The organism is Paenibacillus aestuarii, from assembly GCF_027789125.1.
Taxonomy (GTDB): domain Bacteria; phylum Bacillota; class Bacilli; order Paenibacillales; family NBRC-103111; genus Paenibacillus_E; species Paenibacillus_E aestuarii.
In genome coordinates this window covers 114,567-171,795 of the sequence record NZ_JAQFVF010000002.1, presented here as the reverse complement: position 1 = coordinate 171,795, position 57,229 = coordinate 114,567, and the positions used below count along the sequence as shown (strand labels likewise).

The window sequence follows — 57,229 nt, the reverse complement described above, 5'->3', positions numbered from 1 at the left end:
ACGTTTTCTGTAATATCTACATCGTTCGCTTTCAACCATTTCAACATGCTTCGGCATGTGCCGCATTTGTCGTAGCAGAATACTTTAACTCCCATGATGTAAGCTCCTTTAAATGTATAAGTATTGTAAGTAAAATTTTGGGCTAATCGAGGCGGAAAGTCAAGTTATGCAAGGTCGGAAGCCCCGTTCATTAGCATCAACAAAAATGATAAAGGTCGATGTTTCTTCAAAGCAGCTTATTCAGCGTGCTCAAGGCAAAATAGGATATTTCTAGCAATTTATATACAAGTGGAGGGTACACGCGGTTTCTGAGAGCAGGAAATGGACAGAAATGCGGGAAATGGAGCAGTTCTTTGGAGAAAAAGGCGCAGGCTAAGCGCCATGATGAAGAAGCTGCAGCCAGAGGGACTGCGCTTCCATATACCAAAGGCCCCGCCTGCAAAGCGGGGCTCAAGGCTGTATTGGCGGCTGCGACGCGCCTTACTTACGATTCGCCTCGCAGCCAGCTCTGTAGATCGCCCAAGTCAGCTGGCAGCGGCGCGTTATACTCAGTCCATTCCCGGGTGCCGGGATGGACGAAGCCAAGCCTCGCCGCATGCAGCGCCTGCCGGCTCAACCGCTCAGCGGCTTCGGCAGCAGCCGGGCCGTCTTCGAACTCGGGCAGCGTATACATTTTGTCGCCGAGCAGCGGATGGCCCAAATGCTTCATATGCACGCGGATTTGATGCGTCCGGCCCGTCTCCAGCCACAATCGGACGAGCGCGGCCTTTCCGTATTGTTCCACAACTTCATAATGAGTAACGGCGGAATACCCGCTAGGCGTCACAATCCTTATGTGCGGCTGCTCAGGATCTCGGTCGATGGGTTCATTCACCGTACCGCTCTGTTCCGTGAAGCGCCCCCAGACGAAGGCGAGGTACTCTTTTTTCACCTCATGGTGGATCATTTGCTCGGAAATTTGCTGGTGAACATAAGGGTTCTTGGCAATCGCCAGCACACCTGAAGTCTCCTGGTCCAAGCGGTGCACAGGGCGGAATCTGCAGGTAATGCCTAGCTGCTGCCAGTGATAGACAACCGCGTTGGCAATCGTATTCACATAATGCCCGTGCGTCGGATGGACGATGATGCCGGCATCTTTGGCGACGATAAGCAGCTGTTCATCTTCATGAATAATGTGCAGGGGCAAATCTTGCGGCAAAATGTCCTCCGACTGCTCCTCCTCCATGCGGACCTCTATGCGGTCACCGGCTTTGACCTTTATGCTGATATATTGACGGGCGCCATTGACCGTAATGCCCTGTTCCGTCAGCTTAAGCCGGGACAGCAGCTTGCGGGACACCATTAATCGTTTTTGTAAAATCGTCTTTAAAATAAATCCATCTTCCTCAGGAGGAACGATGTAAACAAGCGGTTCATAGTAAGTCGTGCTCATGATTTGCGTCTAAACACCTCGGCGCTGCGCACATACTCGACATCAGCAACTTGTTCGCGATGATTGGCAGTACGGGCAATAGTAAAAAACAGATCGGACAGGCGGTTCAAATAGCGCCGCACTTCCGGGTTGATCTCCTGCGTGCGGGCTAACGTCACCACCCGGCGCTCTGCCCGGCGGCATACGGTGCGGCACACATGGAGCGTGGAAGACACGGTGCTGCCGCCCGGTAAAATAAAACGGGTAATGTCAGGCGTCTCCGCATCGTACTTATCGATCCAGCCTTCCAGCGCATCGACCATCTCCGCCGTTACCTTGTAAGGACGCAGCTCCTGCTTCAGCAGCGCCAAGTCCGAGCCGCAATCGAACAGCTCATGCTGCACCTGCAGCATGTCTTCAAGCAGATCAGCGTAAATATCCGGATTCATGAAACTCATCGCCTGACCCAGGAAGCTGCCCAGCTCATCGACAGTGCCATAGGCTTCAACGCGCGCATCATCTTTATCGACTCGTCCGCCGATCACGCCGGTTTGGCCGGCATCACCTGTACGCGTATAAATTTTCATCGGCTCCCACTCTCCTTCATCCCCATCATCTCATAAATACGCGGCATATCCAAATGGCGGCGTACATGCTCAGCGAGCCGTTCAAAAGCCGCCTCTCTCCGCTCTTTATACCGAAGCTCCGCTTCGAGCGGCTGCAGCCCTTTTGCGAGGCGAACCGCATTCAGCCAAGCCCGGCGGAAATCATCGTTGTGCAAAATCCCATGCACATAAGTCCCCCAAATGCGCCCGTCTGCTGCGGCCGCCCCATCTCCATGACCGTCGGCCTCTCCGCCTGCATAACCATCGCCATCGCCATAGATAAGAAACGGAGCATCGACAGCCTCCAAGTAAGTGGTCCGGCCCATATGGATTTCATAGCCTTCTATCGGCATACCCTCACCATCCCGGGCAAAAAGCGAACTGCTTCCCTGCACCTGAACAGTCCGCTTGTGCGGGGTAAACACCGTCTCCGTCGCCAGCAGGCCCAGCCCGTCCAGCTCCGGGTGATCCGCTTCACAACCTAGCGGGTCGAGCAGCCGCTGACCGAGCATCTGGTAGCCTGCACATATGCCGGCGACCCAACCTTGCTCTTCTCTAGCAAAGCGGACGATCCGCGCAGCAAGCCCTGACGCATGGAGATCGTGCAGATCGTCCATCGTGTTTTTGCTGCCGGGCAGCAGCACGACGTCAGGCTGCCCCCATTCGGACAAGTTCGAGATATAGCGAAAATGTACATCTTTTTCCTCTTGCAGCGGATCGAAGTCCGTAAAATTCGATAAGCGTGGCAGACGAATAACCGCAATGTCCAGCTGGCCCTTCGCTTTATGCGGCGATTGCTCACGATAAAGCTGCGCTCTTTTGGCATCGAGTGAAGCGCTGTCTTCATCTTCAATACCCAGCTGCGGCAAATAAGGGATGACGCCAAGCACAGGCTTGCCCGTCCGCTGCTCCAGCCAGTCTAGGCCAGGCTGCAGCAGACTCACATCTCCGCGGAATTTATTAATAATAAATCCCTTCACCCGCTCCCGTTCCTCCGTAGTCAAAATGTCCAACGTGCCGACGATGGAAGCGAACACACCGCCCCGATCGATATCCGCTACGAGCAAGACCGGCGCATTCGCCCACCCCGCCATGCGCATATTTACGATATCGCGATCCTTCAAGTTCACCTCGGCTGGACTTCCAGCCCCCTCCAGCACGACAACGTCGCATCCGCTGCGGAGCCGGGCAAGTGCATCCTTGACAATTTGCTCAGCCAGCGGTAAATACGATTCCCGATAAGCTCTGGCATCGAGATCGGCATACGGCTTCCCATGGACAACCACCTGCGCGACCATGTCCTGTTTAGGCTTCAGCAGAATCGGATTCATATCGGTCGTCGCCAATATTTTGCAGGCATCGGCTTGTACCCCTTGAGCGCGTCCGATTTCTTTGCCGTCAAACGTCACATAGGAGTTAAGTGACATATTTTGTGATTTGAAAGGCGCCGTGCACCAGCCATCCTGCACCAAGATGCGGCACAAAGCGGCGGTGATGATGCTTTTCCCCACATCTGATGCTGTGCCTTGAATCATGATCGTTGCCGCTTTTGAAGTCATAAGCCCCCTCCTGCATGCCCCTCGTCGCTAGCCGAAGCGCCAAGTTGTTGCAGCATGTCAGCCAAGCCCCTAATCAACCGCTCATTATCCTCGCGAAGGCGTACAGCGACCCGGACATATCGCTCATTCAGCCCCGCAAACAAAGAAGCATCCCGGATCAAAATACCTTGCCGCCCCATATACAGCTGCGCTTGCTTCACCGTAATGCCCATGGAGGCAGGGAACGCAAACAGCACAAAATTGACCTCACTCGGCACCACATCCAGCCCCAGCCCAGCCAACTCGCCGATCAGCCAAGACTTCTCCGTCTCCAGCCATCTGCGGCTCTCCTGCTCAAAACCTTCGTCATCCAGCACCCCGCAGCCGATCCGCTGCGCAATATCATTGACGCTCCACTGTACTTGCAGCGCTTTGATGCGCTTGATCCAATCCGGGTGCGCCACCATGAAGCCCAAGCGAATGCCCGGGATGGCATAAAATTTGGTCATCGAGCGAATGACGAACACATTGCGGCTTGAAGCAGCCCGCTGCAGCATCGAGACTTGCTCTTCGTGCGGAACAAAATCCATGAACGCCTCGTCAATGACCAGCTGCCGGCTGCTTTTCGCCAAATGATCGAGCAGCGGCTTCGGAATCAGCCGGCCCGTCGGATTGTTGGGATGCCCCAGGAAGAGCAGATCGCTCGCCTGACAGGCATTCTCCGCATCATCGGCCTGCAGCACATAGCTATGTCGCTCGTGAAGGGGCACCTCATGGATGCGGCCTCCCGTCTTGACGACAGCCTCCTCATATTCGCTAAACGACGGCCGTGCCAAAGCGGTGACGCCAGGCTTAAGCACCCTCACCGTCAAATCGATCAGCTCCGCCGCCCCGTTGCCTACGAGAATACTCTCGACAGGAACCTTATATCGGTGAGCCAGCTTATGACGGAGCTCGCGCACGGCTGGATCGGGATATTTCACAATATCCCGCCAATGCTCCCGAAATATATCCGCCACAATCGCTGGCGGTCCCAGCGGGTTCATATTGGAACTAAAATCCAGAAACTGCTCCTTCGGGCGTCCAAATGTTTCTTCAGCCGTCCACAGATCGCCACCGTGACCATATCGCTCCAGCATGCAGCCTCTCCCCTTTCCACTTCATCGATTCACCATAATGACGACTGCAAGCAGCAGAAGCCCTTCCAACAGTTCATTCAAGGCACCGTACGTGTCTCCCGTCAGCCCGCCTAATTTGCGGCTTATGTACGTAGCGATCAGCCAACCCAGCAGCACGGATGCTCCGGCGATAAGCAAAGCAACCGCCCATACAGGAACCCCAGCCAGCAATCGCTCAGGCCCCAGCCACGCTACAACCAGCACAGATGCTATGGCGATCAGTGCAGACAGCAGCACATCGCTGCGGGTGACTCCGCGAAACAGGCTGCCCAGACCTGACTCCTGCCGGGCGTAAGGCCAGCCATAAATGGCAAAGGCCATGAACCATCGGCTCCAGACGGGAATCATGACCAGGCATATGCTTGCGGTCCGCCAACCGCCTTCCTGTTCACCGGAGATCAGACTGTACAGCAAGGAAACTTTCAACAGCAGATGCAGGACACAGACGATGACCCCCATGGCACCGACCCGGCTGTCCTTCATAATTTCCAGCATTTGCTCTCGCGGCCGGTGACTCAGGATGCCGTCGGCCGTATCCATTAGCCCGTCCAGGTGCAAGCCGCCGGTTAACGCCACCCACACAGCCAGCAGCAGCACCGCTGCTGGCAGCGGAGGAAGCATCCATCGCAGCCCCGTGCCCGTAAGGAGCAGCAGCAGCCCGATCGCGAGCCCCGCCAGCGGATAGAAGACAACGCTCCGGCGAAACACCTGAGCGGTATATTGAATTTGCACGGGAACCGGCAGTCTGGTCAAAAATTGAAATGCCGCCACGGCCCCGTGCAGCCAGCCTACCATAACGCTCCGAGCAGTACGCATAGGAGTCCTCCCATCACGATCAAACTGACGCCGTACAGCATCCGTACGGCGAGGACAATATCCCGCTGCGTCCGCTCCCGCAGCGGCCAGCCCAGCCGGGCGCGCTCGCTCGCCACGCCGCCGTAGACGTTCAGCCCGCCAAGCTCGATCCCGAGCGCTCCGGCTACCGCCGACTCGGGAATGCCGCTGTTCGGGCTAGGGTGCAAGTGCGCGCAGCGGCGTACCGCTTGCGCTGCGCGTACAGGCGACAGCCCCGGCTGCAGCAGGGCTGTGAGGACAAGCAGGATACCCGTCAGTCTGGCCGGTATCCAGTTCAAGACGTCGTCGAAACGCGCCGACGCCCAGCCCATATAGCGGTACCGCTCATTCCGGTACCCGACCATCGAATCGAGCGTATTTGACGCTCGATAGAACATCGCCAGCGGCGCTCCGCCGAGCAGCGCGTAAAACAAGGGCGAAATGACCGCGTCCACGATGTTTTCGGCCACGGTCTCGACCACGGCGCGCGTCAGCTCGTTTTCTTCCAGCTTCTCCGTATCGCGCCCCACGATATAACCGGTATACTTTCGCGCATCCGCCAAGTTCCCTTCGCGCAGCGGTTCGTAGACTTGATATGCGGCGTCCTTTAATCCTTTGATAGCAATCGTCGTGGAAATCAGCCACGTGTTCACTGCATAGCCCAACCATTCATGAATCGAGCGGGCAGCGAGCACCAGCAGAAGGACGACAGTAAAGCTAAGCAGCACCGTAGTGCTGGTTAGAACCACGCCTCTGAACCTTAACTGGGCAGCGCCGATATTCCGGCCTTTGCGCAGCTTGCCTTCCATCCAGCGAATCCAGCGCCCGATCCATATGACCGGATGCGTCGGCCATTTCGGATCGCCGACGAGCCAATCGATGAGAATGGCAGCAGCCGTCATCGCTGCAGTTTCCTGCCATGAATACAACCACATGCTCCATCACCGTTCCATGCTTAAAGGCTGTCTATTCCAACCGGTAAGCTCTGCTTTTTAACTCTATAGGAATGCCTGCCGTCACGAGAAACACCTGCTGACAAATGCCCGCTAACCGTTGATTCATCCGCCCGGCCAAATCGCGATACAACCGTCCCAGCGGATATTCGGGCACAATCCCGCTGCCGACTTCGTTGGTCACCAGCACCAAGTGTCCACTGTATGCGGACACTGCCTCTGCCAGCTCGTCCACACGCTTCATCACCTTAGCTGCGGCATCCGGCTCCTCTTCGTGGCGGAGCAGCCAGTTGGACAGCCAGAGGGTGAGACAGTCGACGAGCACCACCGCTTCCGCGCTGCCTCCCGTGGACTGCAGCTGAAGCAAAAGCTCCTGCAGCGCGTAAGGCTCCTCCCAGGTATCCCACGGATACCCGGTGGCGAGCCGCTGCTGCTGGTGCAGAGCGATTCGCTCCCGCATTTCCTCATCATAGATGTGGGAGGTCGCGATATAGACCCCCCGCTCGCTGCGGCGCATCGCGAACTGCTCGGCAAAAGCGCTCTTGCCGCTGCGCGCGCCGCCCGTTACCAAAACCGCCATCGCTCCGCGCCTCCTTTGCCTGTTAGCTGCGCGACACGCCTGCGCTATCGAATGTCGCCATCTCTCTCATGATCTTGCCTGCAGCATCGATCAGGTTAAAACAGAGCACCGCGCCTGTCCCTTCGCCCAGACGCATATCCATCTGCAGCATCGCTTCCAGGCCCACCGCTTCAAGCAGCTTGCCGTGCCCCTGCTCGTGCGACAAATGCGAGGCAAGCATGTAGGACGCGCTTAGCGGTGCCAGCTTGCTCGCCACAAGCGCTGCCGCCGACGAGATGAAGCCGTCGATCACGACAGGGCAGCGATTCTTGGCTGCGCCGAGAATCACCCCGACGAGTCCGGCGATCTCCAGTCCGCCGACCTTGGCCAGCACGTCCAGAGCGTCTTCCTTGGCAGGCTCGTTGATTTCCAAAGCCTTTTTCACGACGTCGACCTTATGGCGCCATCGCTCATCATCAATTCCCGTCCCCCGGCCTACAGCCAGGCCGGCGTCAACGCCAGTCAGCGCGCACAGAATAGCAGCGCTGGCCGTCGTATTGCCGATGCCCATGTCGCCAGTGGCGAATAAGCTGTAGCCTTGGGCCGCATAGTCATCTACGACTGCTGCGCCTTCCAGGATCGCCTGAACGGCTTCCTCCCTCGTCATTGCCGCTTCGCGCGCCATATTGCGCGTTCCCTTGCGAACCTTACGCGCGACGAGCGCAGGATGTTCCAGGTCCGCGTTCACGCCGATGTCCACGCAGACGACATCCGCACCGGCGTGCCTTGCAAGCACATTCACCGCAGCGCCGCCGTTCAAGAAGTTTAAGACCATCTGCGGCGTCACCTCCGCTGGGAAGGCGCTGACGCCTTCCTCGCAGACGCCGTGATCACCTGCCATCACGATGACCGCTTTCTTGTTGAATAGCGGCATCACTTCGCCTGTAATGCCTGCTACTTGACGAGCGATATCTTCCAGCTTGCCTAAGGAGCCCGGCGGCTTCGTCAACTGGTCCAAATGCTGGCTGGCCAGCTCAAAAAATTCATGCTGAATCGGCTTTATGCTTTCAATCACTTGATTTAATTGTTGTCTCATCCTTGTTCCTCCATAATGTTTGGCCTGGCTGCAATAAAACTTGCGGAGCACGGTTAACCGGATGCTGTAGCACGATCGGCTCTGTCCCGTACACCTGCTCGATGAGCCCGGCCTTAATAATTTCTTCCGGTGTTCCGATTGCGGCCACCTTCCCTTGATGCAAAACCATCAACCGGCTGCAATACTGCGCTGCCAAATTCAAATCGTGCAGCACAGCGACAACGGTTAACGACGATTCGCGCTGCCATTCCCGGATATAATCCATCATTTGGACCTGATATCCGATATCCAAAAATGTCGTCGGTTCGTCCAGCATGAGCAGTTGCGGCTGCTGAGCCATCACCTTGCCGAGCGCGACACGCTGGCGTTCGCCACCGCTGAGCCGTTCAATGGTCCGATGAACGAGTGGAGACAGGTTCAGCTTCTCGATAATGTGCGCGATCTGTTCATCCGTATCCTCGGCGTCCCCGCCAAGCCACGTTTGAAAAGGATATCTTCCCATGCTGATGACCTCTTTGACGGTGAACCCGACCGGAGGCAGCGCGTCCTGCTGCAGGACGGCAAGCCAGCGGGCCAGCTCTTTACGAGTGTAAGCCTTCACCGGCCGCCCCTTTAATTGGATATCGCCTGCATCCGCAGCATCCACGCCTGAAATGAGGCGCAGCAGGGTCGACTTCCCGCTGCCGTTTGGGCCGATAATGCCGAGGCATTCGCCCGGACTCACCGTAAAGCTGACATCTTCCAGCACCTGCTGCCCTCGAAAGCTTTTGGATAGCTGCTCCACTTCAATCATCGCAATCAACCTCTTTGTGTTTTCTTATCCTTATGTAACAAGTAGGCAAAAAATGGCGCTCCCAAAAAAGCAGTAATGACGCCAAGCGGAATTTCCGTCGGGCTGAGCAGGCTTCTCGCCAACGTGTCCGCCCATAACACATATAGCCCTCCGCCAATCGCAGACAGCGGTAAAATCAAGCGGTAATCCGGCCCCACGAGCAGCCGCACCAAATGCGGCACGATCAGCCCGACGAAGCCGATCACCCCCGCAACGGATACGGCAGCAGCTGTAATAAATGTGGCGGTGATCAGCACGACAAGCTTCGTCCGCTCCACGTGAACCCCCAGATGCGAGGCCTGGCGTTCGCCAAGCGCGAGCAAATTAAGCGGCCTCGCGTAGCAGATTAAGACGATGAAGCCCACCAGCAGATAAGGCAGCAGCATCAGCGTATACGACCATCCTCGCATGGCCAGAGAGCCCATCAGCCAAAACATGATTTCATTAATGACTTGCTTCGAGAGGGACACCATGAACGACACCATCGCTCCCAAAAAGGCCTGCATCACAACTCCGGATAAAATAAGAGTCTCCAGCTTCAGCTTCCCGTCGATCTGCGCCAGTTGGAGCACTAATAACAAAGATATAAGTCCGGTAGCAAACGCTACGACAGGAATGGACCATTGCCCGAACCAAGCATATTGCAGCCCAAAATAGATCAAAAAGGCGGCGCCGACCGAAGCTCCGGACGATACCCCCAAGGTATAGGGATCGGCGAGCGAATTGCGCAGCACGCCTTGGAATGCCGTACCGGCTATAGACAGGGCAGCGCCTACAAGCACCCCGAGCAGCACACGGGGCAGCCGTACCTTCATCACAATTTGCTCGGACGATTGCGGCCAGGTGACGTCGATGTGCCCGCCCACATAGGGCAGCTGCTTGATCAGAATAGTGGCGATTTGCGGCACCGGCAGCTTCGCTGTTCCGAGCGATACACTGATCAGAATAGAAAGAAGAAGGAGTATAACACCTACTCCTCCCCACAGCACTAATTTTCTGTTCATTATTTCACCAGCTCGGGGTACATGCCTTTCGCCATTTCAAGCAGCCCGTCGGTTAATCTCGGACCTGGACGGCTTAGCAGGTTTTGATCGACACCGATCACTCGATTGTTTTTCACCGCATCGATTTGATCCCAGCCGCTGCGTGAACGAATGATGTCGTCCAGCGGTTTTTTCGTCTTATCATCAACAAATCCTTGGGCGAACAAAATGACGTTCGGATTTTGCTGAATAATTTTCTCCTCGCTGATTTGGTACCAGCCCGGCTTCTCAGCGGCCACATTGACGCCGCCGGCAATTTTAACCAACTCGTCCATGAACTCGCCGCTGCCAACCGTCCAACCAGGGCTGAATTCGATATACACTTTCTTCTTCTGATCGGCCGGAACATTTTTCACAGCGTCCACCACTTTCTGGCGGTCGTCTTTCATTTTGGATACGACCTTGTCCGCTTGCTCCTGATGATCGGTGATCAGACCAAACGTCTGAATATCGGCCATGGCGTCATCCAATGTTTTCGGCTCGACTTTGAACACGGTAATGTTCATCGCGCGCAGCTTTTCAACCGATTCTTTGCTCATCGAAACGCCGGTGAACACCACACTGGCATTTGCGGCAATAAGCGCTTCCTCGTTCGGCTTGGTGATGCCGCCCATCTTGGGCTTCGCTTTCGCCGCTTCCGGGTAATCGTCAAAGTCGGAAACGCCGACGATTTGATCACCTAAGCCCAGCGCGAACAATCCCTCTGTCTCCGCAGGAGATACAGAAACGATGCGATCCGGCGCCTTGTCAAAAGTAAACTCCTTGCCCGTCGCATCCTTGACTTTCAACGGATACTGCGTCTTCTTCGCAGCAGCCGGAGCCGCACTAGCCGCAGGTGCCGATGCTGCTGGCGCCTTCGGCGGCTTGGCTGTCGAGCCGCCTCCCAGCTTCGCCGGTTCCGTCAGCTCCGGCTCTTTCTTGCCGCAGCCCGTCAAGCTCACGGCTGTAACGAAGGCTGCCGTCAGCAGCATCGTTTGCTTCCATCTTTTTAAGCGCATTCGTATGTACCTCATTTCTTTTTTATGCTTTCGACCGTCATGACCGCAGACATAAAAAAACCTCCGTTCCACAGGAACAGAGGGGACGATAAACTCGGAAAGTATGGCAGACATGGAGCTGCCTCCTGATTTAACGACGCAATCCTTTTCCTCGAAGGATTCGTGAACAGTACCTAGGCAGGTCTCCTGACTTTCGGGTTTCATCTCCCTCACCTTCCCGTTCCTGCATGGAACAGTGGCAAATCGAGGGTATTTCCCGAATTACAGTGGCGGGACCGTGCCGGATTTGCACCGGCTTCCCTTTTAAGCGGCGGCTTCCTCAGAAGGAATTCGCCTGCACCTATGGCTGTATTTGGTATTCGTCTATGGGTCATGCTCTGTGTAGATTATAGACGAGTTTCCACCGTTGTACAAGACAACTTCCCGTTAGCTATTCTATTTTTGAGCAATTAGTTTCAGCACTTGCTTGGCCTCATTGATCTTCTGGGCATTTTGTGGGATGAACGCGATGAGACCTTTACCGTCAATGCCTTGATCCTTCATCCATTTATTCCCATCCAAAGGGATTCCGTATAAATGCCTCTCCGCAGGCTGGCCTTCAGAACCAATTTCCAGAACGCCACTCGGATAATCTTCCGGCTTGATGGTATCGTCCAAAGACACGAATCCGCCCTGTTTACTCAAGGAATCAAATTGCTCTTTCGGTAAAATGAAGATGCCGTTTTCCCCGGCGGCCAGCTCAACTATCATTTTTTCCAAGGAGAAAATGGGCGAGGTCACGAGCTTCACCGTTGGCGCAGCCCCGACTTTATCTTTCAACGATTGCTCCAGCTTCCCCCCAAGCTCGGCAGGGAAACCTTGCTGACCCATAACGAATACTGAAACGTCCGGCTTAGGACCGCCGCAACCAGCCAGCAGTACCATCAGCGCAACGATCGTCAGCATCAGCAGTTTCACTTGTTTGTTTTTCATGGTGAGTTCAGTACCTCCAGGAGCTTATTGTATACCGCCTCTATTTCATGAGAAAAGCCGGCTCATCACCGACTTTTTTTCCCTTTATTCATATATTCATTGATTTTATTATCAAGTTTCATACTTAGTTCAACAACGGCATCAGAAGTCATTGCTCTTCCTTCTACCACCATTTGCTCCAGCTTCCGACGAAGAGAATGAATTTCTTCTTCCAATGGAGTAAGGGAGTTGGATTTCTTGGCATGTTTGAACAACCAGTGTTGTTCGGATTCATTTTCGCGAATATGCAGATGTTTGCTAAAAGTAGATAGTTGATATTCCATAGACGCCATGCTCATCCCTCCTTACTTCCAGAATACCAGTTTTTGTCGTTATTGAACATATGTTTTTATATGAATATTACAATTTTTTAAGAAAATTACCGATCCGCTCCAGCGCTTCATTGAGCTGCGAGACGCTATAGGCGTAGGAACATCTTAAGAAGCCTTCACCGCCGAGTCCGAACACATGTCCTGGGACGGCCGCTACCTTCGCTTCATAAAGCAAGCGCTGCGCAAATTCGTCCGAGGTCATCCCCGTCTTGACGATGCTTGGGAACGCGTAGAACGCTCCTTGCGGTTCATGGCACTCCAGACCGATTTCCCTGAACCCTTTCACAACGAGTCTGCGGCGCTGGTTGTAGGACTCCATCATCCGGTCCTTCTCCTCTAGACCGTTGGTCAAAGCTTCATGTGCCGCAACCTGACCCATGATCGGTGCGCACATCACGGTGTATTGGTGGATCTTCGTCATCGCCGAGATCAGCTCAGGGTGGCCGCACGCATAGCCCATCCGCCAGCCTGTCATGGCAAACGCCTTGGAGAAACCGCTGACGAGAATGGTGCGGTCTTTCATGCCTGGCATAACGGCAAAGCTGACATGCTTCTGCCCGTAGGTAAGCTCGGCATAAATTTCGTCGGAAATGACGATTAAGTCGTTCTCTTCCACGATCTTGGCGATAGGCAACCAATCCTCATAGCTCATAATCCCCCCGGTTGGGTTGCTCGGATAGCACAGGATCAATATTTTGGAGCGTGGCGTAAGCGCCGCGCGCAAAGCTTCAGGCGTCAGCTTGAACTGATCTTTGGCAAACGTCTCGACGCCGACAGCCTTCCCACCGCTAATCGTCGTAATCGGCGAGTACGAAATATAACACGGTTCCGGGATCAAAATCTCATCCCCCGGCGTCACCAGCGCCCGCAGCGCCAAGTCGATCGCCTCACTGCCGCCGACCGTAACCAGCACTTCGTTCGTTGGCTCGTACTTCACTTGAAATGACTTATGCAAGTACTCGGCAATCGCTTCCCGAAGCTCGGGAATACCGGAATTCGGCGTATATTTGGTGCGGCCTCGTTCCAAAGAATAGACAGCCGCCTCGCGGACATGCCATGGCGTTGAGAAGTCAGGTTCGCCTACACCAAGAGAGATAATGTCCTCTTTGCTGTTGCTTACCAAATCAAAAAACTTGCGGATACCGGAAGGAGGAATCTCGCGCACCGCCGGAGACAAATAATCTTTCATCGACTTCTTCTTCTCTTGAGAAACCGTAAGTTCATCTTTGATCATAGTCTTTGCGCCTCCTTACGGCGAGACGAGCAATCGATGATCATCTTCCTGATCCTCGAAAATAATGCCGTCTTGTTTATATTTTTTTAGGATAAAATTCGTTTTGGTAGAAAGCACGCGATCAATCGGTGACAATTTATTCGATACGAAGGAAGCCACTTCCTTCAGCGAGCTGCCTTCAACTTCGACTAGCAGGTCATACGCGCCAGACATGAGATATACCGACTTTACTTCCGGATATAAATAAATCCGTTCCGCAATCGCGTCAAAGCCGCGTCCGCGTTCCGGCGTAATCTGCACTTCAATCAGGGCGGTAACCTTTTCGTCATCCACTTTACTCCAGTTTACCACTGTGTTGTATTTGACGATGACCTTATCCGCTTCCATCTCGCTTATCGCTCGCGCCACGTCGGCTTCCGCCGCACCTAACATAGTGGCGATCATCGCCGCGTCGCAACGCGCATCTTGTTTCAGTATCTCGAGAATTTTAAGCTTCAAAGTATCCATGGTTAAACCTTCCTTTCACTGATGGTTAATGGTTGATCTTTCAATCTTACAATGAATTGCAGTCCGAATTCAATCATTAAAAAAACCACTAGGATCACCCTAATGGCTGTTATACGCATAAATCATACGTTATTTTGCTTGTGACACACAAAACTTCGATTCTGCTTGCAATAATTTATTCACGGTTATCTCGATCTCGCGTTCCTTATACGCCGGACGAACATGAATGTTCATCGCTTGCTCCAGGCATCCGATACCAACGAGTTCATTCTCGTCATACACCGAAATGACGCATTGCGGACTTTCGATGTGCAGCGTCTCTTCCAACTGTATTCCGGATTGTATGCATTCGGATGTATAAGCTTGTATAAATTCCGCGAGCTGTTTCTTTTGCGGAAACTGATTCACATATGCTAATTTCATGGTTTATCCACCTTTCTACACGGTCACTCTTGTATAAATAATTATACTAATAACTGAATTTTTATTCAATACATCTGCAAATAAATATTTCCCTTCCCCCACAATACTACATGCAAAAAAAGACGGCGCCTTTCCCAAAGAAAAGCAACCGTCTTTAATCGCATTTATGTTCATTTTAAAAAATGCCCATGCTCAAATACCTCTCGCCCGTATCCGGCGCGATACAAAGCACCCGCTTGCCCGCGCCGAGCTTGCGGGCGACCTGCATCCCCGTCCAGACCGACGCCCCGGCGGACGGGCCGACGAGGATGCCCTCATACTTCGCCAGGTCCCGCGTCGTTTGCAGCGCATCCTCGTCGGCGACCTGGACGATCTCGTCATACACGCTCGTGTTCAAGTTGGCCGGGATGAAGCCCGGACTCGTCCCCACGAGCTTATGCGGCCCTGGGCTGCCGCCAGATAACACCGGAGAGCCCTTCGGCTCCACGACGTAGATCTGGATGCCCGGCAGCCGCTCCCGCAGCACCTCACCTGTCCCGGTGATGGTGCCGCCTGTTCCCGACGTCGCGACAAACGCATCGAGCCGGCCGTCCATCTGCTCGATAATCTCCAGCGCCGTCGTCGTCCGGTGAATGTCCGGATTCGCCGGATTCTCGAACTGCTGCGGAATGAAGCTGCCCGGCAGCTGCGCCCGCAGCTCCTCTGCCTTGGCGATCGCCCCCGGCATGCGCTGCGCCGCTGGCGTGAGCACCACTTCTGCTCCGTAGGCTTTGAGCAGATTAATCCGCTCTTTGGTCATATTATCCGGCATGACCAGGATGGCTTTGTAGCCTTTGGCTGCGGCATTCATCGCCAGGCCGATGCCTGTATTGCCGCTGGTCGGCTCAATGATGGTCGCGCCCGGCTGGAGCCGACCGTCCTTCTCCGCCTGCGCGATCAAGTTAAACGCGGCACGGTCCTTGACACTGCCGCTTGGATTAAAATACTCGAGCTTCACATATAGCTCGGCATCACTTTCCTGCAGCAGACGGTTAATCCGCACTGCCGGTGTATCCCCGATCAATTCCGTGATATTGTTCACCATTTTTTTATGCGTCAAAGGTTTCCCTCTCCTTCTTACAACATTATTCACATTGTCATCGGGAACCTCGTACGATGTCAAGTTTTATACAGCGCAAGCTGTTTGCGCATAAAGAACCAGGCAACCACCGTAGAACTGCCGATGAAAAGTAAAAGCAGTTTTAGCACAAGCGGTGTGGCACTCCACGATACGACCAATATAAACAGCAGCACACCGAGCACGCGTCCTGTATTTAGTCCCAATTCGCGAAGAACAACATATTCTTCCCGCTGCTTCGCACTCTCCTCACTGCAGCCAATAAGATCAAACACTGCAGAGACCATAGGAATCGAATATAACGGAAAAAAAGTGGCTGCAGCGACACCAAATAGAAGCAAAGTAAAATAATTCAGCTTCCAAAAGAACGGTACGATAATCGCCACAAGCATAATTGCCCCTATCAGCATTGCACTTTTTCTAAATCGCGGTTTTACAAACTTTCCAGCTAACCAGAAGCTAACTAAGGCTACGGCTGAATTGATCAGCACAAAATTGCCCAGACTGGCCTCGCTGCCCGTGGCGATGTAGACCAACAACCCGATCATGAAACCAAAGACGCCTTCCCGGAAGCCCTGCGCGATCTGCGCTAAAAAGACCCGAGCCCATGGCGTCCCCGCTTGCCTCAGGCAGCGCACTGGGAACATCCATTCATAGGAGCCCTGCACTTCTCGCTTTTTTAAAAAGAAACTGACGACAACACCGACTACAAAAATACCTAACGATATCGAAAAGATCAAGCGGTACCCCGCTTTATCGCCTAGCCCCACAATTAACAGACCAGAGATCCAAGGTGCTACGATCCCCGCTCCTGAGGCCAAGAGCCCTGCCCAGCCGTTATAACGGTCGCGGTTATCAGGATCAGTAACTTCAAAATAAACGACATTATAAGCGATCCAAAAAAAGCCGGTTGAAATGCCCTGCACGACCCCGAGTAGTACGAAATATTGATAACTGTATGGTCCGAGCCAAAGTACAAGCATATAAAATCCTGCCGATACCGCGACACCGGCCCGCAAGCAGTTCATTTTATTGTGCTCTTTCACCCATTTGCCGGCTAACCAGAACGTAAGGGCCATCGTTAAATGCGTCACCAACGTAAACCAGCCGATCAACGTATAATCGTTTTTCGCCTTCCAGAGATAGACACCTACAAACGTTCCTGATAACGCATTCGCTATGCCAAACAACGTATGAACAGCCAAAAGCAAAATCGTCTGGGAGTCCAGCTCCCCCTTTTTTGCAGGACGCTGCCCTGTGTCCGTTGTTTTTCCTCGTTCTTCAAAATAATTGGCCTGCCTCGGCGTTCCCGTCCATCCGGAACGAGTTCGCTGGCCGCCAGATTCCTGCTGCATGCTGCTCCACACCTTTCCCCTGGGATAGAAATAGCTCTTGTTAAGCTTCCCCAATCAGGAAAAAATATGATCAGCCAAAAAAAACCGAATCCTGCATGGATTCGGTTTCGTCCTACTCTTTTTTAATTCGTTCGACCATCAGGAGACGATCAGTATCGGACAATATTTTCTCTACTTTAAAACAAGAAGGACATACATACACATTGAAAGTAATAGGCGCAGTTAAAAATGCAGAGCCTAATGTCTTGGAAATGTGCGGTGTAAACGCACGCTCACTAATCACTTCATCTCCGGCCAGCAGCATAAACTCATGACAGTTGGAGCACTCAGGCGCCTCTTCTTGCTCATCCGAGATACGCTGAACCGCCTCTCCATAACTATCAAGTGGCATATCGCTATCGTCCCAAACAGTAGACAGATCTTCGCCCTGCTCCACATCATCCTCAAAACGGAGCGGCTGCCCTGTTTGTTTCACTGTGAGTTGAATCGAACGATAATCATTTAACTCATTAAAGCAATGCGGACATTCGTCCTCCGGTCCAATCTCAGGGTCCCACACAATCTCAGTCTGGCACCATGGACATACGATTTCCTCGTTGGCACTCATTGAATAATCCTCCACATCATCAAGCATACTTCCATAAATAATAAACCCCTGCCGCCATAAATACAAATGCTATAGCAAACAAGGTTCCCCACAGGTATTTCATTCGTTCAAGCCCCCACGACAATATGAATGCAATCTAGGTGAAGTTATCAAAATTAAGTAACGCAAGCTCCGACAACGTAGGAAAGAGATATCGAAATCATCATGGAAAGAAGACCTACTGCCTTATTATCATTTTTGATTTCCTCATCTATTTTAAAATAAGGCGTTAAAAATTCAAAGATAAAGTAAGCCACGAGTAGAAGAATAAAGCCGTACCCCGCCCAGATCAGTGAATGAATCATCGTATCATTATTCAAAATCGCAAATCGGAACAAATTGCAGATTCCGAAAATCTTGCCTCCCGTTGCCATCGCCACGGACAAATTGCCCTTTTTGATCTCAGCCCAATCATCATACTTCGTGACCAGCTCAAAAATCGTCAAAAATACCACAAGCGCGATTACAGCAACAGCAAAAAATGCAAGCGTAGCTAAATACGGGTTACTGAGCAACACATCCACCTCTTTATTCATATCAACTCCTGCCTTCCTTCGCAAAAGGTAGAAGAGACTGAGTTATCTCAGTCTCTCGCAGGTTCATTGTTTAGTATATCATTAGGATTGTTTTTTTTCAGCAAGCTTTGCTTTCATTGCAGCTAATTCGTCTTCAACGCCACCGGATTTATCAAGCTGTTCAAACTCGTCATCCAAGCTGCGGCTCTTCGCGCGGATTTCGCCGCTTGCCTGGGCTTCAGCTTCCATTTGCAGCACCTTATCATTCATGCGCTCAAAACCTTTGGCCGCGTTATCTTTGCCAAAGCCAGTCATCGCTTGGTTGATTTGCTTCTGCGCTTTTGCCGCTTCGGCACGTGCAATCAACAAATCTTTCTTGTTCTTCATCTTGCCGAACTCTTCTTTCATTTCGCTCAGCTGGTTGCGAAGTTGATCAGCATTGGTTTTAGCCAAATCATACTGACGTTTCAACTCATCGAAACGCTCTTGATGCTCTTTCTTATCCTGCAGTGCGCGGCGGGCCAAATCTTCATTCCCTTGTTCCAACGCCTTCATCGCCTGTTCAGAACGCTTCGTCACCATTTCTTCGGCTTCTTCATACTGCTGTTTGAATTTCTTCTCAATGGCGATTTGTTTCGCTACAGCAGACTCTGCTTCCAAAATGTCTTCTTCCATATCGCGAAGAAACTGATTAAGCATCTTAACCGGATCTTCCGCTTTATCCAGCAGATCGTTGATTGAAGCCATTGTCATGTCACGCAGTCTTTTGAAAATTCCCATTTGTATATTTCCTCCTAAATTAGAGAACACAGAGCCATTTCATCCAAGCAAGCTCCTGCCTCGTTTTTTTGAAATTCGTCTTTGAACAAGTATTGCAACTTCATTTTGTTTCACCGGTGCTTACACTCATTACATACGTAGCTGCAAAGACGGGGTTTCAAAATAAAATAGAATTTTTTGTAGGTTATTTCAATTCGACAACTGTGACCCCTGCGCCACCTTCGTTATAGTTGCCTATCCGATAGCTTTTTACGTGCTTGTGCCGGCGTAAATAATCCTGCATCCCGGTGCGCAATACGCCCGTTCCTTTCCCGTGGATTACATAAACTTGACCGAGATTCCCTAGGAAAGATTCATCGAGGAAGCGATCCGCTTCAATGAGCGCTTCCTCCAAATTAAGGCCGCGCAGGTCTAACTCCGTGCGGATGTTCTCATCCCGCGACCGCTTCACCGTCGTCGCAGTCTGCTGCGGCTTCTTCTGCGGCGCAGAGCCGACTTTCTCCAGGTCAGACAAGTTGACCTTCATCTTCATAATACCCAGCTGCACGATCGCCTCCGTACGGCTGGCAATCTCAACAACGTGACCCTTCTGGCCGAGGTTCACGACCCGCACTTCATCGCCGGCCTCGATCTGCTCAGGCCGCTTCTTCTGCGCACGCGCTTCGCGCTTCTCGCGCAGCTCCGGCGCCGCCTGGTCCAAGCGGCGGCGCGCTTCAATCAGCCGGTGGTCCTTGACCCCGCCGGCTTCCTCCTGCGCCATGCGACGCAGCTCGGCGATGACTTCGTCCGCCTCGCGGCGCGCTTTGGCGACAGCCTCGCGCGCTTCACGCTCGGCCTTCTCGAGCAGCTTATCACGCTGCTCGTCAAACTTCGCCTGCTTCGTCTCCAGATCGCGGCGCAGCTCTTCGGCTTCGCGGCGCAGCCGCTCAGCTTCATTGCGCTCGGATTCCGCGGTCAGCCGGTTCTCCTCCAGCGAAGCAATCATCGACTCGACGCGCATATCCTCTTCGCCGACTTGTGCCCGCGCATGCTCAATAATCCGGTGGGAGAGTCCTAAACGCTCTGCAATCGCAAAAGCATTGCTTCGCCCAGGCACACCGATAAGGAGGCGATACGTTGGACTTAGCGTCTGTACGTCGAATTCCATACTCGCATTAATAGTCCCTTGCTTTTGATATGCATATGCCTTTAACTCCGAGTAATGCGTTGTTGCAATAATCCGGCATCCAATCTGATGAATGTAATCTAAAATAGAGATTGCCAAAGCCGAGCCTTCCGCAGGATCGGTTCCTGCACCAAGTTCATCAAGCAATACCAGACTTTTCGGCGTCATGTCCCGTAAAATACTAATAATGTTCGTCATATGGCTCGAGAACGTACTTAAGTTCTGTTCAATGCTTTGTTCGTCGCCGATATCGGCATAAATCGCATCGAACACACATAGTTGACTGCCTTCTTCAGCCGGCACGAACAATCCGGACATAGCCATGAGACTAAGCAAGCCGACCGTCTTCAGCGATACCGTTTTCCCACCGGTATTAGGCCCCGTTACAATGATTTGCGTATAGTTATTCCCAAGCTCCAAATCAAGTGGAACAACCGTATCTATAGGGATTAGCGGGTGTCGGCCCCGTTTGATTTTAATAAAGCCGCGGTCATTCAATCTTGGTTGCGTAGCTTTCAGCTCTCTAGCTAAACCGGCTTTCGCGAAAATAAAATCCAATTGCGCAAGCAATTCAACGTCGGAAACAAGCAAATCGGATTGCTCCGCCACCAGCGCCGTGAGAGCGCGCAAAATCTTCTCTATTTCAACTTCTTCTTTCAGCTTAAGTTCACGGATCTTGTTATTCAATTGGACCACGGACTCCGGTTCAATAAATAACGTTGCACCTGAAGCAGATTGGTCATGAATCATCCCGCCGAAGCTAGAACGGTATTCTGCTTTAACCGGTATGACATAACGGTCGTTACGAATCGTAATTAATACATCCTGCAGCATTTTTTGAACAGAAGAACTGCGTATCATTTGCTCTAAACGCTCACGAACCCTAGCTTCGCCTGCTCTAAGCTCACTGCGAACACGGCCCAGTTCGATACTTGCGCTATCGACAACAACAGCATTTTCATCGATGCAGCTGTTAATTTTATCTTCTAATGTCTTGTTCTCACTCAGCAGCTCTACTTGATCTTTAAGCATGGGAATTGCATATTCCTCATGTACGGCAAGCACGAAACGCTTCAGTCTACGTGTGCCAAACATAGTAGTGGTAATATCAAGTAGTTCGGATGGATTCAACATTCCGCCAATACGTGAACGGTGCAAAGCAGCGCGGATGTCACGAATGCCGCCGAACGGCGCGTTTCCTTTGAGTCTTTCTACATTAGTCGCTTCATCAGTTGCCTGCAACCGCAGCTTGACTAACTCAAAATCGCCGACAGGCTCCAATTGTTCGGCAACCTCTTTGCCAAGTGAGGTTGCGGCATGATGACTCAGCTTATGTAAAATCTTTTGATATTCTAATGTTTTTAGAATTTTGTTATTCAACTTTCTCCAACCTCTTTTCTCTACGCTATATTATAAACCAAAGCGCAGGCGATTAGCTATGGAGACAATCATTATATGGAAGATGCTTCCTTCGATAATCTAAAAATGTTTCGGATACACTAAGTTGTGAACCCAGCTTTTACTGTGAATCCAAATCGAAGGAGGCAATCTAGATGCATCTTCTTGGACATCTCGTCAGATTTATCGTATCAGCTTTGGTATTAATGTTTGTCAGTTGGCTAGTGCCCGGGTTTCGCGTAGGAGGATTTTGGAGTGCTTTTTTCCTTGCACTCGTCATTGCAATCGCTGCATGGATTATTGAGGGAGTCTTCGGCAAGAAAATTACTCCCTTCGGGAGAGGAATCGTTGGCTTCATCGTGAGCGCCCTCGTTATCTGGCTGGCTCAATTTCTTGTTAGCAACGTCTCCACAAGCATAATAGGTGCAATCCTTGCAGCTCTAGTCATCGGGATCATCGATCTCTTCATTCCAGTGAAAACTCCTTTTGAACAGGGGTTAACCGGAAGAGAAGATCACCGATAAAGTTCAGCCTACAAAAAATCGGTCTGCAGCGATTCCATTCGCCGGGCCGATTTTTTTATGGCCAGCTAATTTCGTTTCACGAGTTTGTCACTTTATTTTCAGGTCTGCTCGTGTACAATAATCATGGATGGAATAAATTAGCGGAGGTTTGACATGAATAAAATACTTATCATCTTGATGGGCATTTGCTTGGCAATGGCACTTGCGGCTTGTGGAAGCAAAAAAGCTCAAGAAGCTCCTACTAACACGGATTCTGCCGCGGCAGGCGGACAAGCTGTTACAATTAAAGCAAGCAATTTTAAATTCGATCAAACCGAATATCACGTCAAAAAAGGCGAGCCTGTTACGATTACTCTTGATAATACTCAAGGTGCACACGGCGTATCGATCAAGGATTTTAAAGTAAGTTTGGATAGCACCAAAAAAACTTTTACTTTTACACCTGATAAAACCGGTTCTTTCCCCATTATCTGTTCCGTAATGTGTGGTTCTGGCCATGCGAATATGAAATCAACATTGATTGTTGAATAAGTAAATCATTTCACCTCTTCGCTTATGTGCGGGGAGGTTTTTTATTGGGTTGCATTAAGTCAATTCAACCGATGATAGCATTTCAAAAAGACTGGATATAACCTTACGGATAAAAAAGCTTTCATCCATTTAGCAAATTGATATTGTTTCGGAAACGCTTCGGCATTATTTTTTAAAAAATATGATATCTTTTGCTTCCGTTTCGTAGATTTTGTTACTTGATCGGTCTTATGCTGCTGTACACTTTTATCAAATCGCAGCTGCTCTTTTTGCAAGGCTAAGGCAACTTTTGCAATTAATAATTTTGCAGTACGGTAATTAATGCCCATCAATTCAGCAAAAGAAGTGACTGTGTGCCGATGACCATCCTGTATTAGAATTTGAATAGCTCGGAACCACACCAATAACGACAGCTTGGACTTATGCATGATTGTTCCTGCCGTTAATGAGATTTGAACCCTGCATTCCTTACATTCCAATAAGTTACGAGTTTGAATCTTATAGAAAGTATCATTATCGCAATTGGGACAGCAGAATCCGCCCGACCAGCGCTTTTTCATTAAATACCCTACGCAATCCGCTTCTGAGCGGAAGTCCAGCTGACTAGCATCATGCAAACTAAAAGTCACACCATTCACCTCCAAGAAACAAAACATTTGTTCGTATTTATATTATACAAAAACATATATTGAATGTAAAGTTAAATTTTGAATTATTATCCAATTTTTCAACCATTTGAAATGTTCAATTCGCGAAGCTTTTTCTGTGATATCTACAAGAGTTATTTGAATGTTGCTTCGAATGGCCGGTGCCGAAGGGACTTCATAGTTGTATCCCGCATATCTCCGCGCTAAGAGCTTGCGATTTAATGACCCGGTTGAAATTTGTAGATATCACAGAAAACGATTTTTCGAAAGTGTACTGCTCGGAGAAACGGCGTGGTTCGCGGGGGATACGCGTGTGTGGCAACGGGAGGGCATGTCGTGAGGCGCAGTATGGTGGGGTTGCAGGTGGCGATATGAGTTGGTGTATGGCAATGGGGGCTCATCGTCAGGCTTGTACGGTGGGGTTGCAGGTGGCGATGTAAGTTGGTGTACGGCAATGGGGGCTCGTCGTCTGAGGGGAGCAAGTTGGATAAGGTAAGGTGGAGTATGGGAATAGGACACATGTAAGGGAGTTGATTCGAATATACGGTATTGCGCGCGGCGCGCGGGCCGAGCACGACAAAAGCTGCCCCCACCATGTTCAAAGACTTGGAGAGACAGCTTTTTAAATAGGCAGGCTTTGCTTCCACAGATCTTGAAGTTTTCCTGCTATGTTCGGCAATTCATTAATCAAATACGGTGCGATGGAAGAGCTTGACATCAATTTCTGCATACCATCGGCTGGAACAATCGTCATCACATTGACGGCTATAATGACAATTAATAACGCTTCTGCCAGCCCCAACAAGGCCCCGCTCCAACGGTTGATTGCATTCAGACCAGGTACTTTGGCGATGAGACTAAGCGTCCTGCCAATAATCACCAATGCAACTTTAACACCAAAAAATAGAATGGCAAAGGCAATCGCATTGAGGATATAGGTATCCAGATTAAGCCCTTTGACAATGAATTCATACTTTTGATAGTTCTGATACGTAGGCAGAGATACTGCACTGCGAAGAACCGGCGCGAAGTCTTTATAAAAATAAAACGCAACTAAATAAGCAAGGATAAAACCTGAAATAGAAACAATTTGCGCGATGAAGCCTCTCAAATAGCCCAGCAGTAAACCTAGAGTTACTACAGCAATGATGACATAGTCTAAGCTGTTCATTGTTCAACTAGGTTGATCCACTCGTTGTACTCGGTCTGCAGCTTTTTGTATTCCTCAGTGAGCTCACGGTACTCCTCTTTCAGGCTATTGAGTTCTTCTTGCAACGCTTCATCATAGTTGCTTTGATTCATCAGGTTTTCTTTTTCTTGTTTATGCTGCTCGACCAAAGCTCTAATTTGCGCTTCAAATTGTTGGATGATCGTCGAACGCTGATCGTATAGAGCATTTAAAACTCTGCCTTGCTGCTCATCGAAAGTTTGCGCTACCGCTGCGATTTCTTCCTGATGCTTGATGGCCAGAGCTGCACTTTCTTTTTGATAATGATCAGCAAGATCATTCAACTCTATTTTATGCTGCTCTGAGAGCGCTTTGATGTCATTTGCATGCTGCTGAATCAGTTTTTCTTTATCTGCGGCATACTGCTTGATCTGCGCTTCCAGGCCTGTTTGATTCTTCAAATAAGAAGCTTCTTTATCCGCACAGTTTTGGCTAAGCTTGTCCATTTCCGTCAGGTGCTGCTGAATAAGAGCCTCTTTTTTGGCTGCATGTGCATTGTTTAATGCATCTTGTTCGTGTTGATAAGTTTGGATAAGCTTCTCTTTATCTGCAATAATTTGAGCTTGTAATTCAATCTCGTCGCGGAGCTGATCCTTGAGTGCTTCTTTCTCAGCTATAAGCCTGTTGATCTGTGATTCCAGATCCGTCTGGTGCTGTAGAATGAGATTCTCTTTTTCAACAAAATATGCGCTAGCAACTAGATCTAAATCGGCCTTGTGCTGTTCGACGAGAGCTTTATTCTCTGCTTGATATGTACTTGTTTCTTTATCCAGCTCTACGCGGTGTTGCTCAATAAGCGCTTTTTTCTCAGCTAGATGTGCACCCGTTTGTTTCTCCAGATCTGCACGGTGCTGCTCGATTAGCGTCTTTTTCTCAGCTTGATGCGCACCCGTTTGTTTCTCCAGATCTGCACGGTGCTGCTCGATTAGCGCTTTTTTCTCAGCTTGATGCGCACCCGTTTGTTTCTCCAAATCTGCACGGTGCTGCTCGATTAGCGCTTTTTTCTCAGATTGGTACGTGCCCGACTGTTTCTCCAGCTCTACACGATGCTGCTCGATTAGTGCTTCTTTCTCGGCTTGGTGCGCGCTTGCCTGCTCATCCAGATCAACGCGGTGCTGTTCGATTAGCGCTTCTTTCTCCGCTTGATGCGCACTTGCCTGTTCATCCACAGCGGCACGATATTGCTGCGTAAGCGCTTCAATCTCTGCTTTGTGGGCTTGAGATTGCAAGCTTTTATCGGTGAGATGATGTTGAGTCATCGCCTCGTTTTCCACTTTAAATGCTTGCAATTGCGTTTCTTTTTCATCCTCAAACTGCTTCAATAACGCTTCTTTCTCACCCAAAAGCTGTTGAATAAACGATTCTTGCGATTTGAATTTTTGCTCATGCTCCTGCTTCAGTTCATTGTACGAGTGCAGCAGCTTTTCATAGCCGGCTTGTGTGATTTCCTGCTCTTTTTGAGCTTTGGTTAGCTGATCCATAATTTCGTTCATACGGAAGCACTCATCAGCCATGTTCACAGCAGCCAATACGGCTATCCTCTGGGAGTCCAGGCGTGGATAACCTTTCGCAATTCGAAACATTTGATCGTTCACATACTCAGCTACACGCTTCATATAGCTCGGGTCCGTGCTAGCCATTAGTTTATATTGATTGCCATATATATCAACGGTAATTCTCACTTTATCTTCAGTACTCACTATGCGCTTTCCTCCCTTTAATTAAAAGGCTGGTCCTATCGACATCAATTCGATAGAACCAGCCTTTATTCCTGCCAATGTGTTAAAAGTCACACTATTTTCTTAACTCAGCCTGAAACTCCTGTTCAAGCGCCGCGACGACCTTGGCATGAAGTTCTGTAACCTCTTCATCCAGAAGCGTTCGCTCAGCGTGGCGGTACACGAGTGCGATGGCTACGCTTTTCCGATCCGCACCCAGACGCTCACCTGTGTAAATATCAAACACTTGAATGGATTCAAGCAATTCTCCAGCTACACGGCGGATTGTTGCTTCCATGTTGCCAACAGGCACGCTGGCATTCACAACTACGGCCAAATCACGGCCAATTGCCGGGTATTTAGGAAGCAGCTTGTAAACAATCGTATCGCCTGCAGCCGCGATAAGCGGTGCCAGCTCAATTTCAAGCACATACGTATCATCGAGATCACGCTGCTGCTGTAGAGCCGGGTGCAATTGACCCATACGTCCGATTAGTTGACTCTCATCGCCACTATTCAAATACAGCTCTGCCGTACGGCCTGGGTGATAGCCTTCTGGAGCTGCGGATACATACTCCAAGCCTTTTACGCCTAAGTAATCGACTAAGCGGTCGAAAACCCCTTTCAGGTCGAAGAAGTCAACGGACTCTGCTTTTTGCGCCCAGTGCGATGCACGGCGTTTACCCGTTATGGCGATGGCTAAGAGATGTTTTTCCTCTGGCAATACGGTAAGCGTTGTTTCTTCTGTTGTATACACTTTGGCGATTTCAAAAAGAGCTACATCGTCCATGCTGCGGTTGCGGTTATAGCTGATCACTTCCAGCAGATGCGGAAGCAGGCTGGTGCGCAGTTCGCTGCGATCTTCGCTCATCGGCATCGCGAGCGAGATTGGCTTGGATGCTGGGTACAGGCCAGGCAGCAGCGCAGTTTGGTCCGGGTGCGTGAAGGAATACGTAATGACTTCATGCAGCCCGCTCTGTGTCAGGAGATTGCGCGCGATGCGGCGAATCGACTGCTCTTTCGTTAATGAGCCTGGCGTCGTGACGCCGCTCATCAATGTTGTCGGGATGTTGTCGTAACCATAGAGGCGTGCCACCTCTTCGATCAAATCGACATCTCGGGAGATGTCACCGCGGCGGCTCGGCACGTGCACGAGCAGCTTGTTTTCGCCTGCCGGCTCACTAGTGAAATGCAAGCGCTCGATGATTTGGCTGATCTCGGTAAGCGTTAGCTCAGTGCCGAGATAGCTGTTAACGCGATCAGCGGCCAGCTCGATCGCGACCGGCTTGTGAGAGCCGGCGACAGCTTCTACGATGCCGTCAGCGATTTGTCCTGCTGCGTATTGGGCCATCAGGGCAGCAGCGCGGTTTAACGCCGGGAGCACAGCCTCCGGGTTCACTTCTTTCTCGAAGCGCAGGCTCGCTTCTGAGCGAAGCCCAAGCTGGCGCGAAGTACGGCGCACGGAGCTACCGGCGAATTTGGCCGATTCAAGCAGGATCCGCGTCGTGCTTTCGGTCACTTCGGAATTCGCGCCACCCATAACGCCTGCGATTCCGACTGGCTTCGTACCATCGGTAATCAGCAGCATATGCGGCTCGAGCGTACGCTCCACGTCGTCCAAGGTCACCAGCTTTTCGCCTGGCTGCGCAAGGCGTACATCGATGTGACCATTATGCAATTGATCCGCATCAAAAGCGTGCAGCGGTTGACCATACTCCAGCATCACGAAATTCGTGATGTCGACAATGTTGTTGATCGGGCGGATTCCCGCCGCCATCAATCGGTTTTGCATCCACAGCGGCGAAGTGCCTACGCGAACGCCTTCAATCAAACGAGCAGCGTAATGCGTACATTGCTCGGTTGCCGTAATATTTACGCTGATGCGATCAGCAGCTTTTACATTTGCATTTGAAGCCTTCAAGATCGCTTCCGCATCTGGCAGCTTCACGCTGCGGCCCAGAATCGCGGCGATTTCATAAGCGGCGCCGAGCATGCTTAAGCAATCGGAGCGGTTGGGCGTCAAATCCAGCTCCAGCACTTTGTCATTGATGGCCAGTACATCAAGGATAGATTGACCCACTTCCGTCGCTTCCGGAAGAACAAGAATGCCTTCTTGGATTTCTTTTGGCAGTAGCTTATCGTTCAGTCCCAGCTCTTTGGCTGAGCAAATCATGCCTTGCGACTCAACGCCGCGCAGCTTGGCGCGTTTGATTTGCAATCCGCCCGGAAGCACTGCCCCGACAACGGCTACAGGCACTTTTTGTCCGGCATCGACATTTTTGGCGCCACATACGATTTGCAGATCTTCGCCCTGTCCTACGTCAACAATACAGACGCTTAGTTTATCCGCGTCAGGATGCTTTTCGCGGGATTTGACGAACCCGACCCAAACATTCGTTACACCTTTGTTACGATCTTCAACGATATCCACTTCGATTCCGCTGCGAGTCAGCTTTTCCGCCAATTCCTCCGCTGAATATCCGGATACATCTACATACTCCGATAACCACTGATAAGAGACCTTCATCGTTTCACTCCTCCGCTTCCTATTACAAATGCAAGAACTGCTTCAAGAACCGCAGATCGTTCGTATAAAAATGACGAATATCATCAATGCCATATTTCAGCATGGCAATCCGCTCAACGCCCATACCGAATGCAAAACCTGTATACTCCTTCGGATCGTATCCGCCCATTTCCAATACGCGCGGATGCACCATACCGGCCCCAAGGATTTCCAGCCAACCTGTTTGCTTGCAAGTTCTGCAGCCTTCGCCGCCGCACATCGCACAGCTTACATCCACTTCTACGCTTGGCTCTGTGAATGGGAAGAAGCTAGGACGCAAACGAATCCGCGTCTGTTTGCCGTACATTTCCTGGACGAATTGCAGCAACGTGCCCTTCAGGTCGCTCATACGAACATTGCGGTCGATAACCAGACCTTCGATTTGCGTAAACATGTGGGAGTGCGTCGCATCATCATCATCGCGGCGGAACACTTTGCCTGGGCAAATAATTTTGATCGGCACTTCACCTTTGCGCTTCTCCATCGTTCTGACTTGTACCGGAGATGTTTGCGTACGCATCAGAATCTCTTCTGTTATATAGAAAGAATCCTGCATGTCACGCGCCGGATGATCTTTAGGCAAGTTCAGCGCTTCGAAGTTGTAGTAATCCTGTTCAATCTCAGGACCTTCGGCAACGGTGTAACCCATACCAGTAAAAATATCTTCAATCTCCTGGATGACTTTGCTGAGCGGATGCACAACACCCTGCTGGGATGGACGGCCCGGCAATGTCACGTCGATCATTTCTGCACGCAGACGTTTCTCCGTCTCTTCCTTCTGGTACGCCGCTTGCTTCTCTTCAATTACGTTTTCGATCGCCGCACGAACATCGTTGGCTACCTGGCCGATAATTGGCCTTTCGTCAGCGCTTAAAGCTCCCATGCCGCGTAAAATCTCGGTCAACGGACCTTTTTTACCTAAATACTTAATGCGCAGATCGCTCAGCTCCTGCTGGCTTTGCACACTGCTTAGCTCTAGAAGCGCTTCTTGCTTCAAAGCTTCCAAACGCTCTTTCATCGACAATCCCTCCTGATTTTACCGGTAATAAACGCAAAAAAGGCTCTTTCATCCCCTGACAAGGGACGAAAAAGCCGTGGTACCACCCTAATTAGATACGCGCATAACGCGAATCTCACTTCATTCAGATAACGGACAGATTTGTCCGGTTCCGTCTACTTAGAATTGCACTTGTTCAGGCCGTTCTGTTCAATGGACTGCTCGGGAGCGAACTTCGGCAGCCTGATTCCCGGGGATAGCTCTCAATCTTCGGCTTTCCCTCCCTGTCAAGAAGCACTGCGTACTCTTCTCCGTCAACGCATTTACGTATATTTATCAGTTATTATATGCAAGATACGCTTGATATGCAAGATGACCTTCCATCACTTTCTGAAAATTGCAGAAAACAGCAGATTGACAGTGTACAATTATTGTTTTATTATTTAGTTAAATAGTTTAATAATTTTATTATATAAAATTTACTTAATTTAAGTATTAATCAATCAAAATACTTTGTCCATATAGGAGGGATGCTATGGATGAGATGCTGCTAGCTTATACGGATCGATTCCGAACTGCGTTCGAATTAACCCATCGAAAGCTGGGCCAGACGGTTTTTGCTAAGTTGGAGTCGGATTTGACGATGCCGCAATTTTTTATGCTCTATATGATTCGCAAGGAAGGTGCGCCTAAGCAGTCCCAGCTCGCTGACAAGATGGGCGTAAAACCAAGTGCTATTACCGTTATGATTGATAGACTTGTTCAAAGCGGACACGTGATTCGCAAACATCATGAAACAGACAGGCGCATCGTTCTCGTCGAATTGACTGAGCTTGGCGAAGAAGTGCTGAAAAAAGCGGAGAAGGTCCACAAGGAAGTAACTGCAAGCGGCATGTCTCAGCTTTCTCTCGAAGAGATGCGCATTATGGTTGAAGCTTTCGAAAAGCTTGCTGCCTATTATTAACGATTATTTTTCACGAAAAGTGAGAGAAACTAAATAAAAAGGAGTGTTGAAAGTGGAGAACCTACACCAACCAGAAGAAAAACCGCTCGAAGCCGCTGAAACACCCGCATTTAAGAACCGCGGTCTTCTCATTACAGGTTTGATCATCGCCATGCTCTTCGGGGCCTTGGACGGCACGATTGTCGGTACGGCCATGCCGCGTATCGTCGGTGAGCTGGGCGGATTAAGTTTGATGGCTTGGCTAACTACAGCTTACATGTTGGCCTCAACGGTCGTCGTTCCTATCGCCGGTAAATTAGCAGACTTGATCGGACGGCGTGTAGTCTATGTCACCGGTTTGGTTATCTTTATCGGCTCCTCGGCGCTCTGCGGTTTGTCACAGAACATCACAGAGCTTATCTGGTTCCGTGCCCTGCAAGGTTTGGGCGGCGGTATTATGATGCCGATGGCTATGATCATTATCGGGGACTTGTTCACCGGTAAACAGCGTGCCAAATGGCAAGGTGTATTCGGGGCGATTTTCGGCTTATCGTCCGTGATCGGCCCACAAATCGGCGGCTGGATCGTCGATGCGTTGAACTGGCGTTGGGTATTTTATATTAATCTTCCAGTTGGTATTATCGCTGTTATTCTCATTGCTTTTGCCTTGCCGAAACATAAAAGAGTCGGTGGTGTCAGCATCGATGTACCCGGGATTATCACTATGGTCGTCGGAGTTGTCAGCTTATTGCTGGCCCTGACCTTTGGCGGTAAAGACTATCCATGGAGCTCATGGCAGATTATCGGTCTGTTCGTATTAGCCGTCGTGTCTTTGGTTGCTTTTGTCATGATTGAAAGCAGATCCAAGGAACCGATTCTTCCTGTACGCTTGTTTAAAAACCGAACATTCACCACCATCAACGGAGTCGGTTTCCTAATGTCGATCGGGATGTTCGGGGCGATCATGTTCGTGCCGCTGTTCATGCAAGGCATCGTGGGCATCAGCGCCTCCGCCTCCGGTACAGTGATGACGCCGCTCATGGTGACGATGATTATCGCAAGTATGGTTTCCGGTCAGTTGGTTTATAAAATCGGCGTTCGCACACAAATGTTTATCGGCATGGTGGTGATGGCCGCGGGATTCCTGCTGCTAGGCACAATGGGCATCGATACGACGAAGCTGATGGCTTCCAGCTACATGGTCGTGCTAGGTCTGGGCATGGGGTTAGTAATGCCGATCCTGACACTGGCTTTGCAAGAAAGCTTCCCAAAATCCGAGCTTGGGGTCGTGACTTCTTCCAGCCAATTCTTCCGTCAAATCGGGGGAACGTTCGGGATGACCGTCCTCGGTGCGATTATGAATCACAAATCATCGGTGCTGCTGGAGCAAAATTTATCGCCTGTCGTGAAACAGCTGCCTCCGCAAGCTAGCGAAATGGCGAATCAAATGACACATTTGATTCAGACGAACCCGCAAGGCCTGTATTCTTCGCTGCTCAGTCCGGAAACATTGGCGCAAATGCCGAAGGAATTCGTCCAAAATATGCTGCCGATCATCAAGGACGCTCTGGTTGTATCGCTTCATTCCGTGTTCTACTTCGGACTTATTTTTGTGATTCTGGGCGCCGTGCTGACGTTCTTCATTGGCAAGATTAAAGTGTCCGATCGTAAAGGCAAACAGCACGAAACGCAGCCTGAGATTGCTTAACCATAAACCAAAAGGTCACCATCCAATTCATGGAAGGTGACCTTTTGTCATTATTCAATCTTGCCGATATGGCTGAAAGGGAATAAGCGGAACACAGCTTTCCCGATTAGATTTTTCTCCGGTACGAACGGGGTTGGCCACAGATGAGAATCATAGCTATCATTGCGATTATCGCCAAGGAAAAAATATTCGCCTTCAGGCACAGTCACTTTCTTAAATGTATAAGCCATCGGCGTCTTCACATACGGCTCATCGACCTTTTGTCCATTACGATATAGCGCTCCGTCTTTGATCTCGATGGTGTCGCCTGGCAAGCCAATCAATCGCTTGACATAGCGGTCTTTATTATCAGCCAGCGGCGGCCAAAATACAACGATATCACCGAACTTAAAATCTGTTAGAGCCTTCATCTTCTCTACAACAAGCTCGTCCTTCAGCTGAATGGTCGGCAGCATCGAGCCTGTTGGAACTGTCACCGCCTGGGCGACATACGTATTAATGACCAGAGCCAAAATCACGGCGAATGCTATGCTGGGCACCCACTCTTTCAAAAATCGCAGGATGGACTGCATCTTCTCTCCACCTTTCTTTGTCTGGGACAATTCTTTACAAGAATAGACGAAATCGCCGACCGAAACATTAATATAAAATAAATAATCGCTCTCTCAGTTTCCTTTTGACATGGAGCAAGCTATAGCGTTTAATGAATTTGGATACCTTAATAAAGGAGAGTGTTCTTTATGAAATATCGCAGACTCGGAAAAACGGACTTGAAAGTTTCCATCGTGGGTGTCGGTACTTGGCAATTTGGCGGTGAATGGGGTCTGGACTATACGCAAGCTGAAGCGGATGCCATTCTGGACCAAGCTGCCGATCTCGGCATCAACTTGATTGACACCGCGGAATGCTACGGAGATCACTTATCCGAATCGTTTATCGGCAACTACTTGTCGCGGCGCAAACGTGAAGATTGGGTCGTTGCTACGAAATTCGGCCATCATTTCCATGAGCGCTTTACGCGCACGGACGCTTTTCAAGCTGAGGATGTCGTGAAGCAGCTAGATGCATCCTTGAAAGCTTTGCAAACGGATTACATAGATTTATATCAATTTCATTCCGGACCGGATGCCCTGTTCGATAACGATGACTTATGGACAACGCTCGACAAACAAGTTCAAGCAGGGAAAATCCGTCATCTCGGCACATCGATTGGCAGCAATGCCAACATCCATCAGACTGATGCCTCAACCAAAGTCAATTCGAAGGCGATTCAAGTTGTTTATAACCGTCTGGACCGGGCGCCGGAAGAGCTTGTGTTCCCATCTTGCCAGCGTCAAGATTTGGGCGTGCTCGCCCGCGTCCCTCTGGCCAGCGGCTATTTGAGCGGCAAATATAAGCCGGGCGCTATTTTTGACAGTACGGATGTCCGCCACCGCCACGATCAAGAATCGACGCGCTTGAAGCTGGAAGAAGTGCAGCGGATTCAACGCGAAGAAGTGCCTGCGGGCATGGATATGGCCAAGTGGGCCTTGGCCTGGTGTTTGAAGCATGACGCGGTAACTTGTGTCATCCCAGGCTGCAAGAACCCGCAGCAAGTTATTGCCAACGCTAGCGCGACGGAGCTAATCAGCGATAATCATCCGCAAGCTTGGAAAGCCTAAGACAGGAGCGACAATATCACAGCTATGAGCCAAAATCACCAAGACTCCGCTTGGGGCAAACTGCAGACCATGCTGCCTCAATGGGTCCATGAAAGTAAAGCGTATACGGAAGACGGCCAAGTCGCTGCTTATATCCCGGAGTTGGCCCGCGCGCCGCAAAATGTGCTTGGCATCTGCCTCATGGACGCGGCGGGAGATACCGTAGTCGGCGGCGACCACGATTTCCGTTTTACCCTGCAAAGCATTTCCAAAGTTTTCACCTTGATTTTGGCACTGATGGACCGGGGCGAAGAGGTTGTCTTCTCCAAGGTGGGGATGGAGCCTACCGGGGACGATTTCAACTCCATGCTGAAGCTGGAGCTGGTGGAGCCCGGCATTCCTTTTAATCCGCTGATTAATGCCGGCGCCATCGCGATTTCGTCACTCATGGCCGGCAGTGACCCGGCGGCGCAGACGCAGCGGATCCTGCAATTTTTCCGCGATGTCGCTGATAACCCGACGCTCGCTATCAATCATGCCGTTCATCGCTCGGAATCCGATACCGCGCACCGGAACCGTTCGCTCGCGTACTTCCTCAAAGATAACGGCGTGCTGAGCGGTGACGTCGAAGACGTGCTGGACGTTTACTTCAGCCACTGTTCCGTTGAAGCGACTTGTACCGATCTGGCCCGCATGGCGCTTGTGCTTGCGAACAATGGCGTAGATCCGATCCGGAACCTCCGGTTGATGCCCAGACGCTACGTCCAGATCGCCAAAACGTTCATGATCACCTGCGGCATGTACAATGCCTCCGGCGAATTCGCCATGAACGTCGGACTCCCAGCTAAAAGCGGTGTGTCCGGAGGCATACTGACGATGGTGCCCGGACAGTACGGGATCGGGGTGGTCGGCCCTGCGCTTAACCGCAAAGGCAATAGCACAGCAGGTGTGCATCTGATCGGCAAACTGTCGCAGGAATTCGACTGGAGTTTATTTTAAACGAAAACAGGCTGTTCACGAATCATTCAACATGATCGGGAACAGCCTGTTTGTATATTAATAAACGATGAATGTTTTATGATAAACTGTCTCGTTATCATCTTGATCCATTACGCGCATCTCCAAATCCCAGTTGCCGCGGAACGGAAGATAAGCTCCAGAAACTTTGTAGCTATATTTCTTTAATCCGTAGGAATCTTCCATCGTTTTGTCGTCAAAGGGGACAATCGGTACCGATATCGGGGCAATGCTCTTATCGTCCTGATAATTGAGAATCATTTGCACCTGTTTCGGAGTGCCCGATTGTTCTGGCAGCCACACTTTGGCGACAAATGTGTTGGTTCCCTGTACCTTCGGCGTGATGTCCGCGCTCACGTGCACTTTCTCTCCCATTTGGTGCCAATTCAGCGGTTGATTGGAAGGAATCGGCGCCACGTAAGTGAGAATGCCGACAACTGCGACGATGATTATCATCAAGGTCAAATCCACTTTCAACCAAAGCTTGGCCATCTGTTCCTGCTGCTTGCGCAAATATAGACGAATGATCATGCCAACGATAGCGACAAGCAGGACCAGGCCGATTTTGACGAACAACAGCGTTCCCCAAGAGGAATACAGCAAATAGTGCAAATTCGGCAAAAAGAGCAGGACGGAAATCGCACCGGTCACTGTCAAAACGATAATGGACAGCAGCGCCATGTTGGAAAACGCGCGTAGGAAGGAATTGAGCGCTTGGCTTTGGTTCCTCCACTTCACGGCGAGCAGGATCAAGCCCCCGACCCATAGCGCCGCAGCGGCTAGGTGAATGAAATCGAGCCCGATGGTCGCCCATTGCGGTTCAAAAGATGCCGCGTGGCCGCTGAAACTTTTGGCTGCCAGCAAAGCAACCGCAAACACGACATCCAACCCAGCCCATCGGCCCACCACGGCAAATCCGACCAAAGAAATGATAAGAAGCAGCAGCCATGATACACCTACGCTTGTCGCGCTAAATAGCCTCCACAGGTCTTGTACCCCTCCGTCACCGAGCAAATCTTCGACATGCGTAAAGATAAGCAGCAGCAGCGTGATGAGATGAACTCTTTGCAAATTCAGCGTCCATGACCCGACGGCTTTCCTCGCTTCCGCACCACCTTGTGCCGGCAGCCTGAGCCAGATGACCCATCCCGCCAAAGCAAGGACCGCTAGGTACCACAGCCCGCGAGACGCATACTGCAGCATATCTTTGGTCGTTACCGGCCCGCTGCCCCCATGCTGATGGCTCGAAGTGACAGGCAGATTCAACCGGTCTTCCTGAGGCGGATTCCCGATTGTGATCGGATAGCTCCCTCCGACCGGATGCCCGTCCGCTGAGATAACGTGATAACTAATCAGATAGACGCCTTCCCGCAGCTTCGGCAGTGCCAATTGAACCGCGGTATGCTCTGCGCTCATCTGTGCTTGATTATGCGTAGCCTCACGGCCTGTGTGATCAAAAACTTTAATGTAAAAGAGCCCGTCATCCAATCGCTCATTAAACGTAATTTTTACTTCTGAAGGCGAGTCTTGAAACTTACTGTCCGCCTCCGGCGTGGCCTGCACGACTGACGCATGGGCGTAAGCCGCCCGCGGCGCCATAACCGCGCTCAGCATCAAAGCTGCCAGCACCAGCATCATAAGCCCTAATCTCACCTGGAGCCGTTTCCATCTACTTGAATAGATCATGTATGCAGCACCTCTAATCCGCAAGCGGCTTGCGGCCGGCAAAGCCATCATGCTTGCCATGGTAATAATGAATGGCGTCCTCGCCCTGCTTCCAACAGAGCAGCACTTCCTGTCCGTCCATCCATGCCGGAAAATCAACCAAGCCGGTATCGATGTCTTTCAGTTCAATCCCTTTGAGCTGAAAGCCGGCGATAAGCCCCTGCGCTTCCATTTGCATAAATTCCAATTCCGCTTCCATGATGAAATACGGGTCTTGATCCCCTGGCGTCGTCATGGCATCTTCTTCCTTCTTCTGGCGCAGCTCCATATATTTACTCTCAAAATTGCGTTTCAATGACTGAAGCTTGCGAAGCTCCTGATCGACGACCGGAAGCCATGCATTCGCTTCTTCTACTGTGAAATATTTACCAGACACTAGCGCACCTCCCTCATCCGATTGTAACAAAAAAAAGGGACAACTACGAACTTGATACGCATATCCGGTTTCTGCCCAATCTTTTTGCCTCGTAGAGAGCCTCATCCGCTCTGCGCAGCGCTGCGTGGAAGTCATCGCTGCTGTCGCTCTTCCATTCGGTAATCCCGATGCTGACCGTACAAGTAATATGCGTATCTCCGATATGGATCGGAACACTGCATACAGCGCTTAGCAGTTCCTCCGCCCGATGTCGGGCTTGGTCTAAAAACGTATCCGGCATCAGCACGATGAATTCCTCGCCGCCGAATCTTCCAATGACATCCCCGTGCCGGAAGCACTGCCGCAGGACAGAGGCAATTTGCTGCAGCACGTTATCCCCGGCCAGATGGCCGTAAGTGTCATTGATCCGTTTAAAATGGTCGATATCCAAGATTAAAAAAACCATTTGCTCACTCATTCGCGAGGAGAACCGGTTCATAATGTAGCGCCGATTATACAAGCCCGTCAGGAAGTCGGAGTCAGCGAGTTTGCGGTTTTCGTTCATTTGCTCCACCGCACGGTCCTTCTCTTTACGGATCAGTTTAATTTGATTGGCCAATCCCCAAGAAACGATGAGTGTTTCCAGCGTGGAACCGATCTGCGCGCTAAACGTCGTCAAGCTGTTCATCGGGATCACTCCCGATTCCGTGAACGTCGTGATGATGCCCGTCATCGCAAAAATGCCCCAACCGCACAAATAGTAGCGCGCTGGCCGAAAATTCGCTTGTAGCGCCCTCACGCCAGGAATAATCATTAATAATTCAAAGAATAAGTACTTGACCAACATCAATTTAAGGCCTAACACTACATCCACACACATCAACAAGATATTGAAGATCTCGACCACGATGAACATGTTGCAAAACAGTTTCCAGCGATCGCTGAGCGACCGAGGAGGCAGGAAATTACGGATAAATAAGAGCGCCATGATATGGCTGACGCACATAAAAAATCCGATGGCCCGATTGTTCCACCAGATCGCATCCGACCACAGAAACTCAAAAGCAACGCCATTCAGCGTAGCAAACATGATCAATCCTGAAGCACTATGCAGCGCGAAATAAAGATAGGCTTTTGCCCGGAAGAAAAACGCCATGAAGGCGTTGTAAATGGTCAAAATGATGATGATCCCGTAATTTGCGCCGAGCAGCAAATAAGAGACTTGTTCTTTCTGAGCGAAATGAACGGGATGAATGATTTTCAAAGGCAGCGCTGCCGCCCCCTCGGTTCGAAAATGCAAATACACATCCAGTGTCTCGCCGCGTTCAATTTCGAGATTGAGCACCAGATTGCGGTTCTTTACTTCCCGGTTATCAAAGGCATTATCATCTCCGACGTGCTTTTGCAGCACGGTATTGGTTCCATCGAGCACATACGCGTCTACGGAATCCAGTGTCGGAAAAGCGATCTCCAGCAGCCAATCTTTCTTCAGGGATGTATTCTTCACCTTGAACTCCGCCCAATGACTATAGGCGGAATATCCGTAATTAATCGTTTGGCTGCCTGCATCGGTGAACCTAGCAGCCACATCCGGATGCAGGAGATCGTAGATGACCAGACGATTCTCTTTGTCTTCGAGCACACTTGTGTACGGGTTCAAGTCATATTCATTTTTGGAATCGTTCAACTCCAGAATCCCGCTGCCCTTGGCCGAAGGTGCCATTAGGAGACTAGCCATCAGCACGATGACAAAGAGAAACAGGGTAGGCATCGTTCTTTTATTCAATGATTAATTGCTCCTTGCCCAATTGATAGGTCGCGCTAATGGGAATGATCATGTGCATGCCAATCGTGCTGCTCGTCCACATGCGTGACGGATAATTCCGCATAGCTTACTCCTTTTAGCACTTGTATGCGCTGCTGCAGTTCTCTTAACTGACGAACCTTCCCGCGAACGACGAGGATTTCCAAGCATTGCTGATGATTCAAATGTATATGCATGGTGGAAATAATTTCATGATGGTAGCCATGCTGAAGCTCGGTGAGCGTGATCGGCAAATCACTGGCATGGTGGTCATACACCATGACAATCGTGCCTGCCACCGTTTCGTCCGGCTGCATCGCGCTTGAAGCCAGCAAGGCTTTGCGCGTCAAGTCGCGGATCGCTTCGGACCGGTTATCGTAACCCTGCATCGCAATGAGCTTGTCGAATTGTTCAATTAAGGATTGCGGCATCGAAATACCGAAACGCACGAGCGGATCTTTTTCAGTCATCGGTATCGCCTCTCTCCGTTCTAATAATAATTTTTTGTAAAAAGCAACATAATCCTACTCTAGCAGAAAGTAGGCTTGTCGAAAACTCCCTAACGGTAAAAATTGATCTTCACCTTGCCAGCCATTACAATTAAATAAGAAAAAATTTAATTTCGCAGGAGGCTGAAATGATGCCAGCACAAGCAGGTATTCAACCATTGGTCCTTAATCTTGATGTGAACGGAAATCCATTTATCCTGAATGCGACTCTGCTATGGGATGAAAACGATGTGATTCTGGTGGACACCGGCATCCCGGGCCAACTGGAGCTCATTCGCCAAACACTGGAAGAGGCTTCCTTTCCGTTTGAGAAGCTGACGAAGATCATTATCACGCATCACGATATGGATCACATCGGCAGTTTGCCTGAGCTGGTGAAAGCATCCGAAGGAAAAATTCAAGTTTATGCGCACGAGCTGGGCAAGCCTTTCATCACGGGTGAGGAACCTACGCAGAAGAGAAAAACGCTCGCTCCGCCGACTAACGTCGACGTCACGCTGAAGGATGGCGATGTGCTTCCGCTATGCGGCGGCATTCAAGTGATTTTCACGCCGGGCCATACCGTAGATCACATCTGCTTGTACCACATCCCAAGCAAAACACTGATTACCGGCGACGCGTTAACTGCTGAGAACGGCGTGCTCATGCCGCCAAATCCGCCATATACGCCTAACTACCCGCAAGCTCTGGAGTCGGTGGGCAAGCTTGTTGATTTGGACATCGAGACGGCAATTGCCTTCCATGGCGGTGTGTGCGCAGACAACATTCGTGAACGACTGATCGAGATTGCTAAAGGATAAAAAAAATGGCGGTGTTGGGATGGGTATCCCTGCACAGCCATTTTTTGGTTTTGCGCCGTGCGCAGGGGGGAGCGAACTTATCCTGCTGTGCAGGATAACTGGCGATTCGCCGCCTGACGCTTTTATCCTGCCATCTTTGCAGGATAAGCTGCTGACCGCGTGGCCAGACGACGGGTTCCCCGTTCCCGTATCTGGCTCCGCAACGCCGCCCCCGAACCTCGCCGGCTGCTGACCAAGCGATCAGGCTTCGCCGTTGCGATCCGCACTGAGCCTAGTACGAATCGCCCGCCACGATCCGCTTCGTATCTTTTTCAGTCCGCTGATATCCTCCCAGACATACACCCAGCCTTCGCGAAGTCCGTTTACATCGCGAACAAAGACCCGTTCGTACTCATTTGCTTCGCCGGGCCCGTAGTAATCTTCGAGTTCATCCATCGCCGCAAGCCCTTCCTCCGTCACTTCCAGCCACTCTCCAATGACTTGTTGCAGCTTTCCTCCCTCTGCTGAAATCAGCAATAGCGCCGGATATGCGCCTACATTGTATAGCTCTCCATGGACCGCTCCCGGCTGTACGGACACAACATACGGCGCCGCCACCGCATGGTTGGATTCACCCACCATGAGCGTGCCATAAACAAATACGGAAATCATCATTCTCCCCCTTTGCCGCTAAACTCATAAGAAAAAAGCAGCAACTCTGCAGTCGCTGCCTTCTATGCTTGATTCGCCGTTAACTCGCGCGTCTTCACGATAATCTTGCGAATACTGTCCTCCGATAGGTGGAAGACCTTAATCAATTCCATAACGGTCGAACCGTTCTGGTACATGCGATAAATTTCACGGTTTCTGCGCTCAATGATGACGCGCGTTCCGTTATTCTCACCCCAACCGGCGCGTTTTTGCTCTTTCTTGGGGATATATACGATTTCACCTTGAATATATTCTTGTAATTGTTTCAACAGGTTAGGGGGAAGAACGTCCTTCCCGTTCTTGTAACTCATGGATGAGAACCTCCTCAAATTATCGATCAAAGTTGACTTTGTCTACATTTGCAGAGTGTATCTTCATCCCCCTGAACCTCATACCATTCTCAAAAAATGGAATAAAAAAAACACGAACATAATCGTGCCTGCGGGTTGTATATGTGATTATACAAATTCAGGTGAACGGTTATTCCACGAATGATATTCAGTTAGGAGAGGAGTACCTCTGCGGTTTCCGCAATCATCGCTACTGTCATTGTGTTGTTCATTGTCAAACACTCCTTTCACCAAATTTGTTTAAATTACAATTTCTATTATATGTAAAAAATTTCTTGTTGTCTACTCGAAAGTTAAAATTTATCCGGAGGCCTTGCGGCCTCCGTAGAATGTCCCTGCTTACGCAGAGACCACCTCGTTTGTTGTAATCAATTTGATCACTCCTTTCCTCAGGAATCAGCCGGCCGGCTACATCTCTATTTACTCATATATCCAGTGATTCCTCAAGCGAAAGAATCATTATATCCATTCTCTCCTTATTTCGCATAATCCTGAACCCACATCTTCAACCCGGCTTGCAAAAAGCGCAAATCCAATTGTTGCAGAAGCTGCAGCATCTGCGCTTCCGCAGGGGAAACTTCCTCAAAGCGCATATAGCTGCCAGGCTTGACTTGAGCAGCTAGCGGCAGATCCGCGCTGATGACCCGACCGATACGAGCATAGCCCTCCGCCACCGGGCCGCTTGTCATCAGCAGGCAAGGCTGGCCGCTTGCTGGCAGCAGAAGCGTGCCGGGGTCACCAGCATCGCCGCCGAGGGTGGCGGAGCTGGTGGCCTCGCCGCCGCTGCCCGGGCTGCCGATGAGCTCGCCGCCAGTGGCGACGGTGCTGCCCGCGAGGCTGCCCGCAACCGGAGCGCTCGGAGCGTCCGAAGCGCCCGCCTGCAGCGTGAGCTTCGCCCCCTCCAGCAAGCAGCCTATCCGGCCGGACTCCATCGCCACCTTAAAGCTCCCCGTGCAAAAGCTGCGCATACTTTCGTCCGTCAAGCCCTCCGCTTCCCTCCCACGAATAAATCGGAGGGTCGGAAGCGCTGCATAGACCGGCCGGATGTAGGTGCTGACATAGCCGGGAGCGGCATGTCGGCCGTCGCGCCGGCCCCACGCTTGCAGCAAGCGGCGTGATGGCAGCGTGGGCGTCCCCGCATCCAGCACGTCCCCCGCCTGCAGCGCCGCCTCCCCGCGCGCGCCGTCCAGCCCGCCGGCGACGGCCAGATAAGACCGGCAGCCTTGCACGGCGTAGCCCAGGCTGAGCAACGAACCGGCCGGCAGCCTGAACGGCCGCCACAGGGGCACACGTTCGCCGTCCAGCTCGGCACCCATGTCGGCTCCACATATCGCGGCCAGCAGCTCCTGCTGCGCTTGAAGGACGCCGCCCTGCAGCGTCATTTCCAGCACGGCTGCACGGGCGTCGTTGCCAACGAGCAGGTTGGCGCTCCGGTGCGCGAAGCGGTCCCATGGCCCCAGCGCTCCCCCACCATGAAGACCGCTGCAGTCTTCACGCTGCAGAGTCGATAGCCGCCCTGATCTCCTAACTAGTAAGCTCATTCGGATGTCCTTTCTTGGGAGATTAATGCCCCAGAGAGAAGTCACAAATTATTGAGCAAAATTTTGCTTTCTGAGCCATGTACCACAAAGCGCCGGCCAAGCCTTCGCTTCCGGATGCTCCTCCGCCAAGCCGAGTCCGTGCCGGCCGCTTTCAAAGACGTGCAGCTCGAACGGCACCTGATGGCGGCTGAGCGCTCCAGCGAATAACAAGCTGTTCTCAACCGGAACAGCAGCATCATCCGCCGTATGCCACAGAAACGCAGGCGGCGTATGGTCTGTTACCCGCGTGTGCGTCGATAATGCTGCCGCCAAATCTTCATCGGCGGGCTCGCCAAGCAAATTAAACTTGGAGCCGACATGGCCTGAATCGCCGAAGGTGATGACAGGGTAGCATAAAACGATAAGATCGGGCCGGCTGCTGTACCGTTCGATCGGATCTGCAGCCTCTTCGTTGCCCGCGTCAAAGAGCGTTCCGGCCGTGGACGCCAGGTGGCCGCCCGCAGAAAATCCGAGAATCCCGATCCGCTTCGGATCTATTCGCCACTCCTCCGCACGGTGGCGGACCGTGCGAATCGCCCGCTGCGCATCCTGCAGCGGGAGCGGATGCCGGTGGGGAGCCACCCGGTAGTGCAGCACAAAAGCTGAGATTCCCAGGCTGTTCAGCCATAGCGCTACCGGTTCTCCTTCATGAGCGGCACGTCTGCCATAACCGCCGCCAGGACATACGATGACCGCTGCGCGGAGCCCTTCCCCTGACGCCGGGTAGAAGGTCAGGCCCGGACATCCTTGATTTTCCTCGCCGACGCTTTCTTGAGCAGCGCCTGGCCATAATTCAATGTTTTCCCAATTATTGTCTATGCTCACGCCTGATTCTCCTCCCCATTACTTTTTCTTTACTTAAGTTAATCATAGCTGATCCTGGGCATCCGGCAACCCCTAAGCAGAAAAAAACGCCAACAAGCCGGCGCTTAAGCTCCGGTCTGTCGACGCTTCCCTTTTTTTAATCCCAAATCACTTTCCAGTTGCCGTTAACGGTTGCTTCAATCGTGCCCCGCTCCATTATGTAGCCTGCCAAAAGTTCCGCCACATCCGTCGGAATATCCCTGACAACCGGCTTGTTCTGGAACATGGCATAATTGCCCCCGCCGCCTGCCCGGTAGTTGTTCATCACAACATCGAAGGAAGCGGATCGATCGATCGGCTTGCCTTCATAATCAAGCTGCACGACGCGCTCGCCGATCGGACGGGAGATGTTGATGGTATACTCGATACCTTCCCACATGTCATAGTTATAGTGCTGCGGCTTCGGCTCCCTGAATGAGGCGCTGACCTGCACGGAGCCGTCCGGTGCCAGCTCGAAATAGGCCGCGCTTTGCTCGAGCGCTTCTTTAATGTCTTGGCCGGAAATACGGATGACTTTAAGCGTGTTCGGATAAATGTAATTGGACACGATATCCCGCATCGTGATGTCAGCAGGGAAGCCCGGGGAAATGTTATCGAACAAAGCCGTATTGGCAATTTTTGCTCCGGACAGCTCCATTTGGACGCGATTAATGAATTCGATCAAAGCATTATCCCGCAAGCGGATCTGCATCGGATCTTGCACGCGCATATCACCGGTCAGCTTGCCGATCGGTTGATCCAGCCACTCTTGCGTCTTCGCTTCATACTCGCTCACGCGCGCAATTAATTCCGGATCGGCGTCAACACCTTTCACCGTCAGCAGCTCCGAGCGCTTGCCCACGATATGCCACTTGCCCGCTTGGCGCGCTAACTCAAGCTGAACCTTACCGAGCGCTGCCCCGGCGCTGCCTGGCTGCACCGTGATGACGCCGCCCACTTCCACGCCTGCTATGCTGCGGTGTTGATGTCCTGTTAGCAGGACATCGATGCCCGCTACCTCCATGCACAATTGATACCCTTGATTTTCACCCGACTGCGGTTCTGTTGGCTTGCCGGTGGCGAGATCGCGTTCAAAACCGCCGTGATAAGCCACGACGACTACATCCGCATGCTCCTGCTCTTTCAGCACAGGAACCCACTTAGCAGCGGCTTGTACCGCATCCACGAACTGCAGCCCTTGAATATGATCCGGATTCTCCCAATTCGGGATGTACGGTGTCGTCAAACCGAGAATCCCTACGCGCACGCCGTTCGGCAGCTCTCTTATCAAGTAAGGCTTGCCTAAGAAAGGCTCGCCATTATTTTCATCCACAATGGTTGCGCAAAGCCATGGAAATTGCGACTCCTGCACCGCTTTGCGCAGCACGTCAAGCCCGTAATTAAATTCATGATTGCCGAGGACTGCTGCATCATACCGCAAGTAGTTGAGGCCGAGTACCATCGGGTCTATCGGCGTATTATCCAATCTCGCGTGGTGATAAGCAAGCGGAGTGCCTTGAATAAGGTCGCCGTTATCAATCACCAGCACATGCTCGTTTTTTTGGCGTTCGTCAGCGATCAAAGCCGCAATTTTGGCTAAGCCGACATCGTTTGGCAAATTATTGGCATAATAAATTGGCAGTATGCTTCCATGCAGATCGCTCGTCTCCAAAATGGTAATGACACAGCGGTCGGCGCCAGATGTAATATCCATATTTTTCGCTCCTATTTGGAAAATATTTGTATTTATTTACAAATGAGTTGCTGCTTTAACAAATATTTAACACCATCTTCCAACTTTCCTGTGATAATGTTATAGTACATCTTGTACTAATGTAAATAATTTATCGGAGGTCAAAAAAAAAATGTTGAAAAAGTTTGCAGCAATCAGTATGTCGTTAGTGGTCGTCGCAGGAATCGCAGCGGGATGCGCTAAAAAAGAAGAGACAAATGCAGCATCCACAGCTAAAGCGTCTGCTTCACCAGCCGCTGCAGCAGCAGGTTTCGTGCCAAAAGAATTGAAAGTGCAATTCGTACCTTCCCAAAACGCGGAAACGCTTGAAGCTAAAGCAAAACCGCTGGAAAAATTGCTGGGCGACAAACTGGGTATTCCGGTTAAAGTGTCGGTTTCCACAGACTACAATACGGTTATTGAAGCAATGGCTTCCAAACAAGTAGACGTTGGCTTCCTACCTCCAAGTAACTACGTAGTTGCTCACGACACTCGTAAAGCTGCTGACCTTCTGGTTCAAGCTACACGCTTCGGTGTAGACGATGCTACAGGTCAACCGACAAAAGATCTTGTTGACTTCTACAAATCTATGCTGGTTGTTAAAGCTGATTCTCCAATCAAGTCCGTTGCTGATCTGAAAGGCAAGAAAATCGGCTGGCAAGGTGTTACTTCCGCTGCAGGTTACGTTTACCCAGGTTATGTGCTGAAAAAAGCTGGCGTTGACCCTGTAAAAGACGTAACAGGCGTTCAATTCCAAGGCCATGACAAAGCGATCATCGCTTTGCTGAACGGTCAAGTTGACGCAGTAGGCGTGTTCCAGGACATTCGTGCCAACATGACTAAAGACTATCCAGATGTATTTAAGCAAACTCGTGTACTTGCCTTCTCCGATAAAATTCCTAACGATACAATCGCTGTTCGTTCCGATATGGATGCAGCTTTCAAAAAGAAACTGCAAGACGCTTTCATCGCGATTGGCAACGATCCAGAAGGCCAAAAAATTATTTTTGACGTATACTCCCACAAAGGTTACGTTGCTACTGACGATTCCAAATTCGACATCGTCCGCAGCGTGAACAAAGAAATGGGCTTGAAATAAACCATTGCCTGCTTAATAAACCAATGCCTCCGCATGGACTTCACCTTCTATGCGAAGGCATTTTTTATATGCAGTAACCAGTCTTTTCACCTACCCTCATGCATACTATGGATATGGCACGTCCGTTAGGCCGTAATTTTTTTTACAAAGGCATGACAAACGTTTACTTGGGCTTGTCGTATATACTGAGAGGTGAAAATAAATGTTCAATATGCTCATTTGTTGTAAACAAACCGTATCGATCCGCTGCGGCAAAGATGACATCAAGGGAGTTATATCTAATTATTATCCGGCCTTTCAACTTATAAAGGTCAACAATGTTCTCATCCCCATCGAGCTCATTGAACACATTGAAGTTCTGGATGGGACTGGAACTAGCCCCTCCTACACACCACAGCGGGCGGTCAAAAACAGCAGCAAGCTTCGCCTTGTTCCAGGCGGACATACGAGATAAGCAAAGAACCTAACGGCCATTAAACCGTTAGGTTCTTTCTTTTGCGCGAAGCGCTTATACGATTCGTTTACGGAGCGTGCCCGAAATGTAATCGATAATCGAGACGGTAATGACGATCCCGATAATGATTATCCCCACCCGCGGCCATTGGCGAGCGTTGATCGCAAAGACGAGCGGCGTACCGATCCCACCGGCACCGATGATCCCGAGCAGCGTAGCCGAGCGGACATTGATTTCGAACCTGTACAGCGTGTAAGAAATAAAATCCGGTATGACCTGCGGCACAACGGCGTAAGCCATCTTTTGCCAAATGTTGGCTCCTACCGCCGTCATCGCTTCTGTAGGCCCCATATCCATGTTCTCGATTGCTTCCGCATACAGCTTGCCAAGCATCCCGACCGAGTGAAGACCGAGCGCCATAACACCGGCAAATGCCCCTGGACCGACCGCTTTAATAAAGATCAGCGCCATGATCACTTCTGGTATTGTGCGTACAATACTCAGGAAGACCTTCCCGGAACCGGACACATAACGGCTGCGGCTCATGTTGGATGCCGCCCAGAAAGCGAACGGTATACAGACAATCGCCGATACAAAGTTACCCAAGTAGGAGATCGACAAGGTCTCCAGCAAGGAGCGGAGCAAGTCTTCGCCTTCAGGGATATACACATAAGCCCAGTCCGGATGCGTCAACCCTTTGAACATGGATTTCATCAACACCCATGTCGTCGGCTGGATGCCAGTTAGCTCCAGACCGGTCAACGACCAGACGATCAGCGCCAGCACAACGATCCAGCCCAGCAGCGTATACAGACGCGTGCGGGAAGGTGACAGCGGCTTGGCGCTTCCTTTGAGCAAGTAGTTTCGAAAGCGCGTGCTCACCAAATCAATGATGACAACGACCAGCAGCGTATAGATGACAATCGCACAAGCTTGATCGTAGCGGAAAAGGTCGAGCGTATTTTTCAACAGCAAGCCGATACCGCCTGCGCCGACCAAGCCGAGAATCGACGATGCGCGAATGCTGACTTCAAACGTATACAGTAAGTGCGCCAGGTACGTAGGCGCTACCTGTGGAATCACACCAAAGCGGATAAGCTTCAGCTTGTTTGCGCCGACAGCCGTCATCGCCTCAAGCGGGCCAGGATCGATCGCTTCCGTAGACTCAAAAGCCAATTTGGAAAGAATCCCGAACGTAAAGAAAATGAGTGCCAGCGTACCTGCTGTAGGACCGAATCCGACTAGCACAGCGAACAAAGCGGCATACAGCAAATCCGGAATCGTGCGGATCAAGTTCATGATCAGCCGTGCCGGATAGAACAGCCATGGCGTCGTCGTGACGTTGCGCGCAGCCAGCAAGGCCATCGGATAGGCGAACAAGGCGCCGATGACCGTACCGAGTATTGACATTTGCAGCGTCTCCGCCATTGGCTTCCAAATATCAGCAAAGAAGGCCCAGTCCGGCGGGAACATCTCGCCGATGAATTTGACGATCTCTGGTGTTCCGGACACCAGCTTCGTGAGTGTCGCTTCTGTTTGGTAAATACTACCAATTAAAAATAAAACTAAAACGATGAGTGAAATATACAGCTTCGTACGAGGAGGTCTTTTGAAAGTTGCCGAACTCATCCCTCCTGCACCCCCAACAGCTCGTCTTTGTGAATGGCGCGTCCGTAGATTTCGGCGAATTTCTCATCTGTCGCTTCGGATACCGGGCCGTCGAAGACAACTTTGCCTGCGCGAAGGCCGATGATGCGCGTTGCATATTCGCGTGCCAAGTCAATAAAGTGAAGGTTCACCACCGTCGTGATGCCGAGCTCTGTATTGATGCGCTTCAAATCGTCCATGACCTGTCTGGTGGTCAGCGGGTCCAAGGACGCTACAGGCTCGTCCGCCAAAATGATTTTCGCCTCTTGCGCAAGCGCTCTTGCGATCGATACGCGCTGCTGTTGGCCGCCGGACAGCTCGTCCGCGCGCGAGTAAGCTTTTTCGCGGATGTTGACACGCTCTAACGCTTTCAATGCCAGCTCAACGTCCTCCTTAGGGAATAAGCCGAACATCGTGCGCAAAGTCGAGTGGTAACCGACCCGTCCGGACAGTACGTTGCGGAGTACAGTGGATCTTTTCACCAGATTAAATGTTTGGAAAATCATGCCGATATCCCGGCGCATCCGGCGCAAATCGGCACCGCTCGCTTTCGTAATTGATTTGCTGTCAATGAGAATCTGGCCGTCGGTAATTTCATGCAGGCGGTTAATCGAACGCAGCAGCGTTGATTTCCCGGCGCCGGACAGGCCGACAATCACCACGAACTCCCCGGGATGAATCGTCAGATTGATGTCATTCAAACCTACGGTACCGTTAGGATATACTTTGGAAATATGCTGAAACTGAATCATACAAGGCCCACTTTCTATAAATAGTTTCAAATGGCAACAACATTAATTCCACAAAATTCGTCAAAATCCTTTTTCACTTGTTTGCTTTATCAAAATTTTACATTCTTTTGTAAAGTAACACAAAAAAAGCGATAGCCTCAGATCCGTTGACCCTCAGCTACCGCGAATGTCTTATGCTTTAGCGCTCCAGCGCTCCTCGATTTTAAACCATTTCCAGATGCCTACTGAGACAATCCACGCTACGACAAACAGCCCGACTAAGATGTAGCCCAAGATGCCAAAATTCAGCTCCTGCAGCCAAGTCCAGAAGCCGCCTTCCATGCCCATCTTCTCCGAAAGAACCTGCCCCAGCTCAATTAAGCCAATAATTAGCGCCGCCACAACAGCAAGCGTTGTCACTATCAAATTATAATAAAGCTTGCGCACAGGCGTGTGGAATGCCCAGCGGTACGCTTTGGTCATGAACATGCCGTCTGCAGTGTCAAACAAGCTCATACCGGCAGCGAACAATAGCGGCAATGAAATGATACCGATGAACGGGATCGCTTCTTTGGCCGCATTGGCCGAGATCGCCAGCAGGGCGATTTCACTGGCCGTATCAAACCCCAGGCCGAACAAAAAGCCGAGCGGGTACACGTGCCAGCTTTTGCCGATGAAAGCGAATAACGGCTTCAACATTTTGGCGAACAAACCTCTGGATTGCAGCAGCTCTTCGAATTCATCATCTTTATGTTCACCGTTGCGGAATTGGCGGAATAAACGATACAAGTTAATGAGAATGAACAAATTCAGAACGCCGATCAGAACTAGGAACAGCCCGGATACAGAAGCCCCGATCACACCGCCATAACTCTGCAGCCATGGTAATTCGCGCTCCGCCCATTTGACGGAGACTGCCGTCGCGATAGCCATCAGGAACACAACGGAGGAGTGGCCGAGCGAGAAATAGAAGCCCACACCTAGCGGATTCTTCTTCTGCTGAACGAGCTTCCGCACCGTGTTGTCGATAGCAGCAATATGGTCCACGTCAAACGCGTGCCGCATGCCCAGCGTATAGGCAAGAAGGCCAATGCCCCAGAAAGCAGGCGCCGTTTTGGCCACACTGTACAGTCCGATAACCCCTAAAACGTGCAGAAGAATAACAAAACCTACGTATCCGGCCCAATTTTTCTTCTCCTGCATCAACATTTTCCACATCCTTGTCACCAGCCCCCTTCATTTCGTGCTACGATTTATTAATAATGTAGCACACGTGTGCATAAATGAAAAGATCGAGTGGAATGTTTTGTAAGGATAACCAACTCTGATCCTGCTATAATAGGAACCATGCCCAAAATCATCGACTACAAAGGAGCTGATCGCTCATGTCGCTGCGCATGCTGAAGCTATTATCCATTTTAGCGCCGGTACTAATTATTGGCGGCTTTGAATACATTCGCCATGAGTTTTTGCTCAATTATTTAACGATGGAGGCCGGCAATTTCACGATCACGGTTATTACCTTCCTGCTCTCCTACTTGTTCGCTTCCTGGATGTTTCATAATATTAACCGCAACAATGAGAAGCTGGCCGCAGGCGAAGCCCGGCGGGCGGTCTATGAGGAGCGCGAGCGGCTGGCCCGTGAGCTCCACGACGATTTGGCGCAGACGCTTTTCTTCCTTAATGTCAAGCTGAAGCAAGGGCATGTGGAGGAAGCCAAAGCGGCTGTCGCCGAGATTGACAATTCGCTGCGCCAAGCGATTTATAATTTGCGGACGCCGCCCGTGGAAGGCCACGGCTTCGCGCTGCGGCTGCACAAGTGGCTTCGCGACTGGCAGCTGGTCACGGAGATTGAGCTGGAGACGAAGATCCAGATCGCTGAAGACAGCTTCGGACAAGCAGATGAGGTGCTGCTTTTCGGCATTATACAAGAAGGCTTCACCAACATCCGCAAGCATTCCGGCGCAACCCGAGCTTCCATTATTCTGGAGGCCAACCCTGCATCCTGGCAATTGCAAATGAAAGATAACGGCTGCGGGCTGCAGGAGAACGACATCTCCGGAAAGCGGTACGGCATCGAACTGATGCGCAAACGAGCGGCAGAGCTGTCGGCTGAGCTTACGCTCGCTTCTATTCGTGAGGGCGGCCGCGTTGCGGGAACCGAAATCCGCTTGTCTGCTCATCATTATCAATAAGGAGGAAGATTGATTATGTCAACGCAGCAGCCTTACCGGATCCTGATCACTGATGACCACCCGCTGGCCCGCAAAGCGATCCGCAGCATGCTGGAGTCCGATCCGCGCTTTTACATCATCGGCGAAGCAAGCTCGGGGGAGGAAGCGCTTCTCTTATGTGAAGAGTTACACCCTGAGGTGGTCCTGATGGACATTCATATGTCCCCGATGAACGGCCTAGAAGCGACCCGTCGCATCAAACAGCTTAACAGTGCGATTCGCATCGTGATGCTGACCGTGTCCGACGACGTTGCGGATCTTTTTACCGCTCTGCAATTCGGTGCCCAAGGCTATCTGCTTAAAAATATGGATCCCGATGAATGGCTCACGTATCTGCATGCACTGCTGGACGACAACTCGGAAATCGCCCGGCAAATGGCGGACAAGCTTTTCCAGCGCTTCCGATCCCCGTCCCGGTCGCAAACAGAAGGGCCGCATCCGAACATGCTCACGGCACGCGAGCAGGAAATCACCGCTTATGTCGCCGATGGCTGCAACAATCGGCAAATTGCCGAACAGCTGCTAATCTCAGAGCATACGGTGAAAAACCATATGAGAAACATCCTGGAAAAGCTCCAGCTGGAAAATCGCGTGCAGCTCACCGCCTTTGCCGTGAAGTTCGGATTGACACGGAAAGGACAAAACCTGATCTAAAAATAGCCCAGTCGAGTCATACTATTTTGCTTGAGAGTCCCATATCATGGACATGATGATAGTAGCTGATTCGAAAGGGGACTATTTTAATATGTTGAAAAAATTGATGTTCAATCTTGGAGTTATGCTCGCGGGCTCTATGCTGCTTGCCGGCATCGCCAGCGCGCATGTTACCGTAATGCCTAACAGCACGACACAAGGAAGCTACGAGAAATTTACAGTTCGTGTACCCACTGAGAAAGATGTGCCGACTGTTAAAGTAGAAGTGAAATTTCCGGTTGATTCCGTGACGATCTCCCGCTTCGAGCCGAAGCCGGGCTGGACGTATGCACTCGCTAAAGATGCCTCCGGCAAAATTACCGGCGTCACATGGACGGCGACCGGCGATGGATTATCGAGCACGGAATTCGGCGATTTCAATATGCAGGGCAAGGTTGCCGATGCGGCAACGCAAATCGTTTGGAAGGCTTACCAGACTTACAAGGACGGCAGCGTTGTGGAATGGGTTGGCGCTGAGGGCTCGGACAAGCCTGCGTCCGTGACCGCAGTTAAGCCGAAGGCGGCCGGCGCTGCGACGGACAGCCACGGCAATACCGCTGCCTCGGGCGGTGCCGGCGCCGGCGCGGCTTCGTCGAGCGCGCCATTGTACTTGTCCATCGCGGCGCTCGTGCTCGGCGCGCTGGCGTTGATCGTATCGCTCGTGAAGAAACGAGCGTAGCATGGTGCAGCGCTGGTGAGTGGCGCGGACTAGCGACGCGGCGCCGGTGGCCTAACGCGGATAGGACGCGCTAGAGCGGGCCACCCTCACTCGCAGCATGTCTAAAGCGGAAAACAAAAAGGAGTTAAGCAGGCACACTGCTTAGCTCCTTTTTGCTCTTACATCACCAGATCCCACTCATGAATCTCGCAATGTCTCGCTCCCAGCTTCACGTACGGATCTTCCTCAACAATGGCTTGGACTTCCTCGAACGACTCCGCCTTATAAATGACAAGTCCGCCCCAGCCATCCACAAACCGGCCATTGGCGAAGATTTTACCTTCGCTTCTACGGGCTTCGAGATATGCCAGGTGAGCCGGACGATGCTCCTTGCTCAGCTCTTCATCCTTCATCGGCAGCAGTACGGCAAAATATTTCATCGATTACGCCTTCTTTCTCTCAAAAATTCGGAAATAGTACTCATACGGGTTCTTCTCGTCGCGCACACCTTGCTCGCTGGAGAGCAGCGTCCATCGGGACATGTCCACTTCTCCAAAGTAGGTATCCGCCTCAAACTCATGCTCGATGAAGGTAATATACATCCGATCGACGACGTTCTCCATCAAGCGAAAAATTTCCGCCCCTCCGATGACGAACAGCTCCTCATCCTGAAACTGCTGCACGGCTTCCTCTACGGAATGTACGATTTCGCAGCCTTCGGCTTGAAACTCGCGATTTTGCGTCAAAATCACGTTCCGCCGCCCGGGCAGCGGCTTGCCGATCGACTCGTACGTCTTGCGTCCCATCAAGATCGGGTGCCCCATGGTAACGTTTTTGAAAAACTTCAGATCCGCCGGCAAATGCCACGGAAGCTTGTTATTGAGGCCAATAGCGCGATTGCGATCCATAGCAAAAATGAAGGAAATACTCATTTCCAAAACCTCCCTTTCTATTATTGTCTACTCATCCATACTTGAAATGCAAGAAAGCTATATTCCGCTTTCTTTTATAATTCCGTCCATCTTCGCACTTATAGTCTGGTTGTTCGGACGAAATGATTAAACCACTCTTTATACCGCTACTGGTGCTTTTATCGTTGGGTGAGGGTCATATCCTTCTAACCGGACATCATCTACCTCAAAATCAAAAATCGATGTTTTTGAAGTGTTCAGCTTCAGGCTAGGCAGATCTCTGGGCTCCCTGCTAAGCTGGGTGTTTATTTGATCCAAGTGATTATTATAAATATGAGCATCTCCAATGGTATGTATAAAGTCGCCAACACCTAATCCGCACTCATGAGCGATCATGTGAGTCAACAGGGCATAACTGGCGATATTAAACGGTATCCCCAGGAAAACGTCTCCGCTCCTCTGATACAATTGACAAGACAATTTATTGTTAGCTACATAGAATTGAAAGAGACTATGGCATGGGGGCAAAGCACTCGTCGGTACATCTTCCGGCGACCATGCCGTCACAATCAGTCTGCGGGAATCGGGGTTTTTTTTGATCGACGCAATGACATCTTGTAATTGATCAATCGTTTCACCTTGCGATGTCTTCCAGTGCCTCCACTGGCTTCCATATACGTTCCCTAAATCACCAAATCTCTCTGCAAAACGTTCGTCTTCCAATATGTTTCGTTTGAAAATGGCCATTTGCTCTTCGTATTGCTTGTTGAATTCAGGATCTTGCTGGGAGCGAAGTCCAAAGTCCTTCATATCCGGACCAGCGTATTCATCACTTTCAACCCATTTCAAAAAAGCCCATTCATTCCAGATATTGTTGTTGTGCTGTAATAAATATCGAATATTCGTGTCACCTTTGATGAACCAAAGAAGCTCACTGACAATCAAGCGAAATGGGACACGCTTCGTTGTAATTAAAGGAAAGCCGTCATTTAAATCAAACCGCATCTGATAACCAAAGACAGAAATCGTTCCTGTACCTGTTCGATCCTCTTTCCTTGTCCCATGATCAAGGATATGTTTAAGCAAATTCATGTATAGTGATTCACTGTTACTCATGTTAGGTTAAAACACTCCCGCCTCCATAGATTCACGTCTAACCTCTTATTATAATCAAGTCTGATCTCTGTCACCAGTCCTAAAATTCTTTTCCAAGCGACCAATTTCCGCCTGCTCCCGGTATTTCCCCGGTGTAACGCCGGTTGCTGCCTTGAACGTCTTGGCAAAGTGATGCACATCCGTGAAGCCGCAGTACTCGCTAATCAGTTTAATAGCTTGTCCTTCTTTCAGCAACTCCTGCGCGTGCTCCATCCGCAGCTTGAGCAAATATTGGTGCGGCGTCGTGCCAAAGTGCTTTTTGAACAACACCGTAAAGCGCGAAGGAGAGAGCCCCGCTCGCCTCGCCATATCTTCAATCGTAATCGGCTCCGAGATGTGGAAGGCGAAATACGATGTGATCCAGTTCAAAAAAGGCTTCGCCTGGGTCAACCCGCTTTCCGGCGCCATGTACTGCTTCAGCACGGAGCCGATCCATTCGTAAGCCAGCTGATGCGCCTCCATTTTGCCGACGAACGTCTGAAGCTGCCAGCTTTCAATCATTTTCAGGGCGAGATCGCGCATTTTTTGCGGGTGGCTAAGCTCGAGGCGGACCGGGATATGAAACCCTTCAGCATCGTTAATACGAGGCTGCATCCACGCCGTGTACGCACTCATATCCAATTGCCCGGGAAGCGTAATAAAGCTGTTCACCCGACCCGGATTATAAAAAAAATCGAGGTGCACATACGGATTAATCGTATTGTTCAACCCGCGGATCGTATGGATGTCCCCCGGCTGCAGCAACGCCAGATCTCCCTCTTTGAACACATGCAGCTCGCCTCGAGCCTGAATTTCAAAAACACCTTCCTGCACGTAAAAAATAATATAGTCCAGCAAATTTCGCTCGCCCAAAAGAAAAGGCGGACGAATCGCGTAATCCGCATTGCGGATATAAGGAACAAGATCGATGTCTTCGAGCTTCATTCGTCCTTCCTCCTTCTCAGCCTCAGCTTCTAACCGGAGAATACAATCGTTTTTCACACCAAAGAAGCGGTCTTTGTACAAAGACGGTAACAGCGCTTTCAACTATGATTATGGCATAAGGCAGCGCAAGAAGTATACCTATGGTTTGGCCCCCAGAAAGGAGAATTTCGATGAAAAAGGTGTATACGGGCTCAAAAACGAAAGAAATCTCGTTCCCGCTCGGTGGCATTGGCAGCGGCTGTATCGGCTTGTCCGGCAATGGCAGATTGATTGATTGGGAAATTTTTAATCGTCCTAATAAAAAGAGTTACAACGGTTTTAGCCACTTTGCGATTAAAGCGGAGCAGGACGGCCGGCTCCTGGACGCCCGGGTGCTGAACGGGGATATGCAAGGCCCCTACAACGGCGAGCATGTCCGGGGCGGTCCCCTTCATAGCGGGTATGGCTATGGACCGCAGAGCGAGACGATGGCTGGCATGCCGCATTTTGCGCATACGGCTTTTTATGGGGAGTTCCCGCTGGCTGGCATGACATTTGCCGATCCCGCTTTTCCGGGGAAAGTGGCTTTGCAGGCCTTCAATCCATTTATTCCGTTGAACGATAAAGACTCCAGCATTCCAGCAGCTTTTTTCGAATGGGAAATTGTGAACGAGAGCGATGCGCCCATCACTTACACGTTGTGTTTATCCACAGGGAACCCTATTCCCTCTGAAAAAGTGATCCACACCTATAAGGAAACGAACGCTGAAGCTGCACAGCCTCTGCATACTCTCAAGCTTGCCAGCCGCCAGTTCGCCGCAGACCACCCGCAGTTCGGCGATATTTGCATCGCGACGGATGCGGCCGAAGTCAGCCATCAAGCGTATTGGTACAGGGGCGGATGGTGCGACGCGCTGGAAATGTTTTGGCACGACTTTGCCAGACCTGGCGAATTGAACAACCGCATGTATGGTGCAGAGGACCGCCCGCCAAGCGCTAGACATCGGGATACCGCCTCACTGGCTGCCCGGATGGAGCTCCTTCCTGGGGAAAGCCGGAAAGTGAAGTTCGTCATTAGCTGGAACTATCCGAATATGGAAAATTACTGGAATCCCCAGAAAACTGGGACGAATACATGGACCAATTACTACGCGACCGTTTTTGAAGATTCCGTCGCCAGCGCCTCCTATGCCCTTCGGCAGTGGGAACGGCTCTACAGCGAAACGGCCGATTTCAAAGAGGCGCTGTTCGCCTCCACGCTGCCCGATGTCGTGAAGGAAGCCGTATCCGCCAACTTGTCCGTGCTG

Annotated in this window: 58 protein-coding genes, 1 riboswitch and 1 other annotated feature (2 of these 60 only partly in view); of the genes, 13 read left to right on the top strand and 45 right to left on the bottom strand. The window is 51.0% G+C overall.

The window, feature by feature from the left end:
• From O9139_RS01185 to O9139_RS01075, 23 genes are all read right to left on the bottom strand, one after another.
• Window positions 1–95, bottom strand: partial view of an arsenate reductase family protein gene (locus tag O9139_RS01185; protein WP_270877607.1) — the beginning only. Its footprint begins 271 nt before the window's first position; 95 of the gene's 366 nt are visible here — the first part of the coding sequence; its start codon is at window positions 93–95; its stop codon lies beyond the left edge, outside the window.
• A 389-nt stretch (window positions 96–484) separates the two neighbouring features.
• Entirely contained in the window at window positions 485–1,432 is a 948-nt protein-coding gene (locus O9139_RS01180) for an RluA family pseudouridine synthase (RefSeq protein ID WP_270877606.1), read from the bottom strand.
• Window positions 1,429–1,998 carry a cob(I)yrinic acid a,c-diamide adenosyltransferase gene (locus O9139_RS01175; RefSeq protein WP_270877605.1) on the bottom strand — a complete coding sequence of 190 codons (570 nt, stop codon included), beginning with the start codon at window positions 1,996–1,998 and terminating at the stop codon, window positions 1,429–1,431. Before O9139_RS01175 ends, O9139_RS01180 begins: the two co-directional genes overlap by 4 nt.
• Window positions 1,995–3,575: a cobyric acid synthase gene (locus O9139_RS01170; protein ID WP_270877604.1), complete on the bottom strand. Its 1,581-nt coding sequence runs from the start codon at window positions 3,573–3,575 to the stop codon at window positions 1,995–1,997. Before O9139_RS01170 ends, O9139_RS01175 begins: the two co-directional genes overlap by 4 nt.
• Window positions 3,572–4,693, bottom strand: a complete 1,122-nt coding sequence (gene cobD, locus O9139_RS01165; protein WP_270877603.1) for a threonine-phosphate decarboxylase CobD — start codon at window positions 4,691–4,693, stop codon at window positions 3,572–3,574. Before cobD ends, O9139_RS01170 begins: the two co-directional genes overlap by 4 nt.
• Window positions 4,694–4,714: 21 nt before the next feature.
• Complete coding sequence (gene cobS / locus O9139_RS01160) at window positions 4,715–5,548, bottom strand: adenosylcobinamide-GDP ribazoletransferase (protein WP_270877602.1); 834 nt, start codon at window positions 5,546–5,548, stop codon at window positions 4,715–4,717.
• Window positions 5,521–6,501, bottom strand: a complete 981-nt coding sequence (cbiB, locus tag O9139_RS01155; RefSeq protein WP_270877601.1) for an adenosylcobinamide-phosphate synthase CbiB — start codon at window positions 6,499–6,501, stop codon at window positions 5,521–5,523. Before cbiB ends, cobS begins: the two co-directional genes overlap by 28 nt.
• A gap of 31 nt (window positions 6,502–6,532) precedes the next feature.
• Complete coding sequence (gene cobU / locus O9139_RS01150; RefSeq protein ID WP_270877600.1) at window positions 6,533–7,099, bottom strand: bifunctional adenosylcobinamide kinase/adenosylcobinamide-phosphate guanylyltransferase; 567 nt, start codon at window positions 7,097–7,099, stop codon at window positions 6,533–6,535.
• Window positions 7,100–7,121: 22 nt separating this feature from the next.
• A complete protein-coding gene (cobT, locus tag O9139_RS01145) occupies window positions 7,122–8,174 on the bottom strand; it encodes a nicotinate-nucleotide--dimethylbenzimidazole phosphoribosyltransferase (protein WP_270877599.1) in 1,053 nt (350 codons plus the stop codon).
• A complete protein-coding gene (locus O9139_RS01140; protein WP_270877598.1) occupies window positions 8,146–8,967 on the bottom strand; it encodes a heme ABC transporter ATP-binding protein in 822 nt (273 codons plus the stop codon). The genes cobT and O9139_RS01140 overlap by 29 nt, the downstream gene beginning before the upstream one ends.
• A gap of 5 nt (window positions 8,968–8,972) precedes the next feature.
• On the bottom strand, window positions 8,973–10,010 hold the full coding sequence (locus O9139_RS01135; protein ID WP_270877597.1) for a FecCD family ABC transporter permease: 1,038 nt from the start codon (window positions 10,008–10,010) through the stop codon (window positions 8,973–8,975).
• Window positions 10,010–11,047 carry an ABC transporter substrate-binding protein gene (locus tag O9139_RS01130; RefSeq protein ID WP_377525196.1) on the bottom strand — a complete coding sequence of 346 codons (1,038 nt, stop codon included), beginning with the start codon at window positions 11,045–11,047 and terminating at the stop codon, window positions 10,010–10,012. The genes O9139_RS01135 and O9139_RS01130 overlap by 1 nt, the downstream gene beginning before the upstream one ends.
• Before the next feature lie 159 nt (window positions 11,048–11,206).
• Window positions 11,207–11,405: riboswitch (cobalamin riboswitch) on the bottom strand.
• 77 nt (window positions 11,406–11,482) lie between these two features.
• Window positions 11,483–12,019, bottom strand: a complete 537-nt coding sequence (locus O9139_RS01125; protein WP_270877595.1) for a hypothetical protein — start codon at window positions 12,017–12,019, stop codon at window positions 11,483–11,485.
• Between the two features lie 65 nt (window positions 12,020–12,084).
• Window positions 12,085–12,351 (bottom strand): aspartyl-phosphate phosphatase Spo0E family protein, encoded by a 267-nt coding sequence (locus O9139_RS01120; protein WP_270877594.1) that lies wholly within the window; start codon window positions 12,349–12,351, stop codon window positions 12,085–12,087.
• Window positions 12,352–12,418: 67 nt separating this feature from the next.
• Window positions 12,419–13,624 (bottom strand): aminotransferase class I/II-fold pyridoxal phosphate-dependent enzyme, encoded by a 1,206-nt coding sequence (locus tag O9139_RS01115; protein WP_270877593.1) that lies wholly within the window; start codon window positions 13,622–13,624, stop codon window positions 12,419–12,421.
• Window positions 13,625–13,639: 15 nt separating this feature from the next.
• Window positions 13,640–14,131 carry an Lrp/AsnC family transcriptional regulator gene (locus O9139_RS01110; RefSeq protein ID WP_270877592.1) on the bottom strand — a complete coding sequence of 164 codons (492 nt, stop codon included), beginning with the start codon at window positions 14,129–14,131 and terminating at the stop codon, window positions 13,640–13,642.
• A 129-nt stretch (window positions 14,132–14,260) separates the two neighbouring features.
• The gene (locus O9139_RS01105) at window positions 14,261–14,554 is read right to left on the bottom strand and encodes a hypothetical protein (RefSeq protein ID WP_270877591.1); all 294 of its coding nucleotides are present in this window, start codon (window positions 14,552–14,554) and stop codon (window positions 14,261–14,263) included.
• Between the two features lie 175 nt (window positions 14,555–14,729).
• The gene (gene cysK / locus O9139_RS01100; protein ID WP_270877636.1) at window positions 14,730–15,638 is read right to left on the bottom strand and encodes a cysteine synthase A; all 909 of its coding nucleotides are present in this window, start codon (window positions 15,636–15,638) and stop codon (window positions 14,730–14,732) included.
• Window positions 15,639–15,712: 74 nt separating this feature from the next.
• On the bottom strand, window positions 15,713–17,026 hold the full coding sequence (locus O9139_RS01095) for an MFS transporter (protein WP_270877590.1): 1,314 nt from the start codon (window positions 17,024–17,026) through the stop codon (window positions 15,713–15,715).
• A gap of 112 nt (window positions 17,027–17,138) precedes the next feature.
• Window positions 17,139–17,633, bottom strand: coding sequence for a hypothetical protein (locus tag O9139_RS01090; RefSeq protein WP_270877589.1), 495 nt, complete (start codon window positions 17,631–17,633; stop codon window positions 17,139–17,141).
• A 155-nt stretch (window positions 17,634–17,788) separates the two neighbouring features.
• Window positions 17,789–18,208 carry a DUF350 domain-containing protein gene (locus O9139_RS01085; RefSeq protein ID WP_270877588.1) on the bottom strand — a complete coding sequence of 140 codons (420 nt, stop codon included), beginning with the start codon at window positions 18,206–18,208 and terminating at the stop codon, window positions 17,789–17,791.
• Window positions 18,209–18,289: 81 nt separating this feature from the next.
• Window positions 18,290–18,967 (bottom strand): PspA/IM30 family protein, encoded by a 678-nt coding sequence (locus O9139_RS01080; RefSeq protein WP_270877587.1) that lies wholly within the window; start codon window positions 18,965–18,967, stop codon window positions 18,290–18,292.
• A 184-nt stretch (window positions 18,968–19,151) separates the two neighbouring features.
• The gene (locus tag O9139_RS01075; RefSeq protein ID WP_270877586.1) at window positions 19,152–21,512 is read right to left on the bottom strand and encodes an endonuclease MutS2; all 2,361 of its coding nucleotides are present in this window, start codon (window positions 21,510–21,512) and stop codon (window positions 19,152–19,154) included.
• Window positions 21,513–21,685: 173 nt separating this feature from the next.
• On the opposite strand from O9139_RS01075, the gene O9139_RS01070 reads away from it, so the two are divergent.
• Together O9139_RS01070 and O9139_RS01065 are read left to right on the top strand one after the other, a co-directional pair.
• Window positions 21,686–22,054 (top strand): phage holin family protein, encoded by a 369-nt coding sequence (locus tag O9139_RS01070; protein WP_270877585.1) that lies wholly within the window; start codon window positions 21,686–21,688, stop codon window positions 22,052–22,054.
• A 153-nt stretch (window positions 22,055–22,207) separates the two neighbouring features.
• A complete protein-coding gene (locus tag O9139_RS01065; RefSeq protein WP_270877584.1) occupies window positions 22,208–22,585 on the top strand; it encodes a cupredoxin domain-containing protein in 378 nt (125 codons plus the stop codon).
• Between the two features lie 59 nt (window positions 22,586–22,644).
• Here the strand turns inward: O9139_RS01065 and O9139_RS01060 are convergent, their stop codons facing one another.
• The 5 genes from O9139_RS01060 to pheS all read right to left on the bottom strand — a co-directional run bounded on the left by O9139_RS01060 (window position 22,645) and on the right by pheS (window position 29,762).
• Window positions 22,645–23,214 carry an IS1595 family transposase gene (locus tag O9139_RS01060; RefSeq protein ID WP_270877583.1) on the bottom strand — a complete coding sequence of 190 codons (570 nt, stop codon included), beginning with the start codon at window positions 23,212–23,214 and terminating at the stop codon, window positions 22,645–22,647.
• Between the two features lie 640 nt (window positions 23,215–23,854).
• Window positions 23,855–24,403, bottom strand: coding sequence for a CvpA family protein (locus tag O9139_RS01055; protein ID WP_270877582.1), 549 nt, complete (start codon window positions 24,401–24,403; stop codon window positions 23,855–23,857).
• A complete protein-coding gene (zapA, locus tag O9139_RS01050; RefSeq protein WP_270877581.1) occupies window positions 24,400–26,160 on the bottom strand; it encodes a cell division protein ZapA in 1,761 nt (586 codons plus the stop codon). Before zapA ends, O9139_RS01055 begins: the two co-directional genes overlap by 4 nt.
• Window positions 26,161–26,254: 94 nt before the next feature.
• Window positions 26,255–28,705, bottom strand: a complete 2,451-nt coding sequence (pheT, locus tag O9139_RS01045) for a phenylalanine--tRNA ligase subunit beta (RefSeq protein WP_270877580.1) — start codon at window positions 28,703–28,705, stop codon at window positions 26,255–26,257.
• Between the two features lie 22 nt (window positions 28,706–28,727).
• Window positions 28,728–29,762 carry a phenylalanine--tRNA ligase subunit alpha gene (gene pheS, locus O9139_RS01040; protein WP_270877579.1) on the bottom strand — a complete coding sequence of 345 codons (1,035 nt, stop codon included), beginning with the start codon at window positions 29,760–29,762 and terminating at the stop codon, window positions 28,728–28,730.
• Window positions 29,763–29,820: 58 nt separating this feature from the next.
• Window positions 29,821–30,068 (bottom strand) — a binding site (T-box leader).
• A 208-nt stretch (window positions 30,069–30,276) separates the two neighbouring features.
• On the opposite strand from pheS, the gene O9139_RS01035 reads away from it, so the two are divergent.
• Both O9139_RS01035 and O9139_RS01030 read left to right on the top strand, forming a co-directional pair.
• Window positions 30,277–30,705, top strand: a complete 429-nt coding sequence (locus O9139_RS01035; protein ID WP_270877578.1) for a MarR family transcriptional regulator — start codon at window positions 30,277–30,279, stop codon at window positions 30,703–30,705.
• A 130-nt stretch (window positions 30,706–30,835) separates the two neighbouring features.
• Window positions 30,836–32,392, top strand: coding sequence for an MDR family MFS transporter (locus tag O9139_RS01030; RefSeq protein ID WP_270877635.1), 1,557 nt, complete (start codon window positions 30,836–30,838; stop codon window positions 32,390–32,392).
• Window positions 32,393–32,442: 50 nt separating this feature from the next.
• Here O9139_RS01030 and lepB read toward each other — a convergent pair whose 3' ends face one another.
• On the bottom strand, window positions 32,443–32,964 hold the full coding sequence (gene lepB, locus O9139_RS01025) for a signal peptidase I (RefSeq protein ID WP_270877577.1): 522 nt from the start codon (window positions 32,962–32,964) through the stop codon (window positions 32,443–32,445).
• 168 nt (window positions 32,965–33,132) lie between these two features.
• Between lepB and O9139_RS01020 the strand changes: the two genes are divergently transcribed.
• Window positions 33,133–34,053, top strand: a complete 921-nt coding sequence (locus O9139_RS01020) for an aldo/keto reductase (protein ID WP_270877576.1) — start codon at window positions 33,133–33,135, stop codon at window positions 34,051–34,053.
• Between the two features lie 24 nt (window positions 34,054–34,077).
• Entirely contained in the window at window positions 34,078–35,031 is a 954-nt protein-coding gene (gene glsA, locus O9139_RS01015) for a glutaminase A (RefSeq protein WP_270877575.1), read from the top strand.
• Between the two features lie 57 nt (window positions 35,032–35,088).
• On the opposite strand, the gene O9139_RS01010 is transcribed toward glsA, so the two are convergent.
• The 4 genes from O9139_RS01010 to nikR are packed head-to-tail and all read right to left on the bottom strand — an operon-like array spanning window position 35,089 to window position 39,403.
• On the bottom strand, window positions 35,089–36,735 hold the full coding sequence (locus O9139_RS01010) for a copper resistance CopC/CopD family protein (protein WP_270877574.1): 1,647 nt from the start codon (window positions 36,733–36,735) through the stop codon (window positions 35,089–35,091).
• Between the two features lie 13 nt (window positions 36,736–36,748).
• Window positions 36,749–37,150: a DUF2203 domain-containing protein gene (locus O9139_RS01005; RefSeq protein ID WP_270877573.1), complete on the bottom strand. Its 402-nt coding sequence runs from the start codon at window positions 37,148–37,150 to the stop codon at window positions 36,749–36,751.
• Window positions 37,151–37,193: 43 nt separating this feature from the next.
• Window positions 37,194–38,915 (bottom strand): sensor domain-containing diguanylate cyclase, encoded by a 1,722-nt coding sequence (locus O9139_RS01000; protein WP_270877572.1) that lies wholly within the window; start codon window positions 38,913–38,915, stop codon window positions 37,194–37,196.
• Between the two features lie 35 nt (window positions 38,916–38,950).
• Window positions 38,951–39,403: a nickel-responsive transcriptional regulator NikR gene (gene nikR, locus O9139_RS00995; protein ID WP_270877571.1), complete on the bottom strand. Its 453-nt coding sequence runs from the start codon at window positions 39,401–39,403 to the stop codon at window positions 38,951–38,953.
• Between the two features lie 167 nt (window positions 39,404–39,570).
• Between nikR and O9139_RS00990 the strand changes: the two genes are divergently transcribed.
• Entirely contained in the window at window positions 39,571–40,242 is a 672-nt protein-coding gene (locus tag O9139_RS00990) for an MBL fold metallo-hydrolase (RefSeq protein WP_270877570.1), read from the top strand.
• Between the two features lie 240 nt (window positions 40,243–40,482).
• Here the strand turns inward: O9139_RS00990 and O9139_RS00985 are convergent, their stop codons facing one another.
• From O9139_RS00985 to O9139_RS00965, 5 genes are all read right to left on the bottom strand, one after another.
• Window positions 40,483–40,893 (bottom strand): gamma-glutamylcyclotransferase family protein, encoded by a 411-nt coding sequence (locus O9139_RS00985; protein ID WP_270877634.1) that lies wholly within the window; start codon window positions 40,891–40,893, stop codon window positions 40,483–40,485.
• Between the two features lie 62 nt (window positions 40,894–40,955).
• Complete coding sequence (locus tag O9139_RS00980; RefSeq protein WP_270877569.1) at window positions 40,956–41,243, bottom strand: CD3324 family protein; 288 nt, start codon at window positions 41,241–41,243, stop codon at window positions 40,956–40,958.
• Window positions 41,244–41,758: 515 nt separating this feature from the next.
• On the bottom strand, window positions 41,759–42,823 hold the full coding sequence (locus O9139_RS00975) for a 5-oxoprolinase subunit C family protein (RefSeq protein ID WP_270877568.1): 1,065 nt from the start codon (window positions 42,821–42,823) through the stop codon (window positions 41,759–41,761).
• A 48-nt stretch (window positions 42,824–42,871) separates the two neighbouring features.
• Window positions 42,872–43,681, bottom strand: a complete 810-nt coding sequence (locus tag O9139_RS00970) for an alpha/beta hydrolase (protein WP_270877633.1) — start codon at window positions 43,679–43,681, stop codon at window positions 42,872–42,874.
• Window positions 43,682–43,823: 142 nt separating this feature from the next.
• The gene (locus O9139_RS00965; protein WP_270877567.1) at window positions 43,824–45,419 is read right to left on the bottom strand and encodes a bifunctional metallophosphatase/5'-nucleotidase; all 1,596 of its coding nucleotides are present in this window, start codon (window positions 45,417–45,419) and stop codon (window positions 43,824–43,826) included.
• 151 nt (window positions 45,420–45,570) lie between these two features.
• Here O9139_RS00965 and O9139_RS00960 point away from each other — a divergent pair, with 151 nt between their 5' ends.
• Both O9139_RS00960 and O9139_RS00955 read left to right on the top strand, forming a co-directional pair.
• Window positions 45,571–46,536 (top strand): phosphate/phosphite/phosphonate ABC transporter substrate-binding protein, encoded by a 966-nt coding sequence (locus tag O9139_RS00960; RefSeq protein WP_270877566.1) that lies wholly within the window; start codon window positions 45,571–45,573, stop codon window positions 46,534–46,536.
• Window positions 46,537–46,738: 202 nt separating this feature from the next.
• Window positions 46,739–46,990, top strand: coding sequence for a hypothetical protein (locus O9139_RS00955; RefSeq protein WP_270877565.1), 252 nt, complete (start codon window positions 46,739–46,741; stop codon window positions 46,988–46,990).
• 54 nt (window positions 46,991–47,044) lie between these two features.
• Here the strand turns inward: O9139_RS00955 and phnE are convergent, their stop codons facing one another.
• The 3 genes from phnE to O9139_RS00935 form a co-directional block, all read right to left on the bottom strand.
• Window positions 47,045–48,619, bottom strand: a complete 1,575-nt coding sequence (phnE, locus tag O9139_RS33150; RefSeq protein ID WP_333742434.1) for a phosphonate ABC transporter, permease protein PhnE — start codon at window positions 48,617–48,619, stop codon at window positions 47,045–47,047.
• Window positions 48,616–49,389, bottom strand: a complete 774-nt coding sequence (gene phnC / locus O9139_RS00940; protein ID WP_270877564.1) for a phosphonate ABC transporter ATP-binding protein — start codon at window positions 49,387–49,389, stop codon at window positions 48,616–48,618. Before phnC ends, phnE begins: the two co-directional genes overlap by 4 nt.
• Window positions 49,390–49,560: 171 nt before the next feature.
• The gene (locus O9139_RS00935; RefSeq protein WP_270877563.1) at window positions 49,561–50,586 is read right to left on the bottom strand and encodes a HoxN/HupN/NixA family nickel/cobalt transporter; all 1,026 of its coding nucleotides are present in this window, start codon (window positions 50,584–50,586) and stop codon (window positions 49,561–49,563) included.
• A 167-nt stretch (window positions 50,587–50,753) separates the two neighbouring features.
• On the opposite strand from O9139_RS00935, the gene O9139_RS00930 reads away from it, so the two are divergent.
• The 3 genes from O9139_RS00930 to O9139_RS00920 all read left to right on the top strand — a co-directional run bounded on the left by O9139_RS00930 (window position 50,754) and on the right by O9139_RS00920 (window position 52,974).
• On the top strand, window positions 50,754–51,563 hold the full coding sequence (locus tag O9139_RS00930; protein WP_270877562.1) for a sensor histidine kinase: 810 nt from the start codon (window positions 50,754–50,756) through the stop codon (window positions 51,561–51,563).
• 15 nt (window positions 51,564–51,578) lie between these two features.
• Window positions 51,579–52,256, top strand: a complete 678-nt coding sequence (locus O9139_RS00925; protein ID WP_270877561.1) for a response regulator transcription factor — start codon at window positions 51,579–51,581, stop codon at window positions 52,254–52,256.
• Between the two features lie 91 nt (window positions 52,257–52,347).
• Window positions 52,348–52,974, top strand: a complete 627-nt coding sequence (locus O9139_RS00920; protein WP_270877560.1) for a YcnI family copper-binding membrane protein — start codon at window positions 52,348–52,350, stop codon at window positions 52,972–52,974.
• Between the two features lie 158 nt (window positions 52,975–53,132).
• Here O9139_RS00920 and O9139_RS00915 read toward each other — a convergent pair whose 3' ends face one another.
• The 4 genes from O9139_RS00915 to O9139_RS00900 all read right to left on the bottom strand — a co-directional run bounded on the left by O9139_RS00915 (window position 53,133) and on the right by O9139_RS00900 (window position 55,943).
• Window positions 53,133–53,393, bottom strand: coding sequence for a YciI family protein (locus O9139_RS00915; protein WP_270877559.1), 261 nt, complete (start codon window positions 53,391–53,393; stop codon window positions 53,133–53,135).
• A gap of 3 nt (window positions 53,394–53,396) precedes the next feature.
• Window positions 53,397–53,885: a dihydrofolate reductase gene (locus O9139_RS00910; RefSeq protein WP_270877558.1), complete on the bottom strand. Its 489-nt coding sequence runs from the start codon at window positions 53,883–53,885 to the stop codon at window positions 53,397–53,399.
• Window positions 53,886–54,023: 138 nt separating this feature from the next.
• Window positions 54,024–54,980 (bottom strand): thymidylate synthase, encoded by a 957-nt coding sequence (locus O9139_RS00905; RefSeq protein WP_270877557.1) that lies wholly within the window; start codon window positions 54,978–54,980, stop codon window positions 54,024–54,026.
• A gap of 54 nt (window positions 54,981–55,034) precedes the next feature.
• Complete coding sequence (locus O9139_RS00900; RefSeq protein WP_270877556.1) at window positions 55,035–55,943, bottom strand: helix-turn-helix transcriptional regulator; 909 nt, start codon at window positions 55,941–55,943, stop codon at window positions 55,035–55,037.
• A gap of 170 nt (window positions 55,944–56,113) precedes the next feature.
• Here O9139_RS00900 and O9139_RS00895 point away from each other — a divergent pair, with 170 nt between their 5' ends.
• On the top strand, window positions 56,114–57,229 hold the start of the coding sequence (locus O9139_RS00895; RefSeq protein ID WP_270877555.1) for a GH116 family glycosyl-hydrolase. 1,503 nt of this gene lie beyond the right edge of the window; 1,116 of the gene's 2,619 nt are visible here — the first part of the coding sequence; it begins with the start codon at window positions 56,114–56,116; its stop codon lies beyond the right edge, outside the window.

Coding starts and splice junctions, on each gene's coding strand:
- O9139_RS01125 (WP_270877595.1), bottom strand. CDS start 12,019: ATGAAAAACAAACAAGTGAAACTGCTGATGCTGACGATCGTTGCGCTG.
- lepB (WP_270877577.1), bottom strand. CDS start 32,964: ATGCAGTCCATCCTGCGATTTTTGAAAGAGTGGGTGCCCAGCATAGCA.
- O9139_RS00915 (WP_270877559.1), bottom strand. CDS start 53,393: ATGAAATATTTTGCCGTACTGCTGCCGATGAAGGATGAAGAGCTGAGC.
- O9139_RS01070 (WP_270877585.1), top strand. CDS start 21,686: ATGCATCTTCTTGGACATCTCGTCAGATTTATCGTATCAGCTTTGGTA.
- nikR (WP_270877571.1), bottom strand. CDS start 39,403: ATGACTGAAAAAGATCCGCTCGTGCGTTTCGGTATTTCGATGCCGCAA.
- O9139_RS01055 (WP_270877582.1), bottom strand. CDS start 24,403: ATGAACAGCTTAGACTATGTCATCATTGCTGTAGTAACTCTAGGTTTA.
- O9139_RS01065 (WP_270877584.1), top strand. CDS start 22,208: ATGAATAAAATACTTATCATCTTGATGGGCATTTGCTTGGCAATGGCA.
- O9139_RS00965 (WP_270877567.1), bottom strand. CDS start 45,419: ATGGATATTACATCTGGCGCCGACCGCTGTGTCATTACCATTTTGGAG.
- O9139_RS01140 (WP_270877598.1), bottom strand. CDS start 8,967: ATGATTGAAGTGGAGCAGCTATCCAAAAGCTTTCGAGGGCAGCAGGTG.
- O9139_RS00920 (WP_270877560.1), top strand. CDS start 52,348: ATGTTGAAAAAATTGATGTTCAATCTTGGAGTTATGCTCGCGGGCTCT.
- O9139_RS00935 (WP_270877563.1), bottom strand. CDS start 50,586: ATGTGGAAAATGTTGATGCAGGAGAAGAAAAATTGGGCCGGATACGTA.
- O9139_RS01120 (WP_270877594.1), bottom strand. CDS start 12,351: ATGGCGTCTATGGAATATCAACTATCTACTTTTAGCAAACATCTGCAT.
- O9139_RS01110 (WP_270877592.1), bottom strand. CDS start 14,131: ATGGATACTTTGAAGCTTAAAATTCTCGAGATACTGAAACAAGATGCG.
- O9139_RS01115 (WP_270877593.1), bottom strand. CDS start 13,624: ATGATCAAAGATGAACTTACGGTTTCTCAAGAGAAGAAGAAGTCGATG.
- O9139_RS01085 (WP_270877588.1), bottom strand. CDS start 18,208: ATGAATAAAGAGGTGGATGTGTTGCTCAGTAACCCGTATTTAGCTACG.
- cbiB (WP_270877601.1), bottom strand. CDS start 6,501: ATGTGGTTGTATTCATGGCAGGAAACTGCAGCGATGACGGCTGCTGCC.
- O9139_RS01095 (WP_270877590.1), bottom strand. CDS start 17,026: ATGCAGCAGGAATCTGGCGGCCAGCGAACTCGTTCCGGATGGACGGGA.
- O9139_RS00930 (WP_270877562.1), top strand. CDS start 50,754: ATGTCGCTGCGCATGCTGAAGCTATTATCCATTTTAGCGCCGGTACTA.
- O9139_RS01175 (WP_270877605.1), bottom strand. CDS start 1,998: ATGAAAATTTATACGCGTACAGGTGATGCCGGCCAAACCGGCGTGATC.
- O9139_RS01170 (WP_270877604.1), bottom strand. CDS start 3,575: ATGACTTCAAAAGCGGCAACGATCATGATTCAAGGCACAGCATCAGAT.
- cobS (WP_270877602.1), bottom strand. CDS start 5,548: ATGCGTACTGCTCGGAGCGTTATGGTAGGCTGGCTGCACGGGGCCGTG.
- glsA (WP_270877575.1), top strand. CDS start 34,078: ATGAGCCAAAATCACCAAGACTCCGCTTGGGGCAAACTGCAGACCATG.
- cobD (WP_270877603.1), bottom strand. CDS start 4,693: ATGCTGGAGCGATATGGTCACGGTGGCGATCTGTGGACGGCTGAAGAA.
- O9139_RS00985 (WP_270877634.1), bottom strand. CDS start 40,893: ATGATTTCCGTATTTGTTTATGGCACGCTCATGGTGGGTGAATCCAAC.
- O9139_RS00925 (WP_270877561.1), top strand. CDS start 51,579: ATGTCAACGCAGCAGCCTTACCGGATCCTGATCACTGATGACCACCCG.
- O9139_RS01090 (WP_270877589.1), bottom strand. CDS start 17,633: ATGAGTGCCAACGAGGAAATCGTATGTCCATGGTGCCAGACTGAGATT.
- O9139_RS00990 (WP_270877570.1), top strand. CDS start 39,571: ATGATGCCAGCACAAGCAGGTATTCAACCATTGGTCCTTAATCTTGAT.
- O9139_RS00900 (WP_270877556.1), bottom strand. CDS start 55,943: ATGAAGCTCGAAGACATCGATCTTGTTCCTTATATCCGCAATGCGGAT.
- O9139_RS01105 (WP_270877591.1), bottom strand. CDS start 14,554: ATGAAATTAGCATATGTGAATCAGTTTCCGCAAAAGAAACAGCTCGCG.
- pheT (WP_270877580.1), bottom strand. CDS start 28,705: ATGAAGGTCTCTTATCAGTGGTTATCGGAGTATGTAGATGTATCCGGA.
- cobU (WP_270877600.1), bottom strand. CDS start 7,099: ATGGCGGTTTTGGTAACGGGCGGCGCGCGCAGCGGCAAGAGCGCTTTT.
- O9139_RS01035 (WP_270877578.1), top strand. CDS start 30,277: ATGGATGAGATGCTGCTAGCTTATACGGATCGATTCCGAACTGCGTTC.
- phnE (WP_333742434.1), bottom strand. CDS start 48,619: ATGAGTTCGGCAACTTTCAAAAGACCTCCTCGTACGAAGCTGTATATT.
- O9139_RS01020 (WP_270877576.1), top strand. CDS start 33,133: ATGAAATATCGCAGACTCGGAAAAACGGACTTGAAAGTTTCCATCGTG.
- O9139_RS00980 (WP_270877569.1), bottom strand. CDS start 41,243: ATGAGTTACAAGAACGGGAAGGACGTTCTTCCCCCTAACCTGTTGAAA.
- O9139_RS01010 (WP_270877574.1), bottom strand. CDS start 36,735: ATGATCTATTCAAGTAGATGGAAACGGCTCCAGGTGAGATTAGGGCTT.
- O9139_RS01080 (WP_270877587.1), bottom strand. CDS start 18,967: ATGGGAATTTTCAAAAGACTGCGTGACATGACAATGGCTTCAATCAAC.
- phnC (WP_270877564.1), bottom strand. CDS start 49,389: ATGATTCAGTTTCAGCATATTTCCAAAGTATATCCTAACGGTACCGTA.
- O9139_RS00910 (WP_270877558.1), bottom strand. CDS start 53,885: ATGAGTATTTCCTTCATTTTTGCTATGGATCGCAATCGCGCTATTGGC.
- O9139_RS00955 (WP_270877565.1), top strand. CDS start 46,739: ATGTTCAATATGCTCATTTGTTGTAAACAAACCGTATCGATCCGCTGC.
- cobT (WP_270877599.1), bottom strand. CDS start 8,174: ATGAGACAACAATTAAATCAAGTGATTGAAAGCATAAAGCCGATTCAG.
- O9139_RS00905 (WP_270877557.1), bottom strand. CDS start 54,980: ATGAGTAACAGTGAATCACTATACATGAATTTGCTTAAACATATCCTT.
- cysK (WP_270877636.1), bottom strand. CDS start 15,638: ATGGTGAACAATATCACGGAATTGATCGGGGATACACCGGCAGTGCGG.
- O9139_RS01180 (WP_270877606.1), bottom strand. CDS start 1,432: ATGAGCACGACTTACTATGAACCGCTTGTTTACATCGTTCCTCCTGAG.
- pheS (WP_270877579.1), bottom strand. CDS start 29,762: ATGAAAGAGCGTTTGGAAGCTTTGAAGCAAGAAGCGCTTCTAGAGCTA.
- O9139_RS00975 (WP_270877568.1), bottom strand. CDS start 42,823: ATGAGCTTACTAGTTAGGAGATCAGGGCGGCTATCGACTCTGCAGCGT.
- O9139_RS01130 (WP_377525196.1), bottom strand. CDS start 11,047: ATGCGCTTAAAAAGATGGAAGCAAACGATGCTGCTGACGGCAGCCTTC.
- O9139_RS00960 (WP_270877566.1), top strand. CDS start 45,571: ATGTTGAAAAAGTTTGCAGCAATCAGTATGTCGTTAGTGGTCGTCGCA.
- O9139_RS01135 (WP_270877597.1), bottom strand. CDS start 10,010: ATGAACAGAAAATTAGTGCTGTGGGGAGGAGTAGGTGTTATACTCCTT.